Source organism: Klenkia soli (assembly GCF_900103975.1).
Taxonomy (GTDB): Bacteria; Actinomycetota; Actinomycetes; order Mycobacteriales; family Geodermatophilaceae; genus Klenkia; species Klenkia soli.
This window is the reverse complement of record NZ_FNIR01000001.1, coordinates 277,793-332,726: the sequence shown is the minus strand read 5'-3', so window position 1 is coordinate 332,726 and position 54,934 is coordinate 277,793. Positions and strand designations below refer to the sequence as shown.

61 protein-coding genes (2 of these 61 cut by a window edge) are annotated in these 54,934 nt (G+C 73.9%); 19 read left to right on the top strand and 42 right to left on the bottom strand.

The window, feature by feature from the left end; all coding sequences use genetic code 11:
• The 15 genes from BLS67_RS01735 to BLS67_RS01665 all read right to left on the bottom strand — a co-directional run.
• On the bottom strand, positions 1 to 85 hold the start of the coding sequence (locus tag BLS67_RS01735; protein WP_091238473.1) for a flagellar hook-length control protein FliK. It extends 1,439 nt beyond the left edge of the window; the window shows 85 of its 1,524 coding nt (coding positions 1-85); its start codon is at positions 83 to 85; its stop codon lies beyond the left edge, outside the window.
• The gene (locus tag BLS67_RS01730; RefSeq protein ID WP_091238470.1) at positions 82 to 1,038 is read right to left on the bottom strand and encodes an NlpC/P60 family protein; all 957 of its coding nucleotides are present in this window, start codon (positions 1,036 to 1,038) and stop codon (positions 82 to 84) included. Before BLS67_RS01730 ends, BLS67_RS01735 begins: the two co-directional genes overlap by 4 nt.
• Positions 1,026 to 1,475, bottom strand: coding sequence for a hypothetical protein (locus BLS67_RS01725; protein WP_091238466.1), 450 nt, complete (start codon positions 1,473 to 1,475; stop codon positions 1,026 to 1,028). The genes BLS67_RS01730 and BLS67_RS01725 overlap by 13 nt, the downstream gene beginning before the upstream one ends.
• Positions 1,472 to 2,794, bottom strand: coding sequence for a FliI/YscN family ATPase (locus BLS67_RS01720; RefSeq protein ID WP_091238463.1), 1,323 nt, complete (start codon positions 2,792 to 2,794; stop codon positions 1,472 to 1,474). The genes BLS67_RS01725 and BLS67_RS01720 overlap by 4 nt, the downstream gene beginning before the upstream one ends.
• Complete coding sequence (locus tag BLS67_RS01715) at positions 2,791 to 3,600, bottom strand: FliH/SctL family protein (RefSeq protein ID WP_109504713.1); 810 nt, start codon at positions 3,598 to 3,600, stop codon at positions 2,791 to 2,793. Before BLS67_RS01715 ends, BLS67_RS01720 begins: the two co-directional genes overlap by 4 nt.
• A 7-nt stretch (positions 3,601 to 3,607) precedes the next feature.
• The gene (fliG, locus tag BLS67_RS01710; protein ID WP_091238459.1) at positions 3,608 to 4,690 is read right to left on the bottom strand and encodes a flagellar motor switch protein FliG; all 1,083 of its coding nucleotides are present in this window, start codon (positions 4,688 to 4,690) and stop codon (positions 3,608 to 3,610) included.
• Positions 4,687 to 6,255, bottom strand: a complete 1,569-nt coding sequence (gene fliF / locus BLS67_RS01705) for a flagellar basal-body MS-ring/collar protein FliF (RefSeq protein ID WP_091238457.1) — start codon at positions 6,253 to 6,255, stop codon at positions 4,687 to 4,689. Before fliF ends, fliG begins: the two co-directional genes overlap by 4 nt.
• Positions 6,255 to 6,662: a flagellar hook-basal body complex protein FliE gene (gene fliE / locus BLS67_RS01700; protein WP_242653708.1), complete on the bottom strand. Its 408-nt coding sequence runs from the start codon at positions 6,660 to 6,662 to the stop codon at positions 6,255 to 6,257. The genes fliF and fliE overlap by 1 nt, the downstream gene beginning before the upstream one ends.
• Positions 6,659 to 7,066, bottom strand: a complete 408-nt coding sequence (locus BLS67_RS01695; protein ID WP_091238454.1) for a flagellar basal body rod protein FlgC — start codon at positions 7,064 to 7,066, stop codon at positions 6,659 to 6,661. Before BLS67_RS01695 ends, fliE begins: the two co-directional genes overlap by 4 nt.
• The gene (gene flgB / locus BLS67_RS01690; RefSeq protein ID WP_091238451.1) at positions 7,063 to 7,416 is read right to left on the bottom strand and encodes a flagellar basal body rod protein FlgB; all 354 of its coding nucleotides are present in this window, start codon (positions 7,414 to 7,416) and stop codon (positions 7,063 to 7,065) included. The genes BLS67_RS01695 and flgB overlap by 4 nt, the downstream gene beginning before the upstream one ends.
• Positions 7,417 to 7,744: 328 nt before the next feature.
• Positions 7,745 to 8,170: a hypothetical protein gene (locus tag BLS67_RS01685; protein WP_207500169.1), complete on the bottom strand. Its 426-nt coding sequence runs from the start codon at positions 8,168 to 8,170 to the stop codon at positions 7,745 to 7,747.
• Positions 8,167 to 8,550 carry a flagellar export chaperone FliS gene (gene fliS, locus BLS67_RS01680; protein ID WP_091238448.1) on the bottom strand — a complete coding sequence of 128 codons (384 nt, stop codon included), beginning with the start codon at positions 8,548 to 8,550 and terminating at the stop codon, positions 8,167 to 8,169. Before fliS ends, BLS67_RS01685 begins: the two co-directional genes overlap by 4 nt.
• Positions 8,551 to 8,584: 34 nt before the next feature.
• Entirely contained in the window at positions 8,585 to 10,018 is a 1,434-nt protein-coding gene (gene fliD, locus BLS67_RS01675) for a flagellar filament capping protein FliD (protein WP_091238445.1), read from the bottom strand.
• A 189-nt stretch (positions 10,019 to 10,207) separates the two neighbouring features.
• The gene (locus BLS67_RS24665) at positions 10,208 to 11,494 is read right to left on the bottom strand and encodes a flagellin N-terminal helical domain-containing protein (RefSeq protein WP_091238442.1); all 1,287 of its coding nucleotides are present in this window, start codon (positions 11,492 to 11,494) and stop codon (positions 10,208 to 10,210) included.
• A 146-nt stretch (positions 11,495 to 11,640) separates the two neighbouring features.
• Positions 11,641 to 12,546 (bottom strand): sigma-70 family RNA polymerase sigma factor, encoded by a 906-nt coding sequence (locus BLS67_RS01665; protein WP_091238439.1) that lies wholly within the window; start codon positions 12,544 to 12,546, stop codon positions 11,641 to 11,643.
• Positions 12,547 to 12,698: 152 nt separating this feature from the next.
• On the opposite strand from BLS67_RS01665, the gene BLS67_RS01660 reads away from it, so the two are divergent.
• From BLS67_RS01660 to BLS67_RS01625, 8 genes are all read left to right on the top strand, one after another.
• A complete protein-coding gene (locus tag BLS67_RS01660) occupies positions 12,699 to 13,184 on the top strand; it encodes a flagellar protein FlgN (RefSeq protein WP_091238436.1) in 486 nt (161 codons plus the stop codon).
• Positions 13,181 to 14,596 carry a flagellar hook-associated protein FlgK gene (gene flgK, locus BLS67_RS01655; RefSeq protein WP_091238433.1) on the top strand — a complete coding sequence of 472 codons (1,416 nt, stop codon included), beginning with the start codon at positions 13,181 to 13,183 and terminating at the stop codon, positions 14,594 to 14,596. The genes BLS67_RS01660 and flgK overlap by 4 nt, the downstream gene beginning before the upstream one ends.
• Positions 14,597 to 14,600: 4 nt before the next feature.
• Positions 14,601 to 15,482, top strand: coding sequence for a flagellar hook-associated protein FlgL (gene flgL / locus BLS67_RS01650; protein WP_091238430.1), 882 nt, complete (start codon positions 14,601 to 14,603; stop codon positions 15,480 to 15,482).
• Between the two features lie 64 nt (positions 15,483 to 15,546).
• Positions 15,547 to 15,918 (top strand): carbon storage regulator CsrA, encoded by a 372-nt coding sequence (gene csrA, locus BLS67_RS24660; protein WP_479723808.1) that lies wholly within the window; start codon positions 15,547 to 15,549, stop codon positions 15,916 to 15,918.
• Positions 15,919 to 16,027: 109 nt separating this feature from the next.
• Complete coding sequence (locus tag BLS67_RS01640) at positions 16,028 to 16,567, top strand: hypothetical protein (RefSeq protein ID WP_091238427.1); 540 nt, start codon at positions 16,028 to 16,030, stop codon at positions 16,565 to 16,567.
• Positions 16,568 to 16,704: 137 nt separating this feature from the next.
• Entirely contained in the window at positions 16,705 to 17,775 is a 1,071-nt protein-coding gene (locus BLS67_RS01635; protein ID WP_091238424.1) for a sigma-70 family RNA polymerase sigma factor, read from the top strand.
• 98 nt (positions 17,776 to 17,873) lie between these two features.
• Positions 17,874 to 18,218: a hypothetical protein gene (locus BLS67_RS01630; protein ID WP_091239212.1), complete on the top strand. Its 345-nt coding sequence runs from the start codon at positions 17,874 to 17,876 to the stop codon at positions 18,216 to 18,218.
• Positions 18,219 to 18,228: 10 nt separating this feature from the next.
• Complete coding sequence (locus BLS67_RS01625; RefSeq protein ID WP_091238421.1) at positions 18,229 to 18,978, top strand: hypothetical protein; 750 nt, start codon at positions 18,229 to 18,231, stop codon at positions 18,976 to 18,978.
• A 101-nt stretch (positions 18,979 to 19,079) separates the two neighbouring features.
• Here BLS67_RS01625 and BLS67_RS01620 read toward each other — a convergent pair whose 3' ends face one another.
• The 7 genes from BLS67_RS01620 to BLS67_RS01590 all read right to left on the bottom strand — a co-directional run bounded on the left by BLS67_RS01620 (position 19,080) and on the right by BLS67_RS01590 (position 26,797).
• Positions 19,080 to 20,099 (bottom strand): type IV toxin-antitoxin system AbiEi family antitoxin domain-containing protein, encoded by a 1,020-nt coding sequence (locus BLS67_RS01620; protein WP_091238418.1) that lies wholly within the window; start codon positions 20,097 to 20,099, stop codon positions 19,080 to 19,082.
• A gap of 201 nt (positions 20,100 to 20,300) precedes the next feature.
• The gene (locus BLS67_RS01615; protein ID WP_131801654.1) at positions 20,301 to 22,148 is read right to left on the bottom strand and encodes a D-alanyl-D-alanine carboxypeptidase family protein; all 1,848 of its coding nucleotides are present in this window, start codon (positions 22,146 to 22,148) and stop codon (positions 20,301 to 20,303) included.
• Positions 22,149 to 22,273: 125 nt separating this feature from the next.
• Entirely contained in the window at positions 22,274 to 22,459 is a 186-nt protein-coding gene (locus tag BLS67_RS01610; protein ID WP_091238414.1) for a hypothetical protein, read from the bottom strand.
• A gap of 18 nt (positions 22,460 to 22,477) precedes the next feature.
• Positions 22,478 to 23,788, bottom strand: a complete 1,311-nt coding sequence (locus tag BLS67_RS01605) for a citrate synthase (protein WP_091238411.1) — start codon at positions 23,786 to 23,788, stop codon at positions 22,478 to 22,480.
• Positions 23,789 to 23,799: 11 nt separating this feature from the next.
• Entirely contained in the window at positions 23,800 to 25,167 is a 1,368-nt protein-coding gene (locus tag BLS67_RS01600) for a glycosyltransferase family 2 protein (RefSeq protein WP_091238408.1), read from the bottom strand.
• A complete protein-coding gene (locus BLS67_RS01595) occupies positions 25,164 to 26,285 on the bottom strand; it encodes a DegT/DnrJ/EryC1/StrS family aminotransferase (protein WP_207500167.1) in 1,122 nt (373 codons plus the stop codon). The genes BLS67_RS01600 and BLS67_RS01595 overlap by 4 nt, the downstream gene beginning before the upstream one ends.
• Positions 26,282 to 26,797, bottom strand: a complete 516-nt coding sequence (locus tag BLS67_RS01590; protein ID WP_091238405.1) for a sugar 3,4-ketoisomerase — start codon at positions 26,795 to 26,797, stop codon at positions 26,282 to 26,284. The genes BLS67_RS01595 and BLS67_RS01590 overlap by 4 nt, the downstream gene beginning before the upstream one ends.
• 58 nt (positions 26,798 to 26,855) lie before the next feature.
• Between BLS67_RS01590 and BLS67_RS01585 the strand changes: the two genes are divergently transcribed.
• Positions 26,856 to 27,287: a VOC family protein gene (locus tag BLS67_RS01585; RefSeq protein ID WP_165617432.1), complete on the top strand. Its 432-nt coding sequence runs from the start codon at positions 26,856 to 26,858 to the stop codon at positions 27,285 to 27,287.
• A gap of 15 nt (positions 27,288 to 27,302) precedes the next feature.
• On the opposite strand, the gene BLS67_RS01580 is transcribed toward BLS67_RS01585, so the two are convergent.
• The 5 genes from BLS67_RS01580 to BLS67_RS01560 form a co-directional block, all read right to left on the bottom strand.
• Positions 27,303 to 27,887, bottom strand: a complete 585-nt coding sequence (locus BLS67_RS01580) for a GNAT family N-acetyltransferase (RefSeq protein WP_091238398.1) — start codon at positions 27,885 to 27,887, stop codon at positions 27,303 to 27,305.
• A complete protein-coding gene (locus BLS67_RS01575; RefSeq protein ID WP_091238394.1) occupies positions 27,877 to 28,119 on the bottom strand; it encodes an acyl carrier protein in 243 nt (80 codons plus the stop codon). Before BLS67_RS01575 ends, BLS67_RS01580 begins: the two co-directional genes overlap by 11 nt.
• On the bottom strand, positions 28,116 to 29,828 hold the full coding sequence (locus BLS67_RS01570) for an HAD-IIIC family phosphatase (RefSeq protein WP_091238390.1): 1,713 nt from the start codon (positions 29,826 to 29,828) through the stop codon (positions 28,116 to 28,118). The genes BLS67_RS01575 and BLS67_RS01570 overlap by 4 nt, the downstream gene beginning before the upstream one ends.
• Positions 29,809 to 30,528, bottom strand: coding sequence for a class I SAM-dependent methyltransferase (locus BLS67_RS01565; protein WP_207500165.1), 720 nt, complete (start codon positions 30,526 to 30,528; stop codon positions 29,809 to 29,811). The genes BLS67_RS01570 and BLS67_RS01565 overlap by 20 nt, the downstream gene beginning before the upstream one ends.
• Positions 30,529 to 30,634: 106 nt before the next feature.
• A complete protein-coding gene (locus tag BLS67_RS01560) occupies positions 30,635 to 32,029 on the bottom strand; it encodes a class II fumarate hydratase (protein ID WP_091238387.1) in 1,395 nt (464 codons plus the stop codon).
• Between the two features lie 184 nt (positions 32,030 to 32,213).
• On the opposite strand from BLS67_RS01560, the gene BLS67_RS01555 reads away from it, so the two are divergent.
• Together BLS67_RS01555 and BLS67_RS01550 are read left to right on the top strand one after the other, a co-directional pair.
• Entirely contained in the window at positions 32,214 to 32,804 is a 591-nt protein-coding gene (locus BLS67_RS01555) for a hypothetical protein (protein ID WP_091238383.1), read from the top strand.
• A gap of 106 nt (positions 32,805 to 32,910) precedes the next feature.
• A complete protein-coding gene (locus BLS67_RS01550; RefSeq protein WP_091238379.1) occupies positions 32,911 to 33,621 on the top strand; it encodes a hypothetical protein in 711 nt (236 codons plus the stop codon).
• Between the two features lie 57 nt (positions 33,622 to 33,678).
• Here the strand turns inward: BLS67_RS01550 and glpX are convergent, their stop codons facing one another.
• Positions 33,679 to 34,734 carry a class II fructose-bisphosphatase gene (gene glpX / locus BLS67_RS01545; RefSeq protein WP_278247098.1) on the bottom strand — a complete coding sequence of 352 codons (1,056 nt, stop codon included), beginning with the start codon at positions 34,732 to 34,734 and terminating at the stop codon, positions 33,679 to 33,681.
• An 83-nt stretch (positions 34,735 to 34,817) separates the two neighbouring features.
• Here glpX and BLS67_RS01540 point away from each other — a divergent pair, with 83 nt between their 5' ends.
• Positions 34,818 to 35,435, top strand: a complete 618-nt coding sequence (locus BLS67_RS01540) for a DUF4245 domain-containing protein (RefSeq protein WP_091238376.1) — start codon at positions 34,818 to 34,820, stop codon at positions 35,433 to 35,435.
• Here the strand turns inward: BLS67_RS01540 and BLS67_RS01535 are convergent.
• The gene (locus tag BLS67_RS01535; RefSeq protein ID WP_091238374.1) at positions 35,420 to 35,656 is read right to left on the bottom strand and encodes an exodeoxyribonuclease VII small subunit; all 237 of its coding nucleotides are present in this window, start codon (positions 35,654 to 35,656) and stop codon (positions 35,420 to 35,422) included. The two genes, BLS67_RS01540 and BLS67_RS01535, sit on opposite strands and share 16 nt — an antisense overlap.
• On the bottom strand, positions 35,653 to 36,873 hold the full coding sequence (xseA, locus tag BLS67_RS01530; protein ID WP_091239196.1) for an exodeoxyribonuclease VII large subunit: 1,221 nt from the start codon (positions 36,871 to 36,873) through the stop codon (positions 35,653 to 35,655). The genes BLS67_RS01535 and xseA overlap by 4 nt, the downstream gene beginning before the upstream one ends.
• An 83-nt stretch (positions 36,874 to 36,956) precedes the next feature.
• On the opposite strand from xseA, the gene BLS67_RS01525 reads away from it, so the two are divergent.
• Positions 36,957 to 39,023: a transglycosylase domain-containing protein gene (locus BLS67_RS01525; RefSeq protein ID WP_165617431.1), complete on the top strand. Its 2,067-nt coding sequence runs from the start codon at positions 36,957 to 36,959 to the stop codon at positions 39,021 to 39,023.
• Positions 39,024 to 39,047: 24 nt separating this feature from the next.
• On the opposite strand, the gene BLS67_RS01520 is transcribed toward BLS67_RS01525, so the two are convergent.
• Complete coding sequence (locus BLS67_RS01520; protein WP_091238367.1) at positions 39,048 to 39,866, bottom strand: lipid droplet-associated protein; 819 nt, start codon at positions 39,864 to 39,866, stop codon at positions 39,048 to 39,050.
• Positions 39,867 to 39,932: 66 nt separating this feature from the next.
• Between BLS67_RS01520 and BLS67_RS01515 the strand changes: the two genes are divergently transcribed.
• Entirely contained in the window at positions 39,933 to 40,910 is a 978-nt protein-coding gene (locus BLS67_RS01515) for a 4-hydroxy-3-methylbut-2-enyl diphosphate reductase (RefSeq protein ID WP_091238363.1), read from the top strand.
• Positions 40,911 to 40,975: 65 nt separating this feature from the next.
• Here BLS67_RS01515 and BLS67_RS01510 read toward each other — a convergent pair whose 3' ends face one another.
• The 4 genes from BLS67_RS01510 to BLS67_RS01495 form a co-directional block, all read right to left on the bottom strand.
• Positions 40,976 to 41,515 (bottom strand): DUF6542 domain-containing protein, encoded by a 540-nt coding sequence (locus BLS67_RS01510; RefSeq protein ID WP_091238360.1) that lies wholly within the window; start codon positions 41,513 to 41,515, stop codon positions 40,976 to 40,978.
• 170 nt (positions 41,516 to 41,685) lie between these two features.
• Positions 41,686 to 42,747 (bottom strand): DNA recombination protein RmuC, encoded by a 1,062-nt coding sequence (locus tag BLS67_RS01505; RefSeq protein WP_091238356.1) that lies wholly within the window; start codon positions 42,745 to 42,747, stop codon positions 41,686 to 41,688.
• Positions 42,748 to 42,778: 31 nt separating this feature from the next.
• Entirely contained in the window at positions 42,779 to 43,285 is a 507-nt protein-coding gene (locus BLS67_RS01500) for a methylated-DNA--[protein]-cysteine S-methyltransferase (protein WP_091238353.1), read from the bottom strand.
• Positions 43,282 to 44,775 carry an AlkA N-terminal domain-containing protein gene (locus BLS67_RS01495; protein WP_278247096.1) on the bottom strand — a complete coding sequence of 498 codons (1,494 nt, stop codon included), beginning with the start codon at positions 44,773 to 44,775 and terminating at the stop codon, positions 43,282 to 43,284. The genes BLS67_RS01500 and BLS67_RS01495 overlap by 4 nt, the downstream gene beginning before the upstream one ends.
• A gap of 127 nt (positions 44,776 to 44,902) precedes the next feature.
• Here BLS67_RS01495 and BLS67_RS01490 point away from each other — a divergent pair, with 127 nt between their 5' ends.
• Both BLS67_RS01490 and ychF read left to right on the top strand, forming a co-directional pair.
• Positions 44,903 to 45,976, top strand: a complete 1,074-nt coding sequence (locus BLS67_RS01490; protein ID WP_091238345.1) for a glycosyltransferase — start codon at positions 44,903 to 44,905, stop codon at positions 45,974 to 45,976.
• Between the two features lie 28 nt (positions 45,977 to 46,004).
• The gene (ychF, locus tag BLS67_RS01485) at positions 46,005 to 47,078 is read left to right on the top strand and encodes a redox-regulated ATPase YchF (protein WP_091238341.1); all 1,074 of its coding nucleotides are present in this window, start codon (positions 46,005 to 46,007) and stop codon (positions 47,076 to 47,078) included.
• Here the strand turns inward: ychF and BLS67_RS01480 are convergent.
• From BLS67_RS01480 to BLS67_RS01465, 4 genes are all read right to left on the bottom strand, one after another.
• The gene (locus BLS67_RS01480; RefSeq protein ID WP_091238338.1) at positions 47,075 to 47,821 is read right to left on the bottom strand and encodes an alpha/beta hydrolase; all 747 of its coding nucleotides are present in this window, start codon (positions 47,819 to 47,821) and stop codon (positions 47,075 to 47,077) included. The two genes, ychF and BLS67_RS01480, sit on opposite strands and share 4 nt — an antisense overlap.
• Positions 47,818 to 49,104: an MFS transporter gene (locus tag BLS67_RS01475; RefSeq protein WP_091238335.1), complete on the bottom strand. Its 1,287-nt coding sequence runs from the start codon at positions 49,102 to 49,104 to the stop codon at positions 47,818 to 47,820. Before BLS67_RS01475 ends, BLS67_RS01480 begins: the two co-directional genes overlap by 4 nt.
• A gap of 130 nt (positions 49,105 to 49,234) precedes the next feature.
• Positions 49,235 to 50,173 carry an alpha/beta fold hydrolase gene (locus tag BLS67_RS01470; protein ID WP_091238331.1) on the bottom strand — a complete coding sequence of 313 codons (939 nt, stop codon included), beginning with the start codon at positions 50,171 to 50,173 and terminating at the stop codon, positions 49,235 to 49,237.
• A 97-nt stretch (positions 50,174 to 50,270) separates the two neighbouring features.
• Positions 50,271 to 51,050 carry an ABC transporter permease gene (locus BLS67_RS01465; RefSeq protein WP_091239193.1) on the bottom strand — a complete coding sequence of 260 codons (780 nt, stop codon included), beginning with the start codon at positions 51,048 to 51,050 and terminating at the stop codon, positions 50,271 to 50,273.
• Positions 51,051 to 51,158: 108 nt separating this feature from the next.
• Here BLS67_RS01465 and BLS67_RS01460 point away from each other — a divergent pair, with 108 nt between their 5' ends.
• Positions 51,159 to 52,595 (top strand): polysaccharide deacetylase family protein, encoded by a 1,437-nt coding sequence (locus tag BLS67_RS01460; protein WP_091238328.1) that lies wholly within the window; start codon positions 51,159 to 51,161, stop codon positions 52,593 to 52,595.
• 3 nt (positions 52,596 to 52,598) lie between these two features.
• Here BLS67_RS01460 and BLS67_RS01455 read toward each other — a convergent pair whose 3' ends face one another.
• Entirely contained in the window at positions 52,599 to 53,408 is an 810-nt protein-coding gene (locus BLS67_RS01455; RefSeq protein WP_091238325.1) for a polysaccharide deacetylase family protein, read from the bottom strand.
• A 39-nt stretch (positions 53,409 to 53,447) separates the two neighbouring features.
• Here BLS67_RS01455 and BLS67_RS23625 point away from each other — a divergent pair, with 39 nt between their 5' ends.
• Positions 53,448 to 53,612 (top strand): hypothetical protein, encoded by a 165-nt coding sequence (locus BLS67_RS23625; RefSeq protein WP_165617430.1) that lies wholly within the window; start codon positions 53,448 to 53,450, stop codon positions 53,610 to 53,612.
• Between the two features lie 19 nt (positions 53,613 to 53,631).
• Positions 53,632 to 53,832 (top strand): hypothetical protein, encoded by a 201-nt coding sequence (locus tag BLS67_RS01450; protein WP_091238320.1) that lies wholly within the window; start codon positions 53,632 to 53,634, stop codon positions 53,830 to 53,832.
• Between the two features lies 1 nt (position 53,833).
• Here BLS67_RS01450 and BLS67_RS01445 read toward each other — a convergent pair whose 3' ends face one another.
• A complete protein-coding gene (locus tag BLS67_RS01445) occupies positions 53,834 to 54,787 on the bottom strand; it encodes a DUF808 domain-containing protein (protein ID WP_091238317.1) in 954 nt (317 codons plus the stop codon).
• Between the two features lie 46 nt (positions 54,788 to 54,833).
• Positions 54,834 to 54,934 carry the 3' portion of a dihydroxyacetone kinase phosphoryl donor subunit DhaM gene (dhaM, locus tag BLS67_RS01440; protein ID WP_091238314.1) on the bottom strand. It continues 307 nt past the right edge of the window, so the window shows 101 of its 408 coding nt (coding positions 308-408); the start codon falls outside the window, past its right edge; its stop codon occupies positions 54,834 to 54,836.

Sequence of the window (54,934 nt, the reverse complement as noted above, 5' to 3'; positions counted from 1 at the left end):
CGGGTCGCGCCCCGGGGGGCGCCGACCTCGGCGCGGCCGGGCCGGCCGCGGGTGGTCCGACCGGCAGCCCGACGGAGGCGGTCATGCGTAGGCCGCCGCGGCCGCGGTGACCTTGCGGACGTAGTTCTGCGTCTCGGGGTAGGGCGGGATGCCCCCGGCCGAGGCCACCGCGCCGGGCCCGGCGTTGTAGGCCGCGAGCGCCAGGTCGGTGGAGCCGAAGCGGGCGGTGAGCTGGCTGAGGTACTTGGCCGCGCCGTCGATGGCCGAGGCGGGGTCGAGCGGGTTCACCCCGAGCCCGGCCGCGGTCGACGGCATGAACTGCATCAGGCCCTGCGCCCCGGCACCGCTGACCGCGGTGGTGTCGAACCCCGACTCGACCTTGGCCATGCCGGCCAGCACCGAGGCCGAGACCCCGTACTTCGCCGCGGCGGCGGTGAACAGGTCGCTGTAGGGGACGCCGGACAGCCCCCCGCCCGCCGACGACGAGCTGGTGGTCGCGGTCGTGGTGGGCAGGATGCGGCGGATGACGGTGGGGGTGCCGACGTCCTGGACCTTGACGACGTCCCCCTCCTGCGGTGCGGCGATCATCTTCCCGTTCCCGAGGTAGATGCCCACGTGGTCGATGCCGGCGCGGGCGGAGCTGTTGTCGAAGAAGACGAGGTCGCCGGGGCGGGCGTCCGCGAGGGAGGCGACGGCGGTCCCGGCGGTGGCCTGCTGGCTGGAGGTGCGGGGGATGCTGATGCCGAGGTCGGCGTAGACGCGTTGGGTGAAGCCGGAGCAGTCCAGGCCCTTGGTCGGGTCGGTCCCGCCCCAGAGGTAGGGCACCCCCAGGTAGTTCTGCGCGGCCTGCACCACCGACGTCTCGGCCGACGTGCCGACCGCGGCGGTGGTCGCCGACGACGCGGTGGTGGCCGAGGTCGTGAGGCCGGCGGCCGACGCCGCGGACAGCCACGCCGCGTTCGGTCCGCCGGCGGCGAAGGACGCCATGCGGCTCTGGATCTCCGAGATCCGGCTCTGGACGGCGGTCAGTCCCTCCACGCGTCCTCCTCGCTGCTCCTGGACCGGTACCGGCCCGTGACGACGTCGTCCGCCGCCCGCTCCTGGGCGGCCAGCTCCGCGCGGACCGCCGCCAGGCGGTGCCGTTCGGCCAGCCGCTCCAGCGCCTTGGTGGCCTGCGCCGCCGCGGTCCAGGTCGCCCGCACCGCCGCGGCCTGCTCGGCGGTGGCCCGGGCGGTCGCCCGGGCATCCACCTCATCGGCGGCCAGGGCGGCCATCCCCACCATGGTGGCCACGAAGCCCGCGCCGGTCAGCCCCTGGGGCACGGCCGCCGCGCCCAGGGAGCGGGCCACGTCGGCGGCGTGCTGCTCGTGGCGGGCCGCGGCCCGCTCGGCCTCGGCCGCGGCGAGGGCGGCGGTGCGCTCCTGGGCGCGCCGCAGCTCGAGCACCGACTGCAACCGGAACGGCGCCCGGCTCACGAGCCCGTCACGATGCGGTGCAGGGCGTCCCAGGCCTCGTCGGGGGCGGTGGTGTCCTCGACCGACTGCCGCAGGAACCCGGTGAGCTGGGGCTCGAGCACACGGGCCCGGTCGACGAGCGGGTCGCTGCCCTCGGTGTAGGCGCCGATCTCGATGAGCTCGCGGGCGTCGCGCAGCGCCCCGAGCAGCCGCCGGGCCTCGCGGGCGTCGGCCATGCGGTGCGGTGCGGTGACCGCCGAGGCGACCCGGGAGATCGACTCCAGGACGTCGATGGCCGGGAAGTGACCGGCCGTGGCCATCTGGCGGGTGAGCACCACGTGGCCGTCGAGGATCGAGCGGGCGGTGTCGGCGATCGGCTCGTTGTGGTCGTCGCCCTCGACCAGCACCGTGTAGAGCCCGGTGATGGAGCCCACCGCGCCGGTGCCGGCCTTCTCCAGCAGCTTGGGCATCATCGCGAACACGCTCGGCGGGTAGCCGCGGGTGGCCGGCGGTTCCCCGGCCGAGAGGCCGACCTCGCGCTGGGCCATGGCCGTGCGCGTGATCGAGTCCATGAGGAGCAGGACGTCGCGGCCCTGGTCGCGGAAGTCCTCGGCGATCCGGGTGGCCACGAACGCCGCCCGCAGGCGGACCAGCGGGGGCTCGTCGGAGGTGGCGACCACCACGACGGTGTTGCGCATCCCCTCCGCGCCGAGGTTCTCCTCGAGGAACTCGCGGACCTCACGGCCACGCTCGCCGATCAGCCCGATGACCCGGACGTCGGCGTCGGTGCCGCGGGTGATCTGCGCCAGCAGGGTCGACTTGCCGACGCCGGACCCGGCGAAGATCCCCAGCCGCTGACCGCGACCGGCGGGCACCAGGGTGTCCAGTGCGCGGACGCCGAAGGAGAGCGGGTGCTGCACCCGGGTGCGGGTCAGCGCGTGCGGGGTCTGCGTGGCGAGGTCGACCCACCGGGCCCGGCCGGCCAGCGGGGGACCGCCGTCCACCGGGCGGCCCAGGCCGTCGAGCACCCGGCCGAGCAGGGCGTCGCCGACCGGCACCTGCAGCGGGGCCCCGGTGGGACGGACCCGGGACCCGACGTGCACCCCGGCCACCTCGCCCAGCGGCATGCAGGTCAGCCGGTCGCGGTGCAGGGCCACGACCTCGGCGCGCAGCAACCCGTGACCGGGGCCGACTCCTCCCGAACCGATCTCGACGACGTCGCCGACCGCGGCCGTGACCCCCTCGACGGAGATGGTCAGGCCCATCGCACCGGTCACCGTCCCGGTGCACAGCGGTCGGGCGGCGGCGCGGGCCCGCTCGAGGACGTCGGACACGCTCATGCGCGCAGCACCTCGCGGACGCGGTCGAGCGCCGGGCCCAGCTGGGCGTCGACCCGGCAGACCCCGGTCTCGGCGACCGCGCCGGCCGGCTCCACCCGCGGGTCGGGCACCACGCGGACCGAGCCGGGCAGCTGGGCCAGGACCGGTGCGGGGATCCGCTGGAGGTCGTCGGGGTTCAGCCGCACCACGGTGGGTCCGTCCTCGGGGCTCAGCGCCAGGGCGCGACGCAGGGCGTCGACCCCGGGCTGCGTGCTGAGCACCAGCTCCCGGGCGAACATCTCCTCGACCAGCGTCAGCGTCGCGCCGAGCAGCAGCTGGTCCAGCTCCTCGCCGCCCAGCGGGGGCGCGGCGTCGACCTGCGCGCACGCCGCCGTGAGGGCCGCGACGGTCGAGGCGATCCGCGACTCCCAGCGCTGCTGGGTCTGGGCCAGCCGGTCGGCCGCCTCGGCCTCGACCCGCGCGACCGCGGCGCCGGCGGCGGCCAGCCCCTCGGCGTGCCCGGACGCCCAGCCCTCGGCGCGGGCCTGCTCGCGGAGCCGGTGCAGCTCGGCGGCGTAGACCTCCTCCAGCCGGGGGGCCGGGACGTCGCCGGCCCGCCGTCCACCGGGTGCGGTCGTGCGCCGCTCGGCGACGCGGGTGACGGCGTCGGCCGCCTCCCCGGCCCGCAGGACCGCCGACTGGCCGTCGGGGTCGGTGCGGGCCAGCACGGGGCGGTCCACCCGGGGCGGGGCGAGCCGGACCGGTCGGCCCGGGCCCGCGGAGCGGTCCCAGGCCACGGCCCGGGCGGTCGACGCCCCGCGCAGCACGGCTCCCTCAGGCGATGAGATCGTCGTCACCCCCTCGGTCGATCACGATCTGACCGGACTCCTCCATCGTGCGGAGGACCGCGACGACGCGGGCCTGCGCCTCGCCGACCGCCGCGGCGCGGACCGGGCCGAGCAGCTCGATCTCGTCCTGGAGGTCCAGGGCCGCGCGCTCGGACAGGTTGCGCATGACCTTGTCGCGGACGTCGTCCCGCACGCCCTTGAGCGCGGCGGCCAGGTCGGCGGCGGCCACCTCGCGGAGGACCAGCTGCATGGACCGGTCGTCGACGATGACGATGTCCTCGAACAGGAACATCTGCGAGCGCACGCGCTCGGCGAGGTCCGGGTCGGTGCTGGCCAGCGACTCCAGGATCGACTTCTCGGTGGGCCGGGAGGCGCGGTTGATGATCTCGACCAGGGTCTCGACGCCGCCCGCGGAGGACAGCTCGGGGCTGGCCAGGAGGGATCCCATGCGCCGGCTGATCTCGTCCTCGACCAGGCGGACGACCTCGGGGGAGGTGCGGTCCATCATGGCGATCCGCAGCGCGACGTCGGCCTGCCGCTCCGGCAGCAACCGGCTCATGAGCTCGGCGGCCTGCGGGGCGGGCAGGTGCGCGAGCACCAGCGCGATGATCTGCGGGTGCTCCTCGCGGAGGAACGACAGCAGCTGACGGGTGTCGGCGTTGCGCAGCCCGGTGAAGGGCGGGTCCACGTAGACGGTCTGCAGCCGACCGAGGACGGCCTCGGCCTCGGCGTCGCCCAGCCCCGCGGTGAGGGCCTCGCGCGCGAAGTCGACGCCGCCCGAGCCCAGCGCCGGCGGGTTGACCATCCGGTCGTGGAACTCGAACAGCACGTCCTGGACGTCCACCGGGGCGACGTCCTTGAGCCGCATGAGCTCACCGGTCAGCGCGTCGATCTCGGCCGCCGTCAGCTGCGCCATGACCGCGCCGGCCTCCTCGCGGCTCATCTGGGCCAGGAAGAGGGCGGCCTTGCGGAGGCCGGACAGGTCGCGCCGGGGCACGCGGACCGGAGCCCGGTCGGGGTCGCCCCCGGGCTCCAGCCCCGCCATCTGCTCGACGCTCACGAGGGTCATGTGCGGCTCTCGGCCAGCCAACCGCGCAGGGTCGAGGCCACCTGGTCGGGCTGGGCCTCGATCATGGTGGTGATCTCACCGCGCAGGCGCTGGCGCTCGAGGGCCTCGATGGCCTCGGCGGTGCGCAGGTCGAGGCGGGCGTCGCGGGTGCTGGGGATCTGCAGGGGGTCGACGTCGAGCTCGTCGTCGTAGGCCTCGTAGTCCTCGTCCAGGTCGCCCTTCTTCTTGCGGTTGCGCAGCCAGACCAGCAGGACGACGAGGAGCAGACCGCCGACGATCACGCCGGTCTTGACCAGCGACCACATCTGCTCGCTCTGGGCGGCGGCGTCGGCGGCGGCGAGGTCGGCCTGGGCGCTCTCGGCGGCGGTGGTGTTGAACGCCATCGACGAGACGGTGATCAGGTCCCCGCGGGCGGGGTCGAGGGAGACGGCCTGGCTGACCAGGTCCTGGATGGTGCCGTTGGGGACGACGGTGCCGTCGGCGGAGTTCACGGCCACGGCGACGGTCAGCCGCTCGACCTGCCCCGGCGCGGACACCGTGTTGGTGACCGTGGTGTCGATCGGGTTGTTGGTCGTGGTGTTCGTCTTGTTGTACGAGCCGTCGCTGCCCGACGTCGTGCCGGAGGTCCCGTCGGTGCCCAGGACACCGGCCGCGCCGCCACCGGTGCCGGTGTAGGTCTCGGACTGGCTGGCCTCCGACGTCGCCGGGAGCGGGGTCGGGTAGGTGTAGGTGGTCGCGGTGCTCTGGCTCTGGTCGAAGTTCATGGTCGCGGCCACGGTGACGATCGCGTTGCCGGCACCCAGCACCTGGTCCAGGAACCGCTGGGCGTTGGCCTGCAGGGTGTTCTGGAACGTCGAGGTCGCGTCGGCCTGGCTGTCGGTGCTGGCGCCGGAGGTGCCGGCGGACAGCTGGCTGCCGTTCTGGTCGGTGACCGTCACGTCGGCCGGCTTCATCCCGCTGATGCTGGAGGAGACCAGGTTGACGATCGAGGTCACCTGCTGGCCCGAGAGCTCGGTGCCGGGGGCCAGGTCCAGCAGGACCGAGGCGGTGGGGTCGCTGGTGTCGGTGACGAAGACCTCGTCCTTGGGCATGGCGATGTGCACGATGGCGGTCGTGACGCCGTTCATCGCCTCGAGGGTGTTGTTGAGCTCGCCCTCGAGGGCCCGCTGGTAGGTCGTCTGCTGCTGGAACTCGCTGGTGGTGATGCCCTGCTCGTCCAGCAGCGTGTAGCCGCTGTCGCTGCCGGCCTCGGGGGTCAGCCCCTTGCCGGCGATGGTCAGCCGCAGGGCGTCCTTCTGGTCCTTGGGGACCAGGATGGTGCCGGTGCCCTGCAGCTGGTAGTCCACGCTCTCGGCGTCCAGCTCGTCGGTGATCGCCGACGCGTCGGCCGCCGACAGGTTGGAGAACAGCGGCTCGTAGGTCGGCGTGGTCACCCAGCGCACGAAGAAGAACGAGCCCAGGGCCAGGCCCAGCACGAGGACACCGGCGAGGGCCTTCTGCTGGAAGGTCATGGTGGCCAGCGTCGTGCGGACGCGGTCCAGCTGGGCGGCGAGGGCAGGAGGCATCAGACCGGCATCCTCATGATCTCGTTGAACGCCTCGACGGCCTTGTTCTTGATGGTCACCGTCGCGGTCGTGGCGAGCTTGGCCTCGTTGGCCGCGATCATGTAGTCGCTGACGTCCTGCAGGTCACCGGTGGCGGCCTGCACGGCGTAGGTGTCGGCCGTGCTCTGCAGACCCTGCAGCTGCCCGATGGAGCTGGTCAGGATGTCGGCGAACGAGCTGCCGTCCGCCGTCCTCGGCACCGCGGTCGTGGACGTCGTCCCGGTGCTGCTGCCCAGGCCGGCGATGCCGCCGGTGAGCAGGCCGCTGATGTCCGTGGACGGGACGCTGTTGCTGACCCCGTTGTTGTAGTAGCCGGAGGAGACGCCGGTGCCGGAGCCGCCGGACAGGGCGAGCGGGTTGATGGTCACAGGTTCTTCCCGAGCGAGAGAGCGGCGTTGTAGGCCTCGGTGGCCCGGGAGATCGCGCTGATGTTGGCCTGGTAGCCGCGCTGGGCGATCATCATGTTCGTCATCTGGGTGCCCAGGTCGATGTCGGGCATCCGCACGTACCCGCCCTCGTCGGCGAGCGGGTTGTCGGGGGAGTAGACGAGCTTGCCCTCGGAGCTGCCGAACGCGGCCCCGGCGACCCGGACACCGCCGGTGCCCGATCCGTAGTCCACGGCCTGGGCGACCACGAAGCGCTCCTTGAACGCCTCCTGGTCGGGTGCCGCGGCGGTGTTGATGTTGGCGATGTTGTCCGAGACCGCGTCGAGGTACTTGCGGTGCAGCGTCATCCCGGACCCCGCGATGCGGAGTGCGTCGAACGTGCTCATGAGGTCCTCATCGCGGCGCTCAGCAGGTCGTACTTGCCGTTCAGGGCGGAGATGGCGAGCTGGTAGCGCAGGCCGGTCTCGGTGGCGATGACGGTCTCGGAGTCCAGGTCGACGTTGTTGCCGTCGGTCCGCGTGGCGGCCAGCGACCGGCTGACCGTGCCGCCGGAGATCGTCGGGGTGGTGCCGTCGGCGATCTCGGAGCGCAGCGTGGACTCGAAGTCGGTCCGGCCGGCGAGGAAACCGGGGGTGTTGATGTTGGCGATGTTGTCGCTGCTGACCCGCTGACGCTGCGAGAGACCGCTCAGGGCGGCGTGCAGCGCGGTCATCGTCCGGTCCGAGATCGCGATCATCGGGTGGCCGCCCGACAGGGGGTGCAGCGGTACATGTCTCGAGCCTCCGGCGTCCCGGGCGGACCTCGGTGAGGTGGTCCGCCGCGTGCACGCTTCATCGGCAGTCGAGAGGCCCATGATGACCACCGGGACCGTGGCGACGTGCGTGACGGCCGGTGCGCGGTGGGTCAGCGGGACGGATGTGGCTGTGACTCCACCATCGGCACCGGCTCGCTGATGTTGAGTTGTGTGCCCTGATCGGGTCCGCAACGACAAAACACCCCACAGCGCGGTGGGCGCTGCGGGGTGCGTTGGTGGATCTGGCCGAACCGGGTGGTGCCGGCCGGGGTCAGACCGGGCGGTCGATGAACGACGAGGTGGGGCGGGACGGTGCCTGGGACATCCGGGCGGCGAGGTCGCGCTGCCGGCGGGACTGGGTGATCCCCTCGACCAGGGCCTCGGCCACGGCCAGCTGGTGCTGCAGCAGCCGGGCGGCCCGCTCGCGCAGGTCGGCGGGCAGGGGGCCCAGGCCCGAGGGCGGGACCCAGTCGCTGGACCGTCGTCCCCAGGCCGCGATCTCCTCGGGGGTCGCGTGGGCCAGGGTGGTCTCGGCCCGGTGGGTGTCGTCCTCGATCTCGTCGAGGGCCTCCGACCAGGTCTGCGGCTGCCGGTCGGCGTGCCGGCGACCACCGCCCCCGCCGGCGTCCTCGGCCTGCACGGCCGGCGCGGGTCGGTAGTCCTGGCCGCCCACGCCCGAGAGCGCGGACAGACTCATGCCGAACCGGAGGCCAGCATCGCCGCGGCCTCGGCCCAGGCGTCGCGCAGCGGCTCGACGACGGTGCGGCAGTCGGCCACCCGGCGGGCGTCGCCCTTGACGTTGGCCAGCACGAGCTCCCCGTAGATCCAGTTGTAGAGCGAGGACAGGGCCGGGCCGCCGTCCCACTCCTCAACCCGCAGGGTGCTGTGCAGCTCCAGGACGATGTCCTGCGCGTGCATCAGCAGCTCGCTGGCGCCCACCCGGTCGCCCTCGCCGAGCGCGGTCTGCGCCCGCTGCAGGTCCAGGGCGAGCCGGTCGTAGAGCATCACGAGCAGTCGCTGCGGCGAGGCGGTGGCGACCGACTCGTTGACGAAGCGGGCGCGCAGGGCGGCGGTCATTCGGGGATCTCCTGGGCGTCGGGGGAGCGTGCGGTCAGGACGACTTGTTGGGGTTGTACAGCTGGTTGATCTGCGAGCTGAGCCAGGAGGCCTGGTTCTTGATCGTCGACAGCGCCGTCTCGAGCGCGGTGAACTGCTTGGTCAACGTGTCCTTGCGGTTGGCCAGGCGGATGTCCCAGCCGTCGATCTTGTCCTGGATGGCGTTGGCCAGCGTGTCCCTGCCGTTGGCCAGCTGCACCAGCGTGCCGGTGGAGGAGTTGCTGGCCGCCTTGGCCAGGGCGGCGATCTTGTCGGCGAAGCCGGGAACCGCAGCCGTGGTGACGCCGTCGGTCGTGGTCGCCGGCACCCCGCTGAGCAACCGGTTCACCGTGGTGGGGTCGCTGGCCAGCGTGGCGGTGAACTTCCCGCTGTCGAAGGAGAGCGTGCCGTCCTTGTTCAGCTGCAGCCCCAAGGTGCTCAGGCTCTTGCCGCCGATCGCGGAGGAGACGGCGTCCATGACCGAGTCGCCCAGCTGCACCAGCGCGCGGTCGCCCTGCAGGGTCGCGACGGCGGAGCCGGCGGTGGACACCGTGTACCCCTTGATGACGCCCAGCGCGCCGTTGGCGGCGTCGACCAGGGCCTTGACCTTGGCCGCGATGGCCGAGCCGTCCACCCCGACGCTGATGGTGGTGGGCGAGGTGGCGGTGGGGTCGGCCTTGCTGACCGTCACCGAGACCCCGGTCATCAGGTCGGCGAAGGTGTTGGTGGAGGACTCCCGGACGTAGCCGGTGCCGTCGATCGAGATCTGGGCGTTGACGGCGTCCCGGCTGCGCTGGAACCCCGACTCGGCGGTCCCGACGGTCTGCGACTGCGGGTCGTCGGCGGTCTCGTCGGCACCCTGCAGCGTGCGTGCGCCGTCGGTCCCGGTCCCGTCGCTGCTCACCTGGAGCCGGAACTGGTTCGCCGCGAGCTGGACGATCGTGGCGTGCACGCCGTACCCGCTGGCGTTGATCGCGCTGACGGCGTCGGTGAGCGTCGCGTTGGCCGGGATCACGATCGAGCCCACGGTGGCACCGGTGCTGTCGAGCACCTTGATCGGCCACACCGGCTTGGGCTGCTCGTCGGCCCGGGCGGTCGGGGAGGACCACTTCTCGAGGCTGGTGACCTGCTTGGCCGTGGCGAGCTGCTCGACCCGGAAGCTGACGCTCGAGCCGTCGACCGCGCTGCTCGTCGCGCTGGCCGTCACCGTCGAGTTCGTGCTGCTCGCCGACCGGGCCGCGGCCAGGCTGGTGCTGGTGAGCGCCTCCGCGGCGGAGCGGATGGCGTCGAAGCGGGTGTTCACCGTCCGGTAGGCCGTCGCCTTGGCCTGCGTGGCGGAGAGCTGGCTCTTCAGCAGCGTCTGCGGCTGCGCCTCCACGCTCATCAGGTTGGTGATGATCGATGTCGTGTCGAGGCCGGAGACCAGCCCGTCGACTCCCAGGGTGACCATGTCGCTGTCCTCTCCGTTCCCGTTCCGTCATCGGTGTGCTCTGTGGTGATCGGCGTCCCGCGCCCGGACTTGAGCCGAGTGCGTGCACCAACCCGTCCGGGTGGGGTGGCAACAGCAGTGAGGGGGGTGGCCTGGTGGCCACCCCCCTCACCGGGAGTGCTGTGCTGCGGGTGTTCCTCCCGCCTCAGCTCACTGCAGGAGCTTGAGGACCGACTGCGAGGACTGGTTCGCCTGGGCCAGCATGGAGGTGCCGGCCTGGACCAGGATCTGGTTCTTGCTGAACTCGGTCATCTCCGACGCCATGTCGACGTCGACGATGCGCGAGTTGCTGGCGGTCAGGTTCTCCACGGCCACGTTCAGGTTGGCGGTGGTGTGCTCGAACCGGTTCTGCAGGGCACCGAGGTCGGCACGCTGCGAGGAGACCTTCGCGATGGCCGTGTCGAGCTTGGCGATCGCGTCGCTCGCCCCGGACGCCTGGCTGAACGTCGGGGTCGCCGCCGCGATGTTCTGCGCGGTCGCCGTCGCCCCGCCCAGCGCGATGCCGCCGGTGCCGGTGTAGCCGGCCACGGCCTCGCGGACGCCGAAGTTCAGCTGCGAGGTGTCGGTGCCGACGGTGAACGGGTTGGTGGACAGACCCAGGGCGCTCTTCGCCGCGGTGTTCAACTTGGCCAGGGCGGCACTGGCCGCCGTGACGCCGGTGTAGTCCACCGAGCCCAGGTTGAACGACTTGCCGCCGAAGGAGATCGTGCCGTCGAGACGGTCGAACTCGGCCACGGCGATGGCGTCGGTCGCCGAACCACCCGCGGTGAAGGCGATCGCGGCCGAGGAGGCACCGGACGCGGTGAAGGCCACCGAGCCGGACGCCGCGGAGGTCGCGTTCGTCGTGAAGGTGGTCAGCGCGGCACCCGAGGCGGCCGAGGCCCCGTAGGCACCGGCGGTGCCGGTCACGTTGATGCCGGCGACGCCCAGGCTGGCGGCGTCCATGGCCGTGCCGACACCGACGCTGATGGTCTCGTTGGCGTTGGCGCCGACCTGGAAGGTGCCGGTGTAGGAACCGTCGAGCAGGGCCTTGCCGTTGAACTTCGTGGTCGTGGAGATGCGGTTCAGCTCGGAGTTGAGCTGGCCGATCTCGGACTGGATGTTCTTCTTGGCGTCGGTCGAGAGACCGCCGTCGTTGGAGGCCTGCACCGACAGGTCGCGCATGCGCTGCAGGATGCTGGTGGTCTCCGCCAGCGCACCTTCAGCGGTCTGCACGACGCTGACGCCGTCCTGGGTGTTGCGGACGGCGACCTTGAGGCCACCGATCTGGGACTTCAGGCCCTCGGAGATGGCCAGCCCGGCCGCGTCGTCCGCAGCGCGGTTGATGCGGAAACCCGACGACAGCTTCTCCAGCGACTTGTTCATCGCGGAGTCGTTGACCGACAGGTTGCGGTAGGCGTTCATCGCCGCGGTGTTGGTGTTGATGCGCATGCCCATGGTGATCCTCCTGGATTAAGGCTGCTGGATGGTTCCCGCTGCATCCGTGCTGCGGGCCGTGCAGAAGTGGTAACGGCTGGTGGGGGTCGGGTCTTGAGTCGTAATCCCGACTTTTCCCGGCCGTTCTCCCCACGTCGGGGAGATGGTCAGGCGGGCCGGTGGAAGGCCGCCCGCACCGCCGCCCCGGAGCGCGGCGGCGGGGGGTACATGGCCCGGCCGACGTGCGGCCGGCTGCGGGTGGCGACCTGCTGCACGTAGCTGGTCTGCTGGTTGCGGGCCCGCACACCGCCGGCGGCGACGACGGCCCGGCCCTCCCACACCTCGCTCATCGCGGCGTGCAGCAGGGTCAGCGCCCGGGCACGCATCTGCGAGACGCGGGAGAGGGTCACCCCGAGGTCGACCGCGATGTCGGTCAGTGATTCGTCACCGAAGAAACTGCGCTCGACCACCTCGCCGAGCCGGTCGGGCAGCGCGGCCAGCGCTTCGTGGAGGTGACGGGCCCGCTCGCTGTTGACCACGGCGCGCTCGGGGGAGTCCCCGGGCGACGGCAGGTCGAACGTCCCGCCCTCGTCGTTGGTCTCGGCGTCGATGCTGACCAGGACGGCACGGTGCACGTCGACCTGCAGGGCGGACAGCTCCTGCGTGGGCACCCCGAGCTCGGCGGCGAGCTCGGCCCGCGTCGGGGGGCGGCCCAACCGGGCGGCCAGCACGTCGGCCGCCGCGTCGGACCGGCGGGCAGCTGCGCGCACCGAGCGGCTGGCCCAGTCGCCGGACCGGAGCTCGTCGAGGACAGCGCCCTGCAGGCGGGGGAGGGCGTAGGTCGCGAAGGTGGCCCCGGCGGCCGGGTCGAACCGGCGGGCGACCTCGACCAGCGCGACCTGCGCGCAGGAGAGCAGGTCGTCGCGGCTGACGTGGGCCGGCAGCGAGATCCGTGCGGCGACGGCGTTCACCGCGTACTGGGCCAGGGCCAGGTGCGCGGTGACCAGCGCATCGGCATCGCTGCGCCGCGCTGCAGGACCCGCCGGGGGAGGCGACGGGCGAGGGGGGTTCACGAAGCTCTATCTCGGCGTCCCAGGCGTCACACCTGACCCCCTCTCGGCAACTTCGTGCTTCGACTTGAGCCCCTCGGGGGTGCTGCCGAAGCAATCGTCGAGAACCGGGGTGCAGCCGCACCGCGGGACGGCGACGACGAGAGGAGCACGCGGTGGACTTCCAGCACCTGTCGACCCTGCTCTGGCGCGAGCAGGAGCTCCTGGACCTGCTCCTCTTCAAGGCCGAGGAGAAGCAGTACCTGATCATCTCCGGCAAGAACCGCTGGCTGCCCCGGATCGCGCACGAGATCGAGGTCGTCCTCGAGCAGCTGCGCACCCTCGAGGTGGAGCGCGCCGCGGTCGGCGAGGTGATCGCGGCCGGCCTGGGCCTGGACGCCGACCCCTCGCTGCGCACCATCGCCGCACACGCCCCGGCGCCGTGGGACGACCTGCTGGTCAAGCACCACGAGGCCCTGCTGCTGCTGGTGGCCGACCTGCGCGGGCTCTCCGACGCCAACCGGGAGCTCGTCCAGCAGGGGCTCGCCGCCATCGACCAGGCGTTGCAGTCGGTCCGTCCCGACGGCACCCGCACCTACACGGCGAACGGTCGCACCGCCGGTCGCGACAGCCGCTCGATGACCCTGGACGGCTCGCTGTGAGCGGCTTCTCCGCGCTGCGGGTCGCCTCCCACGCGCTGTCGGCCCAGCAGCGGGCCCTCGAGGTCACCGCGCAGAACGTCGCCAACTCGGCCACCGTCGGCTACACCCGGCAGCGCGCCGACCTCCAGTCGCTGTCCGCGTCCTCCATCTCCGGCCTCTACGCGACGTCCTCCGGCGTCGGCGAGGGCGTGACGGCGGACAAGGTCACCCGGATCCGGGACGCCTTCCTCGAGCGCCGCGGGCAGCTCGAGCACGGGATCTCGGCCCAGGCCGCAGCGCTGGACACGACCTGGTCGCAGGCCGAGCTGTCGTTCAACGAGCCGGGCACCACCGGGCTGTCGAGCACGCTGAGCTCCTCCTGGGCCAAGTGGGGCCAGCTGGCCAGCACCCCGACCGAGCCGGCTGCCCGCACCGCGGTCATCGCGGCCAGCGGCTCGGTGGTCAACAGCCTCACCAGCACGGCCAAGGCGCTGGACGCCCAGTGGAACTCCACCCGGGTGGACGTCGCCGACTCGCTCACCGTCGTGAACTCCGCGACGACCCAGATCGCCGAGCTCAACCGCTCGATCATGGCCGCCACCGCCAACGGCCTGGACTCCAACGAGCTCCAGGACAAGCGGGACGTCCTCATCGGCACGCTCGCCGACACCATCGGGGCCACCGGGATCCCGAAGGAGGACGGCAGCGTCGACGTCGTCGTCGGCGGGGCGACCCTGGTGTCGGGCAAGAACGCGAGCACGGTCTCCTTCACCGGTCCGGCTGCCTCGCCCGGCGGGGCCACGGGGACGGTCGCCCTGTGGGCTACCCCCGGTGGGCAGATATCCGCGGGCGGGCAGATGGGCGGTCAGGTCACGGCCCTGAACTCGGTCCTGCCGGGTCTGCGCACCGAGCTGGACACCGTGGCCGCCTCGATCGCGTCGTCGGTGAACGCCCTCCAGGTCGCCGGCGGCGACAAGAACGGCAACCCGGGGACGCCGCTGTTCGGCACCACCGACGGCAGCACGACGGTCACCGCGGCGAACATCGCGCTGGCCTTCACCGACGGCAACCTGCTGGCCGCCTCCAAGGTGACCGGCCTGGACGCCCAGGGCAAGGCCGCGGCCGACGGCGGCAACGCCGACAAGATCGCCCAGCTCGCGCAGTCCACGACCGGCCCGGACGCCACCTACCGCTCGATGATCACGCGGATGGGGGTCTCGGCAGCGGCGGCCACCGCCACCGCCGCGTCCTCCGAGGCGATCGTGACCCAGATCGACGCCTCCCGGCAGTCGATTAGCGGGGTGAGCCTCGACGAGGAGATGACGAACATGCTGACCTTCAAGCAGTCCTACGCCGCCATGGGCCGGGTCATCTCGGCCATGGACGAGATGCTCGACGTCCTGATCAACAAGACCGGATTGGTCGGCAGGTGACCTGATGCGCATCACCCATCGCGCCATCGCGGAGAACAGCGCCCGCGGCATGCAGACCAACCTCTCGGCGCTGGCCAAGCTCAACGAGCAGATCTCGTCCGGGAAGTCGATCACCAAGCCCTCGGACTCCCCGACCGGGACGTCGACGGCGATGCGCTCCCGCGCGGACCTGACGGCCAACGACCAGTACACCGCCAACATCTCGACGGCCACCTCGACGCTCACGGCCGCCGACTCGGCCCTGGGGTCGATGGGCAGCCTGCTCGCCCGGGTCCGCGACCTGGTCACGGCGGCGGCGAACACCGGTGCCACCTCGACCGGGGGCAACGCGGCCATCGCCACCGAGATCGCCGGCATCAAGGAGGGGATGATCGCCGTGGCCAACCGGACCGTCGGCGGCGTCCCCGTCTTCGGGGGCGCCACGTCGGGCACCGCGGCCTACGACGCCACCGGTGCCTACGTCGGCCGCACGGGGTTGACCCAGGACGTCCGGGTCTCGCCCAGCGAGACGGTGCAGACCAGCACAGCCGGTCCCGACGCCTTCGGGGCCGACGGGTCCAACGTGTTCGACCTGCTGAGCACCATCGTCGGCGACCTGGCGACCAACCCGTCCGCCCTGTCGGGGCGGCTCGCGCAGATCGACACCGCGGCGCAGCGGATGAGCGATGCCCGGGCCACGGTCGGGGTGCGCACCTCCCGGCTGGAGCAGGTGGCCTCGATCAACGCCAGCCAGGCGCTGACCATCAAGGGCACCCTGTCCGAGGCCGAGGACATCGACCAGGCCAAGACGTACCTGGAGCTCACCGTCCGGCAGACCGCCTACAACGCGGCCCTGCAGGTCACGGCCAGCACGATCCAGACATCGCTGGTGGACTACCTCAGGTAGCTCATCGACCCGCCCTGCCCCGCTGACCCCAGTGGTGACCGGCCCTGTTGCCAGGATGCCGATCATGGGGGAGACGGCGCAGGTCGCGCTCGCCCCCGGCCGGGACCGGCCGGTCACCGACACCCATGGAGGGGTCCAGGTGCTCACGCTCACCCGCAACATCGGCGAGACCATCCGCATCGGAGACGACATCGAGGTGCACGTCGTCGAGGTCCGCGGCAACACCGTCCGGCTCGGCTTCAAGGCCCCCCGCGAGGTGTCCATCCACCGCGAGGAGGTCTACGAGCAGATCGCCGCCGCGCGTCGGCTGGCCGTCCGGGTGGCGGCCGACGCGGTGGGTGCGCTCACCGCTGCCCTGGGCGGCACCCGGTCCCCGACGGCAAGCACGCCGAAGGCCGTCGACACCGGCGACACGGCGGTCCGTTCGTTGGCGTGATCTGCCCACGAAATCGTCTGTAGTTGGGCGACACGAACCTCGATTCGGCTCAAGACCGACCCGTCGGTGCGCAATCCTTGCCTCAAGCACGTGACAGGGGGCAACGGAGATGCGACACAGCGCAACCGACACCGCGGCGACCGCAGAGCGGGACGACGCCGGCGAGGGCACCATCCACGGGGCCGGTGCCCTGCTGGGCCTTGCGCACCACGATGCGCACGACGATGCGCACGACGACGCGTCCGCCGAGCAGGACGCCGACCACCTGGTCGTGCACGTCCAGCTGCGCCCGCGGCGCGCCGCGGCCCGCAAGTGCCTCGTCGCCCTGGCCCAGCTGGCCACCGAGCACGCCGGCGTGCCGGTCGCCCTGGCCGGCCTGAGCAAGGACGACCGCGTCCTGCGCATCACCGTCGCCGTCGACCTCGGCCCGCGCCTCGAGGTGGCCCGGTTCAGCCCGGCCGCGCAGGCCGCCTACGGCTTCGTCTCGGACCTCTTCACGGTCCTCTACGACCACATGCCGGTGTACGCCACCGAGCCCACCTCAGAGGAGAGCGCCGTCGTGGCCCCCTTCCTGCGGGCCGGCGACCGGACCTCCTGGACCGCGGCGCCGGTCTGGCAGTCCGAGGTGCTCGGCGCCGTCAGCGCCTGACCCCTCGCGGGTCAGCGCCCCACCTGCACGACATCGCACCTCGTCCTCTCACCGAGACGCGATCCCGCGGACCGCACCGGCAGCGCCGGAGCGGTCCGTCTTCCCCGAGATCCCGACCCGACGACAGGAGTCACCCGGTGTCCGAGCCGCAGCGCAGGTCCCACCCACCCCTGGTCTTCGGGGGCATCACCGAGGACGAGGCCTGGGCCTCCACCCCGATCACGCTGCGCGACCGGGTGCACTTCCGCACGGAGCGCGAGCTCCCGCTGGGGGAGTTCCGCCAGGCGCTGCCCGCCGGGGTCACGGTGACCCTCGACGAGGGCGAGGGCCTCTACCGCGTCGACGGCGACGCGGGCACCGCGGCGACGCTGTCGGCGCTGGTCAAGAACTGGTGCGCCGTCCACGGGCACCGGACGATCGGTCTGCGCGCCGAGAGCGGCGTCCGCCGCCGGGCCCCGCGCGACCTCCCGCCGCAGTTCCTGGCCGACCTGTGCCGGCACTACGGACCGGTCAGCCTGAAGCGGCTGCAGCGCAACATGAGCACGATCCGGCTGCACATCCCGGACAACGACGACGTCGTGCAGCAGGTCAGCGAGTGGGTCCTCAAGGCCGTCGCGCAGTACGACGAGACCAAGGGCGTCCCGTTCGGCGCCTTCCTGGCCACGCAGCTGTCCAAGTGGGTGCACGACCTGGGCCGGGCCGCCTTCGGCCGGACCGCGACCGACACGGAGAACAAGCAGCAGAAGGCGATCGCCGCCTTCGTCACCGAGCACCAGCGCCGGCCCACCGAGCGCGAGCTCGCCGAGCTGCTGGGGCAGAGCGTGGCGGTGCTGCGCAAGAACGCCCAGTCGGTGGCGACGCTGAACGGGCTGCGCAACCTGCAGTCCCTGGACGGCGTGCCCGACGGTGCCGACCACCTGCTGCCCGACACCGCGCAGGCGCCCGACGAGATCCTCGGGGAGGCCGAGCAGACGCTGCTCTCCCACGCCCTCACCGCGGCATGCGCCCCCGACGTCACCGCCCGCCCCGACCAGCGCGCGGGCCAGCCCAACGTGCTGGGCTGGGTCACCTGGTACCTGACGACGTGGGGCGGGCAGACCAAGACGCAGCTGTCGGCCGACCTCGGCACCTCGGTGCGGAACATGAACGTGCACGCCGACCGGGCCGAGCGGGTGCTCAAGGACCGGCTGCTGGAACTGGCCGGATGACTCGGATTGATGAGCTCGTCCCGCTGCCGATAGATGAGGTCAGTGGGACGGAAGCGCCGCGAGGGGCCGTCCGAGGACGCAACGGGAGCGTGGCCGCGATGTCGATGGTGTTCGAGCAGGAGACCCGGGTCGTCCTGGTGCCGCACTGGCTGTCGGCCGCGGACCGGGATGCCCTCGCCGTCGCGCTGGACGCCGCCCTCGACCGCGCCGACCTGCCCGCGAGCACCGCGGACCGGCTCATCGACGTCCTCACCGAGCTGCACGTGGCCCGGGCCCGCGACGTCGTCTGGCCCTCCTCGGCCGCCCGCGTGCGCCTGGTGACCGGCTGGGACCCCGACACCCTCCCGGTGCGGCTGTCGGCCATGGAGCTCGCCTGCACCCTCAGCCTGCCCGAGCTGCCGGCACCGGTGCGCGCTGCGCTCACCGGTGGCCGCAGCGTCTGACCCGCCACCCGTGTCCGCCCTGGGGTCGGCGCTGCGCCTGCTGCCCCGCCTGGACCGCCGCACCTGCGACCTCGACGACCTCGTGGACGCCGCTCGGCTGCTCGTGGCGGGCGGCCGGCCGGGCCTGCGCCTGGTGCTCGACGAAGACGACCCGCACCACCCCTGGCTGGAGGTGGAGGAGGACGAGCGCTCCCTGCGCACGGACCTCGCCGACCTCGCCGACGAGGTGGTCGGCAGCCAGCTGGACCTCGGCCCCGCGGGCCTCGCCGCTGCCCTGGACCGCTGGGTGGACGAGCGCCCGGTCACCGACGCGGAGGCCGCCCGCCGCGGCATCGCCGTCCTCGCCTGGACCGGGACCAGCGGCGGGGACCTGGCCTGGCAGGTCGCCGTCCAGCGCCGGACCGGTCTCGTGGGCTGGGCGCCGCACCCGTTCAGCGCAGCCGCCGACGTGCTCGGCATCCGCGAGGCCGCCCGCGCCCGGGCCGCCGACGTCGTGGTGCGCTGCACCGTCGAGGGCCCGGTGCTGCTCCTGGACGCCGACCAGCCGCACCTGGCGACCGCTGCGCTCAGCGCACCGGAGCAGATCCTGGCCCGCATGGCGGCCCTGGGCCTGCGGCTGTCCGAGGGGAGCGTCGTCGTCACCCCGGGCCGGCCCGTCGCGTGGGCCGGTCGCGCCGTCGCCGAGCGGCTGGCCGGCGAGACCGTCGAGCCGTGCGCCGTCCTGAGCTGGCGCGACGTGCTCGACCTCCCCTGGGCCTGACGCTCCCCGCTTCCCGGTGATCAGGTGACCTGATCACCGGGGTTCCGACCTCACCAATGGTGGTGTGGGTGGCGCCCCGTTCGTGCGGGTGGCCGGCTCGATCAGGCGGCGTGGTGGAGGACCCGGGCCGGCACCCGGAGACCGCCCTGCCACTGCTCGAACCGGACCCCGTCGACCAGCGCGGGCACGGGCTCGGTGAACAGCCGCTCGAGCCGGGCGACCTTCAGCGGCCATCCGGCGTGCAGGTCGACCGGCTTCACGTGGGAGCCGCGGAGCCCGAGGTCCACGAGTTCGTCGTGCTGGGCCTTCTCCCGCCAGACCGCCTCCGCCCCCGATCGCCCGCCCCACGGGTCGGTGACCTTGATCTTCCCGTCGCAGTTGAGGAAGACCCGGTACTCGGGCCAGAACATGTCGAGCACCGCGACCAACCGGTTCCCCTGCAGCACGGCCACCTGGAGCATCGGTGCGGGGAATCCGGATCCGCGCACCCGCAGTCTCGTGCGGGTCTCGTGCGGTGAGTGCGCCCCGACGGCCGACAGGCCGAACGCCGTCGACGCCCGGCCCGCACCACGCCAGTGGGTCTGGGCCAGGGCGGCCGCCGTGAGCTCGGCCGGTGTCACCCGGCCGTCGGCCAGCGCGTCGTCGACCGCGACCACGGTGTCCGCGATGTCCCGGTACCGGCCGACGTCCGCGAGCGTGCGGGCCAGCGACGTGACGGTCAACGCGCCGTGCGGCTCGACGGCCTCCGCCGGGAGAGGGGCCTCCAGGATGCGGTACTCGGTACCGGTCCGGAACTGCTCCTCGTCGGTCAGCCAGACACCGGTCGGCGCCTCGGCGGGGACGACGAGGCCGTGCAACCTCGCGGCCGAGGTGTGGCTGATGGTGGTGGGCCGCCCCAGTCTGCGGACGACGGCCGCGCACTCCAGCTCGTGGGTGGTGCCGGCCACCCCGTGCTGCAGCCAGCGGGCGGCGGTGGTGTAGATGCCGTACCGGATCCGCCGCCATTCTCCCGAGGCCACCAGCCTGCGGATCGAAGCGCGGTCCATGCCGACGGCGAGGGCGTCGGCTGCGGCGAAGACGCCGCCGTGCCGCTCCATGGCGGCGATGAGGTAGGGGTGCACGGGCGAACTCTGCGTCCACGGGGGCCCCGCCGGAACGGTGCGGCGCGTTCTGTGGACAGCCGTCCCCGCTGTGGACGACGTCCTGCGCCACCGCGTCGGTGCTCGCCGTCCGCACCAGTGGTGCGCCGTCCCCAGCACCGTTGGTGAGGTCCGTTCCACGGTGATCAGGTGACCTGATCACCGTGGAGCCCGCTGCGGTCGTCAGTCGAGGAGGTGGCCGAACTCCCAGTGCCACGGCTCGGGGTTCTCGCCGGTCGCCTGGGCCCAGTCCGGGTGCACCCAGCCGAAGTGCCCGGCGTAGGTGTCCATCCACTGGTGCTGGGCGGTGCCGAAGCCGTTCACGCCGCCGCACAGGTCCACCGCGAGGCCCCAGCCGTGGTTCGAGGTGCCGGGGACCGCGGTGATCCCCGGCTTGCGCTCGTGCGCGTCCTGCTGGGCGTCGTAGGAGCGGTAGGAGTCGGTGATGCACAGCGGCGTGCCGAAGGCCTGCTGGAAGGCCTGGGCCAGCGCGGTGTAGGCCACCGCCGCGTCGCAGCGGAGCAGGTGCCCACCGCCGATCGGGCACAGCGAGGACGCCGGGATGCGCCCGTTGGAGAAGCCGCCCCAGGCCGGGTCGACCGGTGCCGCTGCCACCGGCGCGGACGTCGCACCGCACGTCGCCGGGAGCGCGCCGGTGCCCGGCGGGACCGCGTTCGGGGTGGTGGAGGGCACGGTGGTGCGGATGCCGGTGGCCCCCTCGGGGAGGGGCGCGACGACGACCTGGTGGCGCACCGCCGAAGCGGTCACCACGAGGCCGTCGCCCACGGAGATGCCGACGTCGTCCAGCCCGGTGACGCTGTCCACGCCGAAGACCAGGTCGCCGGCCTGCAGCCGGTCGGCCGTCACGACCGTCCCGCCGGCCCACTGGGCGGGCAGGTCGGCGCCCAGGGCGGTCCCGGCCGCGGTCCAGACGGCAGCGGTGAGGCCACCGCAGTCGATGCCGGCGGTGCTGGTCCCGCCGGCCAGGTAGGGCGTGCCGAGCTGGGCGAAGGCGTAGCTGACCGCGGCCGCGGTCTCGGCGGACGGGACGTCGACGACCGCGCCGTCGACCACACCCGCGGCGACCCCGGGCACGACGGCGCCCGAGGCGTCGCGGGCCGGGGTCAGCGCGCCCGGGAGGTCGCCGTCGAGCAGCTGCTGGGCGGTGGGCAGGGTGACGCCGGCGGCCGTCAGCGCGGCCAGCCGGGTCTGCCAGGCGGTGCGGGCAGCGGCGTCGGTGGCCTGCTGGTCGGCCGGCGAGGGGGCGACGACCAGGCCGGCGAGGGCGACGGTCACCGCCGGGTCGAGCCCGGTGGCCCGCTCGTGGGCGGCGTCGGTGACGGCGGCGACCTGCTGGCGGGCGGCGGTGAGCACGGCGTCGGCGCCGGCGGCGCGGGCGGTGGCCGACTGCACGGCTCGCTCGGCGGCCTGGGCGGTGACCGTCAGCGCGGCCAGCTGGCGGCCGCTCCGCTCGGCGGCGACGGCGAGGGACCCGGCGAGGGCGGGATCGGCAGCGGCGGGGAAGCCGGCGGCGAGCGCGCGGTCGGCCGGGGTGTCCTGGTACAGCTCGCCCGCCCCGCTGCCGACGGCGGCCCGGGCGGTGGCGAGTGCGGCCTGCGCGGACGCGAGGTCGGTCTGCGCCGCGGCCACCCCGTTCTCGGCCGCGGTGACGGCCACCCGGGCGGCCTGCAGGTCGGTGGTCGTGGCCGTCAGCTCGTCGCGCAGCTGGGTCGCCGCGGCGGCCGGGTCGAGGGCGATCGAGGCGGCCGCCGGGGTCTCGCCCTGCACGCCCGAGACGACGACGGCGGCGACGAGGACGGCGGCCAGGGCACTGCCGACCGCACCGGTGCGGTGCGTCCACCGGCGCAGGGCCGCCACCCGGCGGGCCCTCGCCTCGGCCTTGCGCTGCGCGCGCGCGGCGGCGGCCTTCTTCCTGGCCAGGGCCCGCGCGCGCGCCTTCGCCCGGGCGAGCTCCTCGGGGGTCCGCGCCGCGGCGGTTGGCCGGGCAGGGGCAGGGGGGCGCGCGGGCACGGTGCTCCCCCCGCACCGGGTCGTGCCCACGCCGGTGGCGGGCAGTCGGTCGACCGGTGTCCACGGAGGGGATCGGGACACCGGGGGACCCGGTTGAGGGAGCTACCCCGTGGAGGGGGTGGGACTCACCCCTGCGGGTGAGGCGGCCACCACGCACCGTGCTCGGCCCTCAGCGGGATGCGGGTGGTGGCGCCGTCCTCGGTGGTGACCACCAGCTCGACGGCGGCCACAGCCCGGCCGTCCGGGTCGGGCAGCCGACGCCCGGAGGCCAGCGGCACCGGAGGCACGCGGAAGGTGTCCCCGTCGTCCACGTGTGCTCCGGGGCCGGCTCAGCGCTGGTCGAGCGGGACGAACGCGCGCTCGGTGGGCCCGGTGTACAGCTGCCGCGGGCGACCGATCTTGGTGGCCGGGTCCTCGATCATCTCGCGCCACTGGGCGATCCAGCCGGGCAGCCGGCCCAGGGCGAAGAGCACGGTGAACATGCGGGTGGGGAACCCCATCGCCCGGTAGATCAGGCCCGTGTAGAAGTCGACGTTCGGGTAGAGCTTGCGCTGCACGAAGTAGTCGTCGGTGAGGGCGACCTCCTCGAGCTGGCGGGCGAGGTCCAGCAGCTCGCTGTTGCCGCCGAGCTTGTCCAGCACGTTGTCCGCGGTCGCCTTCACGATGGCCGCGCGGGGGTCGTAGTTCTTGTAGACCCGGTGCCCGAAGCCCATCAGCTTGACGCCGGGCTCCTTGTCCTTCACCCGCTTGACGAAGTTCGGGATGTTGCCGCCGTCGGCCCTGATGCCCTCGAGCATCTCCAGCACCGACTGGTTCGCCCCGCCGTGCAGGGGGCCGAACAGCGCGTTGATGCCGGCCGAGACCGAGGCGAAGAGGTTGGCGTGCGAGGAGCCGACCAGCCGCACCGTCGAGGTGGAGCAGTTCTGCTCGTGGTCGGCGTGCAGGACGAACAGCATGTCCAGCGCCTTGACCAGCTCCGGGTCGGCCTCGTAGGGCTCGGCGGGGAACCCGAAGGTCATCCGCAGGAAGTTCTCGACCAGCCCGAGCGAGTTGTCCGGGTACAGGAACGGCTGCCCGACGGACTTCTTGTAGGCGTAGGCCGCGATGGTGGGCAGCTTGGCCAGCAGCCGGTAGGTGCTCATCTCGACCTGGTCGTGGTCGAAGGGGTCCAGGGAGTCCTGGTAGAAGGTCGACAGGGCGCTGACCGCCGAGGACAGCACCGGCATCGGGTGCGCGTCGCGGGGGAAGCCCTTGAAGAACTGCTTCAGGTCCTCGTGCAGCAGCGTGTGCCGGCGGATCTTCTGGTCGAAGTCCTCCAGCTGCGTCGGGGTCGGCAGCTCGCCGTGGATGAGCAGGTAGGACACCTCGATGAAGCTGGCCTTGCCGGCCAGCTGGTCGATCGGGTAGCCGCGGTAGCGCAGGATGCCGGCGTCGCCGTCGATGTAGGTGACCGCCGAGGTGCAGGCGGCGGTGTTGACGAAGCCGATGTCCAGCGCGACGTTGCCCGTGGTGGCGAGCAGCTTGCCGGTGTCGAAGCCGTTCGACCCCTCCGACGCGGTGCGCAGGGGCAGCTCGAGTTCACCCCCCGGGTAGTGCAGCGTGGCCGGCCGGGATACGTCGGGTTCTGCTGGCGCGCTCATCGGGAGCGACGCTACTGCCTCCGGCCCGTCACCGCGATGGACGGGTCCCCGACGGTGCAGCGCGTCCGGTCGGCCGGCTCGGGCAGTCGCCAGCGCACGGCGGAGTCGCGGCACCACGTCGCGGACGCGGCCGCCACGGCGAGCCACGGTCCGGCGACCAGCCGGGCGGGCTCGTCGGTTACGACCAGCTGCACGTCCAGGCCCGGGACGTCCTCGACGGCCGTCGCGAGAGCGGCCGTGACCGCGTCCGCGTCCGCGGCCGTCGCGGCCACGAGGAACCGTCCGGCGACCCCGCGGTCGCGGATGTCGTGGAAGGCCCGCAGCGTTGCGGCGAGCTCGTCGTGGGACGGCGAGGGTGCGGCCACGCCGACCGGGAACCGGCCGCAGGACGCCCGCAGGTCCTGGGCGACCACCGCACCCACGGCCGGACCGTGGGCGCGCTCGGCCAGCCCGGTCGCGGCGTCGACCGGCAGGCCGGCGGCGTGCTCGACGAGGGCGGCGGCGGCCAGGTGCACGGCTTCCAGCACCGGGGCGGCGTCGGGACCCTCCGCGAGCTCGGCCAGCCGCGCCGCGGCCACCTGGAGCACGCGGGCCCGGGCGCGCTGCCGCAGGGCGGGGTCGGCGAGGAAGCCCCGTCGGGACGCCCAGTCGGTGATCAGCGGCCAGTCCAGCACGCCGCGGGCCATGAAGGCCCCGTTCTGCGAGTTCTGGGTCGGGTGCACGCGGAACTTGCTGAGCACGCGCGGGGTGTAGAAGGCGCCGCCGCGCTCGAGCAGCTTGAGGTGCTCGGCCAGGTCGCCCAGGATCTGCAGGAGGGCGCCGTCCGCGCGGAGCAGGTCGTCGGGGTCGACGTCGGCCCGTCGGACGAGCACCGAGGTGAGCTCCCCGACGAGGTTGCTGCAGGAGACCAGCATGCGGTCACCGAGCTCGCGGCCCTCGAGCACGCCGGGTCGGTCGGCGAGGGCCGGGAACTCGTGCCCGGGCACGGGACGTCCGTCCGTGTCGACGAGGCACCGGCGGGAGAACGCCAGGTGCAGACCGGGCTCGGACTCGATGCCCCGGACCAGGGTGCGGACGCACTCCGGGACCAGCAGGTCGTCGTGGAGCAGGAACTTCACGTACTCCCCGCGAGCCTGCGCCAGCAGCGCGGCCGGGTTGCCCCACGGGCCCTTGTTCTGCTCGTGCCGGATGACCCGGATCCGCGGGTCGGCCGCCGCCAGCTCCGCGAGGATCTCCGGCGTGCGGTCGGTGGAGGCGTCGTCCCCGACGAGGATCTCCAGCTCGCGGTGGGTCTGCGTGGTGGCCGACCGCAGGGTGTGCCGCAGGAAGCGTTCCCCGTTGTAGGTGGGGATGAGCACGCTCACCAGGGGTTCGGTCACGGTCGGAAGCTCCTCACGGCGTCGATGACGGTGTCCCGGTCGGTCGCCGACAGGTGCGGCCCCATCGGCAGGCTCAGCACCTGCGCGGCCAGCGCGTCGGCGACCGGGAGGTGCTGCCGGGCCAGCGGGGTGCCGGCGAAGGCGGGCTGCCGGTGGCAGGGCACGGGGTAGTGGACGAGGGTCTGGACGCCCCGCGCGGCCAGGTGCTGCTGCAGGGCGTCCCGGTGCGGCGTCCGGACGACGTAGAGGTGCCACGCCGGTTCGGTGCCGACCGGGACGACGGGCAGCTCCAGGTCGCAGTCGGCCAGCCCGTCGGCGTAGGCCGCCGCCACCGCGACGCGGCGGGCCTGGTGCACCGCGAGGTGCCGCAGCTTGACCTCGAGCAGCGCCGCCTGCAGCTCGTCCAGCCGGCTGTTGTAGCCGACCTCGTCGTGCACGTACTTCACCCGGCTGCCGTAGTTGCGCAGCGACCGGACGCGGGCAGCCACGTCGGTGTCGGACGTGGTCACGGCACCGCCGTCGCCCAGGGCGCCCAGGTTCTTGCCCGGGTAGAAGCTCCAGGCCGTGGCGTGGCCGTCGGCACCGACGGGGACGCCACGGGTGCGGGCACCGTGCGCCTGGGCCGCGTCGTCCACCAGCACCAAGCCGTGCCGGTCGGCGATGTCGAGCAGGGGGGCCAGGTCCACGGGGTGGCCGTACATGTGCACCGGGAGGAGTGCCCGGGTGCGGGGGCCCACGGCGGCGGCGACGGCCGCCGGGTCCCAGGTCCCGGTGGCCGACTCGACGTCGACCGCCACCGGGACCGCCCCGAGGTGCAGGACGGCGAGCCACGTGGCGACGAAGGTGTGCGAGGGGACGACGACCTCGGCACCCGGCCCCACACCCAGGGCGCGCAGGGCCAGGACGAGGGCGTCGAGCCCGCTCCCCACCCCGACGGCCTCCCGGGCGCCCACCTGCGCAGCCCACGACGCCTCGAAGGCGGTCAGCCGGGGACCCAGCAGGACCCGGTCGCTGCCGATGACCGCAGCGGCTGCCGCGGTCAGCTCCTCGTGCATCTCCCGGTGCAGGGCCTGCAGGTCCAGGAAGGCGACCTGGTGGTGGCCCGTCGCCGTGCTCACAGCCCGGCGGCGTCCGGCACCTCGCCCGCCGCCTCCGCGGCGCGGCGGGCGGTCACGAACGCGGGGTAGTCGCGGTAGTAGTCGTCCTCGGCGTAGGGCTGGGACGCCAGCACGAGGCAGACGCTGCCGGAGGAGAAGTTGCCCAGCTCGCGCCAGACAAGCCGGGGGAGCAGCAGGCCGTAGTAGGACCGGTTGAGGTGGAAGCGGGTGCTGGTGGTGCCGTCGTCGACGAGCACGTCGAAGCTGCCCGCCGCGGCCACGATGAGCTGCTGGAGCCCGTGGTGGGCGTGGCCCCCCCGGGACTCGCCACCCGGGACGTCGTACAGGTAGTAGACCCGCGCGATGTCGAAGGGCACCTGGTCGCCGGACTCGACGAACGTCAGGTTGCCGCGGGGGTCGGCGATGCGGGGCAGGTCGATCAGCCGGCACCCGGAGCCGGGGCCCTGGACCCGCGTGTCCCAGTCGCCGACGCGGCGGCCGGGCGCGGGCGAACGCTGGTCGATGACGGTCATGCTGTGGTTATCGGCAGCGCGGCCGGCGGACAGGTCGGCACGGGGAGGGGCGGTCGGGATGCAGGGAGCGACGACGGACGGCGGGGCGGCGCCGATCGCCGGCCTGGAGTTCCACCACGTCGGGTTGGCGTGCCGGGACCTCGCCGCGGAGACGGCGGCGCACGCGCTGCTGGGGTTCCGACCCGAGGGCGAGGTCTTCGAGGACCCGCACCAGCGGGTCCGGGGGTCCTTCCAGGTGCTGGGGTCGTTCCGGGTGGAGCTGCTGGCCCCGCTCGACGAGGAGTCGCCGGTGCAGGACTGGCTGCGTCGCGGCATCCGCATGTACCACGTCTGCTACGAGACCGACGACCTCGCCGGCGCCCTCGACGCCCTGGGCCGGGGAGGGCACCGGGCGGTGTCCCGGCCCGCCCCGGCGGTGGCCTTCGGCGGACGTCCGGTGGCCTTCGTCATGCTGCGCACCCGCAGCCTGGTGGAGCTCCTGCAGCGCTGAGGACGACCCGCCGGCTCAGGACCGCGTGCGGCCCACCAGGCGGGCGGCCCGCTGGCTGGAGGCCAGCAGCGGCGGACCGATCCTCGCCCAGTCCTCGGCGGTGACCCGCATCTCCACGGCGTCGTGGGTCTCGCCGGCGATGGTCGCGTGGGCGGGCAGCACCCGCGTGCGCGTCGCGCCGTAGCGCTCGTGCAGGGCGACGACGGACTCGTTGGCGGCGAGGGTCCGGGTGACCAGGGCGCCGAGGCCCAGCACGCCGAAACCGGCCTCGTGCACCAGCCAGACGGTCTCCGCGCCGGCCAGGGACCGGGGCTGCAGCACCCACCGCCCCCACTCGGCTTCGCCGTCGGCGATGTCGTACAGGCCGACGAACCCCTCGACGGCGCCGTCGGACAGCCGGTGGACGGCCCAGTACAGGTCGCCGGGACGCCGGGAGTAGGCATCCAGCCAGCGTTCCTGGTCCGCGACGTCCGGGCTGGTCTCGTGGATGAAGCCCGAGCGCCGGGGATCACGACGGAGCGCGACGATGGCCGCCGCGTCGCCGGGGACCACGGGCCGCAGCCCGAACGCCGGACCGGCCACGTGGACGTCATGCAGCACGGAGGCGGTCCACCCTCGTCGCGATCGCGGTGGTGCCGTCGAGCTCGGTGAGGGACTCCTCGGGGAAGAGGACCCCGAAGGTCTCCTCGAGCGCGTAGATGATCTCCACGTGCGCCAGGCTGTCCCACGCCGGCGTCGCCGAGCGCAGGACGGGGCCGGTCACGGGGGCCGGCAGGGCGAGGACCAGCCCCAGCACCTCGTTGACACGGGCCTCGGTGTCGGTGTCGGTCACGTCCTGTCCTCCCAGTGAAGGGTCACCGGGGAGTCGGCGACCACGGTCCTGCACTCCTGCGGGCCCCAGTCCACCAGCACGTCGGCGGCGTCCACCACCGGGTCCGCGGTGCGGCGGCGCAGCCAGGCGCGGGCCGGCTCGTTGCGCGGACCCGGCCGGTAGCGCAGGCGCACCCCGGGCGTCGAGGCCAGGTCCAGGAGCCGTTCGACCGCCGCGGCCAGCAGCACGTCCTCGACGCCCCGGCCGAGGGCGCGGCAGCTGATGAAGGCCTCCTCGACCAGCAGCCCGCCGTCGTCGTCCCGCCGCCCGGCGACCACGGCGACCAGCCCGCTGTCGGACAACCGGTCGCGCAGCCGCGCCGTGACGACCCCGGCGTCCGCGGCCGCCATCCACCGGGCGAACGCGGCGGCCGGGGTGCGCCCGAGGGAGACGTTGAACTGGTTGGTGCGGGCCGCGAGATCGGCCACCCGGTCGAGGTCCTCCCGTGCGTCGAGGGCCAGGTCGATCCGCACGTCCAGCGACGCGAGGTAGCTCGCGGGGTCGGTCGTGGCGGCCGCGGCCCGGGTGGTGGCCGCGGCGAGGTCGGTGGCGCGCAGCCGGTCCTCGGTCGTCCGGACGTGGCCGTGCAACCCCGGGAAGAGGCCGAGCGCGGTGGCGGTGGCCCGGGGGTCGCCGGCCTGCACGAGACCGGCGACGGTGGTGCCCGCGGCGACCTCGGCGAGCTCCCCGGGGTTGTCGTCGACGAACACGACGGCGTCGGGGGCGATCCGCAGATCGGCGGCGACGGCGGCGACGCCCTGGCTCTTGGCCCCCCACCCGACGGCCCGTGCGCTGAAGTCCGACCAGCGCAGCGGGAAGTCCGGGCGCAGCCGGAACAGCTCCTCGACGTCCGCGGGTTCGTTCCGGGACACGACGGCCAGCAGGACGCCGTCGTCGGCCAGCCCTCGGAGGACCCGCTGGAGGTCCGCGTGCCCGTCGGTGAGGGTGACTCCCCGGGGCCCGTCCTCCCCGAGGACGCCGTCGTACAGCGTCATGTCCAGGTCGACCGCGACGGCCTTGACCCGGACCCCGGTCGCGACCGGGAGCCATCGCAGACCCAGCCGCTGGGCGACGAGCACGGTGGCGGCCGAGCTCAGCGCCGTGCCCCCGACGGCCTGCAGACGGGTGTCGGTGAACGCGTCTCCCAGCCGCGCCGCGACCGCGCCGAGGTCGGCCACGGCGACGTCGGGCAGGACGGTGCCGAAGCCGCTCAGCCGGTCGCGCAGGAGGCGGGCCCGGTCGTCGTCCCCCGGGCGGTCGACCACGAGGACCGGCGCCGTCGTCCGGGTCCGCAGCGCGGTGATCCGACCGATCAGCCAGTCCGCCACCTCGTCGGCTGCCAGGTGGTCGTACCGGGTGTGGTCCAGCCAGACGACCTCGACGTCGGGGCCGGGGTCCACGGCGTCCAGGGCGGCGAGGGAGTCGTCGTAGTCCGAGAGCTCGAACACCGCGGACAGCCCGGCGTAGGCCAGGAACGGCCCGGCCAGCGACGTCACGTACTCGACCGGGGTGTTCCGGTGCACCCGGACGCGGATCTCCCGCGTGGGCCACGACGGCGCCAGGCGCAGCAGGTCCAGCCGGCGCGGGTGCTCGGCGAGGACCCGCGACTGCCACTCCAGCCGGTCCAGCGAGTGCCGGACGGCCAGGGCCTCAGCCCCGGGCGACGACATAGATCTCGGCGGCCACGTCCGGGTACTGCTCGCCGAGCACCATGAAGGCGTCGAGCATCTCCTGGGTCCAGTGCTCGGAGGTCTGCGCGTTGGACACCGGCTTGAGCCAGTAGCCACCGGACTCCTCGACCACGAGACCCGCTGCGGTGACGTCGGCGAGCAGGCCCGCGGGGTCGTACACCCGGCGGTGGCCGTGGTGCAGGTCGGTCTCGTTGAGCTGGTCCTCGGTGCGGAGCAGCCCCATGAGGACGGCGGCCTGCCGGTGGATGCTGTGCGCGTTGGGCACCGCCGCCAGCACGACGCCTCCGGGCGCCATCCAGCTGCGCACCCGGCGGAGCAGGTCGACGGGGTCGACGACGTGCTCGAGCACGTGGCCCAGCACGATGGTGTCGAACAGCCGCCCGGGCTCGTACTCCTCGAACAGCGCCGGGACGACCGTCGCCGCCGGGAGCCGCTGGGCCAGCTCGCGGCAGAAGGCCGTCGACCCGTCGACCAGCGTGAGGTCGGCGAAGCGGGCGGCCAGGGCGTCGCTCATCAGCCCCTCGGCCGGCCCCAGCTCCAGGCAGCTGCTGCCGCGCCAGTGCCGGGCCAGGATCCCGGCGAGGTGACGCACGCTGGTCGGCATGGGGCCCTGGGCGTACCAGCTGTCCTGGGCGATGCGGTCCAGACGCTGCTGCTCGGTCGTGGGGGGTGCCGTCACGCCGGGCATGCTCCCAGCGCGGTCGGTGCCCGGCACGGAGCCGCCGGGCGACGCGCTGGGGCCGTGCACGTCCTGCCCCAGCCGTCGCAGCAGGCGCGCGAGCCGGTCAGGGGTGGGTCATCGACAGCACGTCGAGGGCGGCGTCCAGCTGCTCCTCGGTGAGCTTGCCGGCCTCGACGTATCCGCGCTCGACCACGACCTGCCGGATGGTCTTCTGCTCCTTGAGCGAGGTCTTGGCGACGATCGCCGCCTCCTCGTAGCCGATGTACTTGTTCAGCGGCGTGACGATCGAGGGCGAGCTCTCGGCGAACGTGCGGCACTGCTCGACGTTCGCGGTGATGCCGTCGACGCAGCGGTCGGCCAGCAGCCGGGAGACGTTGGCCAGCAGCCGGATCGACTCGAGCACGTTGCGGGCCATCAGCGGCAGCGTCACGTTCAGCTCGAAGGAGCCGGTGGTGCCGGCGAAGGTGACGGCGGCGTCGTTGCCGATGACCTGGGCGGCGACCTGGATCGCGGCCTCGGGCAGCACCGGGTTCACCTTGCCGGGCATGATCGAGGAGCCCGGCTGCAGGTCGGGCAGGGCGATCTCGCCGAGACCGGTGCGCGGCCCCGAGCCCATCCAGCGCAGGTCGTTGCAGATCTTCACCAGCCCGACCGCGATGGTCTTGAGCTGCCCGGAGGCCTCGACCAGGCCGTCGCGCGAGCTCTGCGCCTCGAAGTGGTCGCGCGCCTCGGTCAGCGGCAGCTCCATCTCGGCGGCCAGCGTCGAGATGATCTGCGCGGCGAAGCCGGGCGGGGTGTTGATGCCGGTGCCGACGGCCGTGCCGCCCAGCGGCAGCTCGCCGATGCGGGGGAGCGAGGCCTGCAGCCGCTCGACGCCGTAGCGGATCGCCGCGGCGTACCCGCCGAACTCCTGCCCGAGGGTGACCGGGGTGGCGTCCATCAGGTGGGTGCGGCCGCTCTTGACCACGGTCGCGAACTCGGTCGCCTTGCGCTCCAGCGACGCGGCCAGGTGCTCCAGGGCCGGCACCAGGACGACGACGACGGCGCGCGTGGTCGCGATGTGGATGGCCGAGGGGAACACGTCGTTCGAGGACTGCGAGGCGTTGACGTGGTCGTTGGGGTGCACGGCCAGACCCGAGGCCTCGGACGCGAGGGTGGCGATGACCTCGTTGGTGTTCATGTTGGACGAGGTGCCCGACCCGGTCTGGAACACGTCGATCGGGAAGTGGTCGTCCCAGTCGCCGCGCGCGACCTCCTGGGCCGCTGCCCGGACGGCCTGGGCGATGTCCGCCGGCAGCACGCCCAGCTCGGCGTTCACGGTCGCGGCGGCACCCTTGATGGCGGCCAGCGCCCCGATCAGCTCCCGCTCGATCGGGGTCCCGCTGATCGGGAAGTTCTCGACGGCCCGCTGGGTCTGCGCGCGCCACTTGGCGTGCGCCGGCACCCGGACCTCGCCCATGGAGTCGTGCTCGATGCGGAAGTCCTGCTCGGTGGCCACGCTGCTCTCCCGGGGTCTCGATCGGTGTCGGCTTGAGCCGTCCCGCAGACCCTAGACACCGTCCGGGCAGCGGTGCGACGAGGTCGGGCCGAGGGCACCCGCGGGACGACGCCGCAGGCCCTGGTGGCCCGGCCCGCTGACCCCTAGGGTGCGCATCGACGCCGCTCGAGCCCAGGAGCCTGCCGTGTCCCAGCCGCCCTACCCGCCGCCGGACGGGTCGCAGTGGAACCAGCCCGCGGGTCCCCAGGGCCCCCCGCAGGGCCAGTACGGACCGCCGCCGGGTCAGTACGGACCGCCGCAGGGCCAGTACGGACCCCCACCCGGCCAGCACGGTGCGCCGCCGTCGGGCAGCTCGGGCAACGGCAAGGTCATCGCGATCGTCGCCGGGGTCGTCGTCCTGGTCGCCGCGGTCGTCCTCGTGCTGGTCTTCACGGTCTTCGCCGGCGGCGACGAGGACAGCCGGGCCGCCGGCCCGCAGGCCGCGGCCTCGGCCCTGGCGTCCCAGCTCAGCAGCGCCGCGGCGTCCGGCGCCGGTGGAACGGCGCGCGCGCCGGGCCCGCTGGTCGACGCGACGGTCGAGCCGGACGGCCTGGGGGACGACGCCACCCTCGACGGCCTGGCGCAGGACTGCTTCGACGGGGACATGCAGTCCTGCGACGACCTCTTCCTGCAGTCGGACTACGACAGCGCCTACGAGACCTACGGCGACACCTGCGCAGGACGCCAGCCGGCGGACACCGGCCAGTACTGCACCGTCACCTTCCCCGACGCCTGAGCGCTCTCGGCCCCGGGAGGTCACCGGTGGATCACGACGAGTAGCCCTGCGTCGAGGGGGTCCTTAAGATCCGCTCGCCAGGGTCCGGAACCGAGGAGTCCACCGCATGTCGCAGCCCCCTTATCCCCCCAACGACGGTCAGCAGCCGTGGGGTGGTGACCAGTCGGGTCAGTACGGGCAGGGCCAGTACGGCCAGCAGCCCGGTTACGGCCAGCAGCCGCAGTACGGGCAGCAGGGCCAGGGACAGCCGCAGTACGGGCAGGAGCAGTACGGCCAGCAGTCCGGGTGGGGCCAGCAGCCGCAGTACGGGCAGCAGCCCTACGGCCAGCAGCCGCAGTACGGCCAGCAGCCCTACGGCCAGCCGCCCAAGGGCAACAAGAACACCGTCATCGCGCTGTCGATCGGCGCCGTCGTCGTCATCGCCGCCGTCGTGGCGGGCCTGCTGATCTTCGTGAACTCGGGTGACGACGACAACACGACGGCCCCGGCCACCGCGACCTCCGTCACGACGAGCTCGTCGTCCAGCTCCTCCAGCTCGAGCTCGTCCTCGAGCTCGTCGTCGAGCAGCTCCGACGACTCGGGCGACTACTCGGACTACGAGATCATCGACGGCACCCCGACCTCGCCCGACGGCCTGGGGAGCGACTCCGAGCTCAACCAGTACGCGCAGCAGTGCTACGACGGCTCGTTCCAGGGCTGCTACGACCTGTACATCAACTCCGACTACGACTCGCCCTACGAGTCCTACGCGAACACCTGCGCCGGCCGCCTGCCGCTGACCGAGAACTCCTTCGTCACCGACTGCATCAAGTACTGATCCCGGCACGACGACGGCCGGGCCCCCGCGGGGGCCCGGCCGTCGTCGTGTGCGGGGTCAGTAGGGCGGTTCGCCGCCCGAGAGCTGGTTGAGCTTCTCCAGCGAGTGCAGGCTCTCGATGGCCCGGATGGTGCCCGAGCGGGAGCGCATCACCAGGGACTGCGTGGTGCAGCCACCGGCCCGGTACTGCACCCCGCGCAGCAGCTCGCCGTCGGTGATGCCGGTGGCCACGAAGAACACGTCGCCGCGGACCAGGTCGTCGATGTCGAGCACCCGGTCGAGGTCGTGGCCGGCATCGATGGCCTTCTGCCGCTCGTCGTCGTCCTTGGGCATGAGGCGGCCCTGCAGGGCGCCACCCATGCACTTGAGCGCGCAGGCGGTGATGATGCCCTCGGGGGTGCCGCCGATGCCCAGCAGCAGGTCGACGCCGGTGCCCTCGCGGGCCGCGGCGATGGCGCCGGCGACGTCGCCGTCGGAGATGAACTTGATCCGGGCGCCGGCGTCGCGGACCTCCTGGGCCAGCTTCTCGTGCCGGGGGCGGTCGAGGATGACGACGGTGACGTCGGCCGGCCACGCCTTCTTCGCCTTCGCGACCCGACGGATGTTCTCCTTCACCGGGAGGCGGATGTCGACGACGTCGGCCGCGATCGGGCCGGTGGCGATCTTGTCCATGTAGAACACCGCGGACGGGTCGTACATGGCGCCGCGGTCGGCCACCGCGAGCACCGAGACGGCGTTGGGCATGCCCTTGGCCATCAGGGTGGTGCCGTCGACGGGGTCCACGGCGACGTCGCACTCGGCGCCGGTGCCGTCGCCGACCTCCTCGCCGTTGAACAGCATGGGCGCCTCGTCCTTCTCGCCCTCGCCGATCACGACCGTGCCGCGCATGCTCACCGTCTGGATCAGCGCCCGCATGGCGTCGACCGCTGCGCCGTCACCGCCGTTCTTGTCACCGCGGCCCACCCAGCGACCCGCGGCCATGGCACCGGCCTCGGTGACCCGGACCAGCTCCATCGCCAGGTTGCGGTCGGGGCGGATGCCCGTGGGCGGGGTCTGCTCGTGGAAGGCGGAGTGGTAGGTCGGGGCCGGACCGTCCGGTACGGGCAGGGACAACGAGGACCTCCTCGGGAGGCCGCCGCGCCGGTGGAGCACCGCCGGGCGACGGGATGGGGGAGCGCTGCTGCGATCCTAGGTGCATGGCCGACACCGCACCGCAGGGTCACGAGGCTCCCGAGGGCGCCCAGGCGGCCGTGGTCCGCACCTCCGCCGACGAGCGCGCGGCCAAGTTCACCGCCGCCAACATGGTGCGGTCGCTCCTCCCGCTGACGGTGATCGTGCTCGTCCTGGTGGGGTTCGTGGCGCTGCGGCAGAACTCCGCGGACCCGGTGCGCCCCGTCGAGATCTCCTCGGGCATCCAGCTGGCCGCGGCCCGGGCGGGCTACCCGCTGCTCGTGCCGCAGGACCTGCCCGACGACTGGCGGCCCACCAGCATCCGCACCGACGCCGGCAACGCCACCGAGGCCGGCGACCCCGTCACGCTGGCCATCGGCTGGGTGACCCCCGACGAGGAGTACGCGGGCTACGTCGTCGGCGACGACCCGCGGGCCGACGACCTGGACACCGTGCTCAGCGGTGCCACCGAGCAGGGCGCCGTGCAGATCGGCGACCGCTCCTGGACGCAGCTCACCACCGCCCGGGACGAGACGGCCTACCGCCTCGAGGACGGCGACGTCACCGCCGTGGTCACCGGTTCGGCGTCCGACGACGAGCTGCGCACCCTCGCCGCCGCGGTCGCCCCCTACTCCGCAGGCTGAGGCCCGGCCTTCGCCAACCGCTCGCGGGCGGCGTCCAGCCAGTGCTGGCACGTGCCGGCCAGCACCTCGCCGCGCTCCCACAGCGCCAGGGACTCCTCGAGGGTCAGCCCCCCGCCCTCGAGCTTGCGGACGACGTCGGCGAGCTCCTCGCGGGCCTGCTCGTAGGACTGCGTCGGGGGGTTCGCGGGGAGATTCCCAGCGGCGGGCTCGGGCGTGCTCATGGCTGCCCATCCTGCCGGTCGACCCGCACGGGGATGCGACCGCCGGCCACCCGCACGGTGAGCGGCTGGTCGTCGGCCACGTCGGCCGGGTCGCGCACCAGCTCGCCGTCGGCGGTCTGCACCAGGGCGTAGCCGCGGTCCAGGGTTGCCTGGGGCGAGAGGGCCGCCACCCTCGCCCGGGCGTGCTCGAGGTCCCGCGCGGCCAGGTCCACGCGGTGGGTCAGGGTGCGGGTGGCGCGGAGCCGGAGTGCGGCGACGTCGTCGTCCCGACCGGCGAGCAGCCGCTGGGGGTCGGCCAGCACCGGGCGACTGCGCACCTGGTCCAGCCAGCGCACCTGCTGGTCCAGCCGGCCGGTGACCAGGGCCAGCGCGCGGCTGCGCAGGCCGTCGACCAGTCGGCGCTGCTCGCCGATCTCGGGCACCACCCGGTGCGCGGCGTCGGTGGGGGTGGCCGCGCGGACGTCGGCCACGTGGTCGACCAGGGTGGTGTCGGTCTCGTGCCCGACGGCGGTGACCACCGGCGTGCGGCAGGCCGCGATGGCCCGCACCAGGCCCTCGTCGGAGAACGGCAGCAGGTCCTCGACCGACCCGCCACCGCGGGCCACGACGATCACGCCCACCTCGGGGTCGCGGTCCAGCCGCTGCAGCGCCTCGATGACCTCGCCGGCGGCCGACGGGCCCTGGACGACGCAGTGCTGCACCGCGAAGCGGACGGCCGGCCAGCGGCGGCGGGCCGTGACCAGGACATCCCGCTCGGCGGCGCTGTCCTTGCCGGTCACCAGCCCGACGACGGCCGGGGCGAAGGGCAGCGGCCGCTTGCGGACGGCGTCGAAGAGGCCCTCGGCGGCGAGCAGCCCGCGGATGCGCTCGATCCTGGCCAGCAGCTCGCCCAGCCCCACGGCCCGGATCTCGGTGGCCCGCAGCGAGAACGACCCGCGGGCGATGTAGTAGTCGGGGCGGGCGCGCACCAGCACCCGGGCGCCCTCGGTCAGGGCCAGCCCGGGCCGGTCGGCGACGTCGCGGGGGCAGGTGACCGGGATCGACAGGTCGGCGGCGGTGTCGCGCAGGGTGAGGAACACCGTGGCCGCGCCCCGTCGGGACAGCTGCGCGACCTGGCCCTCGACCCACACCTCACCCAACCGGCCGATGTACTCGGCGACCTTGCGGGCCACCGTGCGCACGGGCCACGGCTGCTCGGCGGAGGAGGGTGCGGTCACGGGTCGAGCCTGCCAGGTGCGGGGCCCGCGGGCTGCCAGCCCGCTGCCAGCCGGTGGACAGGGGGTGGGTGCAGCCTGCACCGGTGCGCGTGCGGACATGGACCGGGCTGGTCGGGGCGGTCGTCACCGCCGGGGTGCTCGTGGGCGCCGGTGCGCTGCCCTGGGTGGCGGCCCTGGACGCCGCGTGGCGGGTCGTCCAGGACCACCAGGGGCCCCTGTCGACCACGACGGTCGCGGAGGTGACGGAGCAGCCGTTGTCCGGGGTCACCCGGGTGCTGGCCGCCGACGGGTCGCTGATCACCGACTTCTACGACCGCGACCGGGTCCCGGTGACCGCCGACCAGATCGCCCCCGTCATGGGCACGGCCCTGGTCGACGTCGAGGATGCCCGCTTCTACTCGCACGGCGGGGTGGACCCGATCGGCACGCTGCGCGCGCTGGTGGCCGACGTCTCGTCCGGGGGCGCCGCGCAGGGCGGGTCGACGCTGACCCAGCAGCTGGTCAAGCAGACGCTGCTGCAGGACGCGACCACCACCGCCGGGCAGGAGGCCGCCACGGCCGACACCGTCGCCCGCAAGATCACCGAGGCGCGGCTCGCGCTGGCGGTCGACGCCCAGCTGACCAAGTCGCAGATCCTCACCCGGTACCTGAACACCGTCTACTTCGGGCACGGTGCCTACGGCGTGCAGGCCGCGGCGCAGACCTACTTCTCGGTGGACGCGTCGGGGCTGAGCACCCTGCAGGCGGCCACGCTGGCCGGGCTGGTGCAGAACCCGTCGGCCGACGACCCCATCGACCACCCCGACGCCGCGCAGGCCCGTCGCGACGTCGTGCTGCAGCGGATGCACGGCCAGGGCGACCTGTCCGACGCCGACCTGGCCGCCGACACCGCCGCGCCGGTGACCACCGCGCCGGGTCCGGACCTGCCGCAGGGCTGCGCGCAGGCCGTGGTCGGCGGCTTCTTCTGCGACTACGCCCGGCAGTACCTCACCGGCACGCTGGGGCTCACCGACCAGCAGCTCGACCAGGGCGGGCTGACCATCCGCACCACCCTCGACCCGACCGTGCAGCGCTCGGGCGACGCGGCCGTGGTGAAGACCGTGGCGGCCGACAGCCCGCTGGCCGCGGTCTACGACGTCGTGCAGCCGGGCACCGGCCACGTGCTGGGGATGAGCGTGAACCGCACGTTCGGCTGCAACGGCGACGACTGCACCTCGGTCGACCTGCCGACCGCGGCCGCCCGCGGCTCGGGGTCGACGTACAAGCTGTTCACCGCGGCCTACGCCCTGCAGCACGGGTACACCGCGTCGTTCACCCAGACCACGTCGAGCCCGTACACCTCGACGGTCTACAAGGAGAACGGCGGCACCCGGGGGGCGCCGTACGTGGTGGAGAACGCCAGCACCCACTACCCCGAGACCCTGGACCTGGCCGACGCGCTGGTGATGTCGTCGAACACCTTCTTCGTGGGGCTCGAGGACCACCTGGGCAGCGTCGAGGGGCCGGTGCGCGAGGCGCAGCAGCTGGGCCTGGCCTCGCTCACCGACGACCAGGCGCAGCAGATGGTCGACGGCGAGCAGGGGTCGTTCACCCTCGGCCCGATCGGGACCAGCCCGCTGGACCTGACCGACTCCTACGCCACGGTGTTCTCCGGCGGGACGCAGTGCGACCCCACCCCGGTCACCGCCGTGACCGGCCCGGACGGCGCACCGGTGACCGGCCCGGACGGCGCGGTGCTGGACACCGGCGACCACTGCACGGCCGACGCGCTGCCCGCGCCGGTGGCGAACACGCTCGCCCAGGTGATGCGCGGCGACGTGCAGTCCGACATCGGCACCGCCGGCCGGGCCCGCATCCCCGGGTACGACGTCGCCGGCAAGACCGGCACCGCCCAGCACAACTACTCGATCGCCTTCGTCGGCTCGACCCCGCAGTACACCGCCGGGGTCATGGTGTTCAACCCGGACGAGGACGTGGACGTCGGCGGCTACGGCGGGGACAAGGGTGCCCGCATCTGGCACGACGCGATGGCACCGGTGCTGGAGCAGACGCCGTCGACGTCCTTCCCGCCCGCCGACCGCAGCGTGCTGGGCGTGCCCGACGGGGGGGACTGCCCGTTCACCGAGGGCGACCTCACCCTCGTGTGCTGAGGCGGCTCAGTGTGCTGAGGCGGCTCAGCCCTGCTCGCGCTGCAGCTTCTCCTGCCGGTTGCGCAGCAGGGTCAGGAAGGGCGGACGGGCCTCGTGGGCCTGCTCGTAGGCCAGCAGCTCCTCGACCGTGACCGGCTGGTAGCCGCGGAGCCGGCCGCGCAGCTGCGCGATGGTGAACCCGTCGTACCCGGTGACCGGCGCCTCGGCGGCCGCCTCGTGCACCGCCTCGATCGCCTTCTCCGAGGCGGCGATCATCGCGTCGTCCTCGGCGGCGTCGTCGCTCATGTTCACGGCCAGCTCGTCGACGGTGGAGGTGATCTCGTCGGCGGCGGGGTCGTCGGGGAGGGCGGCGACGTCGGCGTCGGACAGCTCGACGCCACCCAGCTCGGCCGTCAGCCCGGTCGCGACGAGCTCCTCGGCGGCCAGCGTCTCGTCGGTCAGGTCGTCGTCGCCCACCGCAGCGGCCTCGTCGACCACGACCAGGGGGGTCTCCGGCTCGGGCTCGCTGTCGAAGGAGTCCTCGACGTCCACCGGCACCCGGTCGAAGGCCGAGGTGCGCGACCCGAGACCGCCACCCGGTGTGGCGGGGGCGACGTCGTCCACGTCGTCGTCGAAGGTGGCCAGCCCGGGCTCGGCGTCGCCGCGGAGGCCGGTGAGCACCTCGTCGCCGCGGGCCACCAGCCCGGAGTACTCCTGCTGCAGCCGCAGCGTGGTCTGCATGGCCAGGCCGATGGCCCGCACCGGCAGGGCGGGCAGCGTCGCGGGCAGCTTGCGCGCCTCGTCGAGCAGGGTGGCGGCCAGTCCGGCCACGGCGCGGACGGGTTCGGGGATCTCACGGGCCATGCCCCCAGCGTGCCCCAGCGGCGGCGGACCCGCGCTCCCGGGCACCGGCGCGGTTACCGTGGAGCCATGCCTGAAGCTCGCGGACGTGTCCTGCTCGCCGATCCCCGCGGCTACTGCGCCGGGGTGGACCGGGCGGTGATCGCCGTGGAGAAGGCGTTGGAGATCCACGGGGCGCCGGTCTACGTCCGCAAGCAGATCGTGCACAACAAGCACGTGGTGGCCACCCTGGAGCGCCGCGGCGCGGTCTTCGTCGAGGAGACCGACGAGGTGCCCGAGGGTGCGGTCGTCGTCTTCAGCGCGCACGGGGTGTCCCCGGCGGTGCACGAGCAGGCGGCGGCCCGCTCGCTGCGCACCATCGACGCCACCTGCCCGCTGGTGACCAAGGTGCACAAGGAGGCCCAGCGATTCGCCAAGGAGGACTTCGACATCCTGCTGATCGGCCACCGCGGGCACGAGGAGGTCGAGGGCACGATGGGCGAGGCCCCCGAGCGCACCCAGCTGGTGGACGGCGCCGACGACATCGCCAACGTCCAGGTGCGCGACCCCGAGAAGGTCGTGTGGCTGTCCCAGACCACGCTGTCGGTCGACGAGACCCTCGAGACCGTCGACCGGCTCAAGGGCCGGTTCCCCGGCCTGCAGGCCCCGCCCAGCGACGACATCTGCTACGCCACGCAGAACCGGCAGCAGGCCGTCAAGCAGATGGCCGGCGAGTGCGACCTGGTGCTCGTGGTCGGCTCGACCAACTCGTCGAACTCGGTGCGGCTGGTCGAGGTGGCGCTGGAGGCCGGGGCCCGGGCCTCGTACCTGGTCGACTACGCCTCCGAGGTCGACGAGGCGTGGCTCGAGGGCGTCTCCACCGTCGGGGTCACCAGCGGCGCCTCGGTGCCCGAGGTGCTCGTCGCCGAGCTGCTGGACTGGCTCGGCGAGCGCGGCTACCCCGACGTCGAGACGGTGAAGGCCGCCGAGGAGCGGCTGGTCTTCGCGCTCCCGCACGAGCTCAAGCAGCGCAAGCAGGCACTCGCGGTCGACACCGCCGCCGACTGAGCCCCGCACGCAGCAGGCGCCCTCCCGGATGACCGGGAGGGCGCCTGCTGCGTGTGCGGCTGGGGTCAGCGGCGGGCGACCAGCCGGACCACGGTGATGACCAGGGCCGCCGCGACGGCGATGGCCATCGCCGGGAAGCCGCGGATCAGCAGCGTGGCGATCGTGGGCAGCGAGAAGGTCGCCGACGGCGCCAGCACGATGTTGACGACGGCGACGCCCACGAAGACCAGGGGCGGGGCGACGACGAGGGTGCCGAGGTCGCGGCGCCGCACCAGCAGCGTGGCGACGACCACCGAACCGACCAGGGCGATCGTGGTGAGGGTGCCCAGGCCCACGCCGAGCAGGGAGTCGGCGCCGGCCCCGGCGAGGGTGACCAGGAAGGCCCCGAGGACGCCGAGGGCACCGCGGATGCCGCGCTGCGGCGGCGCGGTGCGGCGTGCCGTGCGGGGGCGGTCGCCCGCAGCCGGCCGCGGGGGGCGGGGACTGCGGGGGTCGGGGCGGGCGGGGGACCACTCGTCGTGGCCCGCCCGGCTGCGCGGCGGTTGCGACCGGGGCAGCGGGATGCCGCCACCCAGCTCGTCCCGCTGGCTGCGCTCGGCGCGCACAGCACCCTCCCGCCTGGACTCGACAGCACTGATCGGTGCGATCTTGCACCCCCTCGCTCCCGGCAGCACCCATGCATGGCCGCCGATCGGTCACGCCACGGTAACGGCCGGACCTGTCCAGGGGCTGGACGTCGGCCGTGACCGGTGTCGGGGTGTCGGCGCGGCCCTGGTCAGCCGAAGCGGAGGTCGTCGTCGGGCCGGCTGTCGGTGACCGGGCGCAGCTCGCGCACCTGGGCCTCGAGGGCGGGGGGCTGCGGGACCGGGACCGCGGCGACGCCGAGGTCGTCGAACCGGCGGGCGGTGGTCAGGACCGACCGCTCGTAGCTGCCCACGGTGTCGTTGTACCGGCCGACGGCCGAGCCCAGGGCCGAGCCGAGCCGGGTGAGGTGGCCCGACAGGGTGCCCAGCCGGGTGTGCAGCTGCCGGCCGACCTCGAGCACCGAGGCGGCGTCCCGGGCCAGGCGCTCGGTGCGCCACGAGTAGGCGACGGTGCGCAGCAGGGCCAGGAGGGTGCTGGGCGTGGCGATCACGACGTCGCGCCCGAAGGCGTGCTCGAGCAGGCCCGGTTCGGCCTCGAGCGCGGTGGTCAGGAAACCGTCGGAGGGCACGAAGAGCACCGTGAACGGTGCGGCCGAGTCGAACGCCGTCGGGTAGCGGCGGGCGGCCAGCGCCTCGACGTGCGTGCGCAGCTGGCGGGCGTGGTCGGCGACCCGCTGGACCCGGACCGCCTCGTCGGTGGCCTGCACCGCCTCGATCCAGCCGGCGAAGGGCACCTTGGCGTCGACCACGACCTGCTTGCCGTCGGCGAGGGTGACCACCAGGTCGGGACGCACCCCGGCGCCGACGTCGTTGACCGCCGCGGGCTGCTGGACGAAGTCGCAGTGCTCCAGCAACCCGGCGACCTCGACCACCCGACGCAGCTGCACCTCGCCCCACCGGCCGCGGACGTGCGGCGTGCGCAGCGCGGTGACCAGGGCGGCGGTCTCCTGCCGCAGCTGCGCCGAGGTCTGCCCGACGGTGCCCACCTGCTCGCGCAGCTCGCCGTGGGCGGTGGCCCGGTCGCGCTCGATGCCGGCCAGCAGCCGGTGCAGGTGGTCCAGCGACTCGTGCACGGGCTCCAGCCCGTCGGGTCGCGGTGCGCGCGCACGGAGGAGGGCGACGGCCCCCAGCGTCACCGCCGTGGCCAGCAGTGCACCGATCAGCAGGCCCAGCAGCAGGGCAGCGGCGTCCATGCCCGGCAGGCTGCCCCAGGGGTACGACAGTTCAGGCGGCGTGGGCGGCCTCGTGGTCGAGCAGCCAGCGCTTGACCGGCGTCCCCCAGCGGAAGCCGCCCAGGCCGCCACCGGTGGCCAGCACCCGGTGGCACGGCACGAAGAGCGCGGCGGCGTTGCGCGCGCAGGCGCCCGCCGCCGCGCGGACCGCGGCGGGGCGGCCGCACCGGGCGGCGAACCCGGCGTAGCTGTCCGGGTGGCCGGCCGGCACCGTGCGCAGCACCTGCCACGCCTCCTGCAGGAACGGGCCCGAGCGCTGCGACACCACGACGCCGTCGATGGCCGCGACGTCCCCGGCGTGGAAGGCGTCGACGACGTCCAGCACGGGCAGCCGGTCGGCGGCCACGACCGCGGCGGGGCGCAGCGAGCGGTGCACGACCGGGACCAGGTCGTCGACCTCCGCGGTCCAGCCGCTGGCCAGGACGGCGTCGGTCGCCTCGTCGACCAGGACGGTGAAGGGGCCGATGGGGGTGGCGGTGGTGGCGTGCAGCGCGGTCACGACGGGACCTCCGGTGTCGGGTGGCGGGTGAAGAGGGTCGGGGCGGACATCGCCCACAGGTGCAGGACGGCGTACGAGCGCCAGGGGCGCCAGCGGGTGGCGGCCTCGGCGTCGGAGCTGCCGAGCGCGGTGAGCGACCGGCGCAGCGCGAGGTCCCCGGGGAGCCAGACGTCGGGGTCGCCCAGCCCGCGCAGCGCGACCAGGGCGACCGTCCAGGGGCCGATCCCGGGGACGGCGAGCAGCGCGCGACCGGCCTCGACCCGGTCGGCCCCGGGACCGAGGTCGACGTCCCCGTCGGCCAGGCCGGCGGCGAGGGCGTGCACGGTGCGGCGGCGGTTCCCCGTGAGCCCCACCGCGGCGAGGTCGGCGTCGACGAGCGCCTCGGGCCGGGGGAAGGCGTGGGTCAGCGTGCCCACCGGCTCGGGCAGCGGGGTGCCCGCGGCGGCCAGCACCCGGGCGGTGAAGGTGCGGGCGCCGGCGAGCGAGACGTGCTGGCCGAGCACGGCCCGGACGGCGGCCTCGGCGGCGTCGGGGTGGGTGGGCACCCGACGCCCGGGGGCCGCGCGGACGAGCCCGGCCAGTGCGGGGTCGGTGGCCAGGACCTCGTCGACGGCCAGCGGATCGGCGTCCAGGTCCAGCAGGTGCCGGCAGCGGGCGACGGCGACCCCCAGGTCGCGCAGCTCGGCCAGCCGCAGCCGTGCGGTCACCGAGGTGCCGTCCGCCGCGGGGGACAGGCGCACGACGCCGGGCCCGTGCGGCAGGTCCAGCACCCGGGAGAAGGTCTCGCCGTCCCACTCCTCGAGCCCGGCGACGGCGTGCCCGCCCAGGAACAGCAGCACCTCCGGGGCGCAGAACGGGGCCCGGGCGGCCAGCCGGAGGGTCAGCCACCCCGAGGGCCCGGCGGCCGGGCGGCGGGAACCGCGCAGGGCGCTCGGCGTGGTGGCGAACACCTCGCGCACCGTGTCGTTGAACTGCCGGATGCTGGCGAACCCGGCGGCGAAGGCGATGTCGCCGACCGGCAGGTCGGTGGTCTCCAGCAGCACCCGGGCGGTCTGCGCCCGCTGCGCGCGGGCCAGGGCCAGCGGTCCGACGCCGAGCTCCCCGACGACGAGGCGGTGCAGCTGGCGCTCGCTGTAGCCCAGGGCGGCGGCCAACCCCGCCACGCCGCTCCGCTCGACCTCGCCGTCGGCGATCAACCGCATCGCACGGGCGACCACGTCGGCGCGGACGTCCCACTCGGGCGACCCCGGGACGGCATCGGGGCGGCACCGCCGGCAGGCCCGGAAGCCGGCCGACTGCGCGCCGGCCGCGGTGGGGTGGAACTCGACGTTGCCCGCCAGCGGGGTGCGGGCCGGGCACGACGGGCGGCAGTAGATGCCGGTGGTGCGGACGGCGGTGAAGAACCAGCCGTCGAACCGCGCGTCCCGGCTGGCCACCGCGCGGTAGCAGCGCTCGGCGTCCAGCCCGCGTCCCTCCAGCAGCTCGGTCACGGCACCGAGCATGCCAGCGGTGCCCGAGCAGCTCTGGCGGGAATCGGACACGGTGGTGCCGGCTCGGGGTGAGGCTGCCGATGAGGGTCGTGATCGGTTCCCCTCGTCGCACAGGCAGGCAGCAGGCATGGACGTCCTCATCTGCAAGACCAAGTACTCCGGCCTCAGCTACCACCGGGTCGAGGAGCCGGCCCGCGCCGTGAACGAGGCCGGGGTCGGGGTGCGCGTGACGGTGGCCCAGGGGCTCTCGACGACGATGAGCCGGGGCGCCGACTCCGTCGTCCTCGACGTCGACGACCAGGGCGCCGACGTCGTGGTGCTGCAGCTGCCCAAGACGGTGGAGCTGCTGCAGTGCATGCGCATCCTGCAGGCGCGGGGGGTCGCCGTCGTCGTCGAGATCGACGACCTGCTCTCCGGCGTCCCCTTCGGCCACCAGGGCCACGGCATCGTGCGCAGCGGGCTGGCGCAGCGGGCCGCGGACTGCGCGCGGGAGGCCGACATGGTCACCGTGACGACGCCGGCGCTGCGCGACGAGTACGCCCGCCACGGCCGTGGCGCCGTCGTCCCCAACGCCATCCCGCGGCGGCTCGCCGAGCTCCCGCCGGCCTACGAGCGGACGTCGGACGTCGTCGAGATCGGGTGGACCGGCAACGTGCTGGGCCACCCCTACGACCTGCAGGTGATGGGCTCCGGGCTCGAGCAGGCGCTCTCGGCCACCGCGGGGAGCAGCCGCTTCACCGTGCTCGGCCAGAAGTTCGACATGCAGCAGCGGCTGGGGTTGACCACCGACCCCCGTGAGGTGCTGTGGCTGCCCGAGGTCGACGCCTACATCCAGGCCATCGGCGAGCTGTTCGACGTCGGCGTCGCCCCGCTGCGCATCGACAAGTTCAACACCGCGAAGAGCTGGCTGAAGGTGCTCGAGTACTCGGCCCGCGGGGTCTACTCGGTGCGCTCGGCCAGCGCGGAGTACGAGCGGCTGGGGCTGGGCTGGCGCGCCAAGGCGCCCAAGGACTGGGCGAAGGCGCTGACCAAGGCCGTGCGGGACGACGAGTGGCGCCGGGAGCAGGCCCGGGCCGCCCACCAGGTCGTGCTCGACCAGCACCTCACCGAGCACAGCGTCCCGCTGTGGCTGGGGGCGTGGCAGCGGGCGGCCGAGAACCGGGCGACGGCGCTGCGTCGTGGCGCGGTGGCGGTCGGCTGACCCACCCGGGCCCGTACCCTGGTCCGACGTGGCTCTCTCCATCGGCATCGTCGGTCTGCCCAACGTCGGCAAGTCGACCCTGTTCAACGCGCTGACCAAGAACGACGTGCTGGCCGCGAACTACCCGTTCGCGACCATCGAGCCCAACGTCGGTGTGGTCGGTGTCCCCGACGAGCGCATCGCGAAGCTGGCCGAGGTGTTCGGCAGCACCAAGCAGATCCCGGCCACGGTGTCCTTCGTCGACATCGCCGGCATCGTGCGCGGGGCCAGCGAGGGCCAGGGTCTGGGCAACAAGTTCCTGGCCAACATCCGGGAGTCCGACGCGATCTGCCAGGTCATCCGGGTGTTCACCGACCCCGACGTCGTGCACGTCGACGGCAAGGTCTCGCCGAAGGACGACATCGAGACCATCAACACCGAGCTCCTGCTCGCGGACCTCCAGACGCTGGAGAAGGCGATCCCGCGGCTGGAGAAGGAGATGCGCAAGGACAAGGACCGCAAGGCCCTGCACGACGCCGCGGTCGAGGCGCAGAAGGTGCTCGACGGCGTGCAGACCCTCTTCAGCGCCGGTGTGGACGCCGAGCCGCTGCGCGAGCTGGGCCTGATGACCACCAAGCCGTTCCTCTACGTGTTCAACGTGGACTCCGACGAGCTCACCAACACCGAGCTGCTCGACGAGCTGCGCGCCCTGGTCGCCCCGGCCGAGGCGATCGTGCTCGACGCGCAGACCGAGGCCGAGCTGGCCGAGCTGCCCGACGAGGAGGCCGCCGAGCTGCTGGCCGCCGTCGGCCAGGACGAGCCGGGCTTGCACCAGCTCGCCCGCGTCGGCTTCGCCACCCTGGGCCTGCAGACCTACCTGACCGCCGGCCCCAAGGAGTCCCGGGCCTGGACCATCCCGGTCGGCGCCACCGCGCCGCAGGCCGCCGGGGTCATCCACACCGACTTCCAGCGCGGTTTCATCAAGGCCGAGGTCGTCTCCTTCGACGACCTGGTCGCCGCCGGCTCGATGGCCGCGGCCAAGACCAAGGGCCAGGTGCGCATCGAGGGCAAGGAGTACGTCATGGCCGACGGCGACGTGGTGGAGTTCCGCTTCAACGTCTAGCGAACCCGGCTGCCGAGGAGCAGGTCGCGCACCGACGTCCAGGTCCGGTCGGCGTCCTGGAGCCAGAAGTCGTGGCCGACCCCGGTCAGCCGCCGGACGTCCCAGCCCAGTGCCTCCAGACGCGACGCCGTCGGGTCCGGGAGGACGGCGGGCGAGTCGTCGGACAGCACGATCGTCGAGGGGACCGCGGGAGCGGCGATCGGCGCCGGCGAGTGCGCGACGTCGCGGAAGACGCGCAGGGCCATCCCGCGGTCGAACCGCGCGGTCGCCGCGTCCCGCAGCCGCGCGTCCTCCGGCGACGGGGCCGGACGACCGCGGCTGCGCCGCTTCTGGGCGAGCGCGGCCACCGCGAGACCCACCGGCGCGGTGGCCCAGAACAGCCGCCCGGCGAGGCCCCCGGTCGGGAGCCCGAGCCGGAAGCCGGGGTCGAGGTAGACCGCGGACGCCGGTGCCAGCCGCGCGACCGCCCGCTCGAGCACCGAGCCACCCAGGGAGTGGCCGACGACGACGTCCAGCCCGACAGGCAGGGTCTCGACGAGGTCGTCGGCGAACGCGCCGACGGAGTAGTCGGTGGCCCGGTCGCTGCCCCCGTGCCCGCGCAGGTCGACCGTGGTGACGGTGACCCCGCCCGCGGCGACGAGGCGCTCGGTGAGCCCGCGCCAGGTCGCGCCGTCGGCCCCCAGCCCGTGCACCAGGGCGAGCCGGCGCGGGCCTGCGCCGTGGACCTGCGTCGCCAGCTTCACCGCACGGCCTTGACCGGGCGGATGGCGATCGCGCCGAGCATGACGAAGACGATGCCGGAGACGAAGAGCACGGGGTATCCACCGGTGAGCGTGACGAGGCCGGCGGCGATCGAGGGGCTCATCGCCTGCGGGAGGGTGGTGGCCAGACCCAGGATCGCCAGGTCGCGACCGGCGCTGCTGCTGCCGGGGCGGGCGGGCAGCACCTCGGTCATGAGGGCGAGGTCGATGGAGATGTAGGTCCCGAACCCGAGGCCCAGCAGGAAGGCGTAGACCAGGATGCCGGTGGTCGTCGGCATGACGAGGGGGACGGCGAGGGCGACCGCCATGACGACCGAGGACCAGACGATGAAGGGCTTGCGCCTGCCGACCCGGTCGGAGAGCCAGCCGCTGCCCGACGCCGAGACCAGGACCCCCACGAGCAGGACGACGCCCATCGTGGCGGCGAAGGAGTTGGACTCCTCGTCACCCAGGCCGATGTAGTCGCGCAGGATGTAGAGGCCGTAGGTCTGCGCGCCGTAGAACCCGATCACCATGAGGAAGCGGGACGCGAAGGCCCAGGCGAAGTCGGGGTGCTGGCGGGGGCTGACCCAGAACCCGCGCAGGAACTCCCGGGCACCGGTGCGCTCGCGGGGCAGGTGCGTGCTGGGCTCGTCGCGGTTGACCAGGACGAAGACGCCGACGACGACGAGCACGAGCCCGGCCAGGACGACGTAGGGGAGCGAACCCTGCGTGGCGGTGCTGCCGGCGACGGCCACCCCGACCGCGTTGCCGATGGTGATGCCGACCCCGATCATCGCGGAGACGCCGCCGCGGCGGGCCGCGGGGTAGCGGTCGGGCACGATGGCCGTCGCGGCGGCCTGCAGGGCGTTGACGCCGACCTGGACCACGAGCCACACCAGCGCGACGGTGAGCACCGACTGCGCCATCGGCAGGCCCACGAGGAACCCGCTCGTGAGCAGCGCGCCGCCCACCATCCACGGGGTGCGGCGGCCGAAGCGCGACCGGGTCGAGTCGGACAGGGCGCCGGCGATCGGCTGGGCGAAGATGTTGGCGATGAAGGCGACGGTGGTGACGATCGCGAGGTTGCCGATCTTCCCGGCCTCGTCGATCCCCGCCACGATGTTCGGCAGCAGGATGCCGTTGCCGCCCGAGTTGACCGCGAGGATCGCGACGTAGACCAGCAGGAGCCCGGTCGACATCCGCCGCATCCGGGGCGCGGGTGCCGGGGCCGCCCCGGTGGGGTCGCCCGGCAGGGCGGTGGTCGGGATCTCGCTGGTCGCCATGGTCTCTCCTGGTTCGAGCCGGCTCGTCTGCACCGGGTGCTGTGACGCTAAGCACCCCGGGCTGGCCGGACGATGGGCAACCTCTCCACGGAACGCACTCCGGTACGGGGGGTCTGTCCACACCCGTGCCTCACGTCCCCAGGTTGGCCCGCAGCGCCGCGACGCAGGCCGCCGCGCCGTGGTCGGTCATGATGATCGCGGCGTGGTCGACCGCGTCCACCAGCTCGGCGGAGACGATCGCCGGGGTCGCGGCGACCAGGCCGGCCACGTGCGCGGCCGCGTACATCGGCGGCGAGCCGGCCCCGGTGCTCCAGGGTGCGTGGACCAGCCTGATCGGCGCCCGCACGGCCGCGAGGGCCTCGGCCGGAGCCGTGGAGGTGAAGACCGAGACGGCGTCGGCGACGACCGTCTCGAGGTCGCGGTGCACGGTCACCCCGCCGTCGACCGCCGCCAGGTCGTGCGCCACCAGGGCCAGCATGCGCGGGTCGTCGTCCCCGGTCAGCGGCGCGACGCCACCCCGGTAGTGCACGAGGTAGGCCGCCTCGTCGGTCCAGACCTGGTCGGTGGCGTACTGCGCGCGGAGCTTCGGCGCGACCGCCTCCGCCGGCGGCGGCCCCTGCTCGCCGACCTCGAGCGGCAGCCCGCCGTCGACCAGGGTGACGGTGCGGACCCGGTCGGGGTGCCGGGCGGCGAGCTCGGCGACGACGAAGCCGCCCAGCGACATGCCGAGCAGGTGGACCTGGTCGAGCCCCAGCGCGTCGAGCAGCGCGACCAGCTGCTCGGCGTGCGCGGGCACCGAGGACGGGCCGGGTCGGGCCGGTGTCCCGCCGCGGCCGGCGAGGTCGGGGGCGACCACGCTCACCTCCGGCGCGGCGTCGAGGACCCAGGACCACAGCCGGTTGTTGCTGGACACGCCGTGCACCGCGAGCACCGGCTCGGTCGTGCCGGGCCGGGTCAGCACCTCGAACGGCCCGGCCGCGGTCTCGACCACCTCGGTCGTGGCGCCGGTGCCGTCCTCGCCGGCGGTTCGGGGGAGGCTCGGCTGGTGGACTGCGCTGTCGTCTGTCATGGGAGCACCAGATCACGGACGACGCCCCGGCGACGTGGAGACCGTGCACGTCGTCAGCGGGTGCCGGTGGAGGTTCCGGCTCGTCCGATCGGTGGCATCAGGGCGTGGTGCCGCAGCGGCGGACGGCGCCCCGGGTCACCTGCTCGGTGACGACCCAGACGGCGATGACCTCCGCGGCGAGCAGACCCACCAGCACCAGGAGCTGGGCAGCACCTGCCTGCAGGGCGCTGCCGCCGCCGAGGAGGACGCCGACGTAGGCGCCGGGCAGCGTGACCAGGCCGACGGTGCGGGTCTGGTCCAGCGCGGGCACCAGGGCGGTGGCGGCGACGGGTCGGGCCACCAGCAGCGCTGCGTCCCGGGGCAGGAACCCCAGCGCGAGCGCGGCCTCGACCTCGCCGTGCCGCTGCTCCAGCTCGTCGAGCATGCGCCGTCCGGCCAAGGAGGTCGCCGCCATCGCCCCGCCGATGACGATCCCTGCGACCGGGACGACGGCCTCCCCGCGCAGCGGGACCGCCCCGCTGGCCAGCACCAGCGCCAGCACCGGCAGGACCCCCGCGGCGAGGGGTGCGGCCAGCCGGAGGGCCCGGCGTGCTGCTCCCCGACCCCGGGCAGGACCACCGGTGACCCGGCCGGCCGAGGTCGCCGCGGCGACGCACAGCATGAGGACCGCGAAGGCGGCCGACGCCCACAGCGACCCGACGACGACCACGATCAGCGAAGACACGACGGCGAGCTGGGCCGCCGCCCGGAGGCAGGCCCGCAGGACCGGTCGCTCCTGGCCCAGGCCGGACGACCGGCCCACCACGACCCCCAGCGCCAGCAGCGCGACGAGGGCGACGACGAGGCCGGGGCCCAGCTGGACGACCGAGGACCCCATGCCGACCATCCTCCCGGACCTCGTCGCAGCGGTCCGGAGGGCCGGGCGTGGCACCATCACCCGGCCCGGTCGGCTGGTCGGGGTGGACGTCCGACGGGGTAGGTCGCGGTGCTGCGTGCCGGGTCGCGGTGGTGCGGGGTGCTGCTGGCCGCCGTCGTCGTGGCCGGGTGCTCCGGCGGGGCGCAGCCACCGGTCGGCGCGCCGGTGTCGACCACGGCTGCACCCGTGCCCGACCCGTCGGTGGTCGCGGTGCCTGCCGGGCTGCCGATGTCCGCGGCACCCGATCTCCTCGCGGTCCCGGGGTCCAGCGGCGACCCGCGCGACGCCCGGTTCACCACCACCTACGACGTCCCCGGCGTGCCCGGCTACCGGGACGTCGCCGCCGGCGTGGTCGCCGGGGTCGTCGCCGGCTACACCGCGCGGCTGCAGGCCATCGCCGACGAGAAGGCCCGCAACGGCCGGTTGACCGTCACCACCGACCTGGTCGCCGCCGGGGGACGGGCCGTCGGGCTGCGGATCGCCACGATCTCCGCCGTCCAGCAGGGCACGGATCCGACCCGGACCGCGGCCACGGCCCACGCCGTCCGCCCGGACGGCGAGGGCACCGGCGAGGGCACCGGGGAGGTGGTCACCTCGCCCGAGCTGCTCACCGACGACGGCCGGACGGCGCTGACCGCGGCGGTCACCGACACCCTGCAGGGCGGGGCGGCGCCCGGCCCCGCCCTGCTCGACGACCTCCGGGTGCAGGGCGACGGCTCGCTGGTCGCCGTCGTGCCGCCCGCGGCGCCGGCTGCGGGGGAGACCGCCGTGCTGGTGCCCGCGGCCCGCGCCGCCGACTGGCTCAGCCCGGCCGGTCGGCGGGTCGTCGACGAGCTGGCGTCGGCCACCCCGTCGTCCGGAGCGCCGGCCGCCACCGGGGCGGTCGACTGCGCCGTGCAGTCCTGCATCGCGCTGACCTTCGACGACGGCCCCGGCCCGTACACCGCCCGGCTCCTCGACGAGCTGGCTGCGGCCGGCGTGCACGCCACGTTCTTCGTCGTCGGCCATAACGTCGCCGCCCGGCCGCAGCTCGTCGCCCGCGCAGCGGCCGAGGGCCACGAGATCGGCAACCACAGCTGGGACCACCCGCAGCTGACGACCCTGAGCGCGGCCCAGGTGGACACCGAGCTCGACCGGACCTCCGACGCCGTCGCCGCCGCGACCGGCGGCGCACCCCCGACGATCGTCCGTCCGCCCTACGGCGACTACGACGACGCCGTGCTCGGTGAGCTGGCCGCCCGCGGTGAGTCGGCCGTGACCTGGGACGTCGACACCCTGGACTGGCAGAACCGCGACGCCGGGATCACCACCACCCGGGCCCTGGCCGGCGCCGTGCCGGGCTCGATCGTGCTCATGCACGACATCCACCCCTCGAGCGTGGACGCCCTGCCCGGCCTGGTCGCCCAGCTGCAGCAGCGCGGGTTCACCTTCGTGACCGTGAGCCAGCTGCTCGGCACCGACCTCGTCCCCGGCGCGGCCTACGCCCGCGGCCCGGAGCGCCCCTGACCGTCAGCCCGCGGTCGGCTTCTCGAACACGTCGTCGAGGGTGACCGTGGTGAGCCCGCGGTCGGCGATGATCTGGCTGAGCTGCGGGAACACCGTCGTCACCGGCGTGAAGTTCAGGTGCCCGATGACGATGTGCTGGGGCAGGAACCACTGGTCGGCGAAGCCGACGATCGCCTCGGGCGTGAGCAGCCCGGAGTCCGACAGCGACCCGTACCAGAGCACCGGGCAGGTGTAGCCGATCTCGGCGGCCGCGGCGTCGGTGCTGGCGTCGCGGTAGCCGTAGGGCGGCCGGTAGTAGGGCCGCATGTCCACGCCGTAGGTGCTGAGCACGAAGTCGTGGTTGCGCTGCAGCTCGTCCTGGATGCCCGCCGTCGACAGCGACGTCAGGTCGGCGTGGCTCCAGGTGTGGTTGCCGAGCTGGATCTGCCCCGAGGCGACCAGCGGCTCCAGCAGCGCGGCGTTGTCGGTCCACGACGGCTTGGACCCGTTGAGGAAGTAGGTCAGCCGGGTGCCGGTGTCCTTCGCGAACTGCGTGTAGTCGCGCACCACGGTGGTGTCGTCGCCGTCGTCCACCGTCCAGGCCAGCAGCGAACCGTCGCCGGGCAGGCCGGTGAGCTCGCCGGGCGGGATCGGCACCTTGACCAGCTGCGGTGCCGGGAACGTCGGGGCCGGTGGGGTGGTGGTGGGCGGGGTGGTCGTCGGCGGCGCCGAGGTGGTCGTCGTCGTCGCGGGCGCCGCGGACGGCGTCGCCCGGCAGCCCGTCACGGCCGCACCACCGGCCAGGGTCAGCGCCAGGAAACGTCGTCGATCCACGGTGTCGAGATTACGGGCCGACCTGCCGATACCCAGGGCATGACGACGACGGTCTGCGACGCGCTGCACCGGCTCGGCCTCGCCGCGGCCACCCTCTCGGCCGACCCCGGGGACGGCGACCTGTTCTCCGCGGCGGGCTGGCTGAGCACCGCGGTCACCGAGGCGCTGGAGGACCGGCCGCTGGACCTCGCCGTCGCGGTCTGACCGGTCGTAGGGTCGCGGGGTGCCGAACGTGTTCACCGACTACGCGCAGACCCACTGGGTGCCGATCAACGACGACATGGTGACCGTGCAGACCGTCGACGCGGCGGGGAGGCGCGCGACCCACGTGCTGTCCGTGCCCGACGCCCTGACCCAGTTCAAGGTCAAGTACCCGTTCGTGGACGACGCCCAGGCCGCGGAGCTCTTCGCCCGCGGCGGATGAGTCAGTGCGCGGCGGCCTGGCCGCCGCGCTTCGGGACGACGTGCAGCACGGCCACGACGACGGCGCCCACCACGACGCCCACGACCGCCGAGAGCGCGGTGTTGGTGAGCCAGCCGAGCACCCCGCCCAGCGCCCCGGTCGCGTCGTGCACCGCCACCTCGACGTGGTGCACCAGGTGGTAGGGCCAGGTCCAGCCCAGCTCGTCGGCGCCGACCAGCAGGATGTGCCCGCCGACCCACAGCATGGCGGCGATGCCGACGGTCGCCAGGGTGGCCAGCACGATCGGCATGGCCTTCACCAGACCGCGCCCGAACGTGGCGACCGCGGTCGACCTCCTCGCCGCCAGCGCGATGCCGGCGTCGTCCATCTTCACGATCAGCGCGACGACGCCGTAGACCAGCGCGGTGATCAGCAGCGCGACGACGACCAGGATGATCGCCCGCGACACGAACGGCTCGGTGTCGACCTCGTTGAGGGCGATCACCATGATCTCGGCCGACAGGATGAAGTCGGTGCGCACGGCGCCGGACACCACGGTCTTCTCCCGCTCGGCGGGGTCGACGTCCGCGTCGCCGGCGGCCGCCTCCGCGGGGTGGTGGCCGGACACCTTCTCCCACAGCTTCTCGGCGCCCTCGTAGCAGAGGTAGACACCGCCGCACATCAGGATCGGGGTCAGCAGGAACGGGAGGAACTGCGAGAGCAGCAGGATCGCCGGCAGGATGATCAGCAGCTTGTTGCGGATGGACCCCTTGGCGATGCGCCAGATGATCGACAACTCACGCTTCGGTTCCAGCCCCTGCACGTACCGGGGCGTCACCGCGGCGTCGTCGACCACCACACCGGCCGCCTTGACCCCGGCCCGGCCCGCGGCGGCACCGATGTCGTCCAGCGACGCGGCGGACAACCGCACCAGCGCCGCGACGTCGTCGAAGAGGGCGAACAGGCCGCTGGCCATCAGGCGGGGCCGCTCAGGGGAGTCACAGCGAGCAGGCTAGGTCATCTCAGCGCAGCTGGGCCTCCTTCGGCGCCAACCCGCGGGCGGCCTCGGCGGCCACCTGCTCGCGCGTCGCCCCGCCGGCCGCCACCACGACCGCGCCGACCA

Excerpts from the sequence above, each read along its gene's own strand:
- BLS67_RS01720 (WP_091238463.1), bottom strand. The coding sequence starts at position 2,794 with ATGAGCGTGTCCGACGTCCTCGAGCGGGCCCGCGCCGCCGCCCGACCG.
- fliG (WP_091238459.1), bottom strand. The coding sequence starts at position 4,690 with ATGACCCTCGTGAGCGTCGAGCAGATGGCGGGGCTGGAGCCCGGGGGC.
- fliF (WP_091238457.1), bottom strand. The coding sequence starts at position 6,255 with ATGCCTCCTGCCCTCGCCGCCCAGCTGGACCGCGTCCGCACGACGCTG.
- BLS67_RS01695 (WP_091238454.1), bottom strand. The coding sequence starts at position 7,066 with ATGAGCACGTTCGACGCACTCCGCATCGCGGGGTCCGGGATGACGCTG.
- flgB (WP_091238451.1), bottom strand. The coding sequence starts at position 7,416 with ATGATCGCGATCTCGGACCGGACGATGACCGCGCTGCACGCCGCCCTG.
- BLS67_RS01685 (WP_207500169.1), bottom strand. The coding sequence starts at position 8,170 with ATGAGTCTGTCCGCGCTCTCGGGCGTGGGCGGCCAGGACTACCGACCC.
- fliS (WP_091238448.1), bottom strand. The coding sequence starts at position 8,550 with ATGACCGCCGCCCTGCGCGCCCGCTTCGTCAACGAGTCGGTCGCCACC.
- fliD (WP_091238445.1), bottom strand. The coding sequence starts at position 10,018 with ATGGTCACCCTGGGAGTCGACGGGCTGGTCTCCGGCCTCGACACGACA.
- BLS67_RS24665 (WP_091238442.1), bottom strand. The coding sequence starts at position 11,494 with ATGGGCATGCGCATCAACACCAACACCGCGGCGATGAACGCCTACCGC.
- flgL (WP_091238430.1), top strand. The coding sequence starts at position 14,601 with ATGCGCATCACCCATCGCGCCATCGCGGAGAACAGCGCCCGCGGCATG.
- csrA (WP_479723808.1), top strand. The coding sequence starts at position 15,547 with ATGGGGGAGACGGCGCAGGTCGCGCTCGCCCCCGGCCGGGACCGGCCG.
- BLS67_RS01640 (WP_091238427.1), top strand. The coding sequence starts at position 16,028 with ATGCGACACAGCGCAACCGACACCGCGGCGACCGCAGAGCGGGACGAC.
- BLS67_RS01630 (WP_091239212.1), top strand. The coding sequence starts at position 17,874 with ATGTCGATGGTGTTCGAGCAGGAGACCCGGGTCGTCCTGGTGCCGCAC.
- BLS67_RS01605 (WP_091238411.1), bottom strand. The coding sequence starts at position 23,788 with ATGAGCGCGCCAGCAGAACCCGACGTATCCCGGCCGGCCACGCTGCAC.
- BLS67_RS01590 (WP_091238405.1), bottom strand. The coding sequence starts at position 26,797 with ATGACCGTCATCGACCAGCGTTCGCCCGCGCCCGGCCGCCGCGTCGGC.
- BLS67_RS01585 (WP_165617432.1), top strand. The coding sequence starts at position 26,856 with ATGCAGGGAGCGACGACGGACGGCGGGGCGGCGCCGATCGCCGGCCTG.
- BLS67_RS01570 (WP_091238390.1), bottom strand. The coding sequence starts at position 29,828 with ATGTCGTCGCCCGGGGCTGAGGCCCTGGCCGTCCGGCACTCGCTGGAC.
- BLS67_RS01550 (WP_091238379.1), top strand. The coding sequence starts at position 32,911 with ATGTCGCAGCCCCCTTATCCCCCCAACGACGGTCAGCAGCCGTGGGGT.
- BLS67_RS01540 (WP_091238376.1), top strand. The coding sequence starts at position 34,818 with ATGGCCGACACCGCACCGCAGGGTCACGAGGCTCCCGAGGGCGCCCAG.
- BLS67_RS01535 (WP_091238374.1), bottom strand. The coding sequence starts at position 35,656 with ATGAGCACGCCCGAGCCCGCCGCTGGGAATCTCCCCGCGAACCCCCCG.
- BLS67_RS01520 (WP_091238367.1), bottom strand. The coding sequence starts at position 39,866 with ATGGCCCGTGAGATCCCCGAACCCGTCCGCGCCGTGGCCGGACTGGCC.
- BLS67_RS01515 (WP_091238363.1), top strand. The coding sequence starts at position 39,933 with ATGCCTGAAGCTCGCGGACGTGTCCTGCTCGCCGATCCCCGCGGCTAC.
- BLS67_RS01505 (WP_091238356.1), bottom strand. The coding sequence starts at position 42,747 with ATGGACGCCGCTGCCCTGCTGCTGGGCCTGCTGATCGGTGCACTGCTG.
- BLS67_RS01490 (WP_091238345.1), top strand. The coding sequence starts at position 44,903 with ATGGACGTCCTCATCTGCAAGACCAAGTACTCCGGCCTCAGCTACCAC.
- BLS67_RS01475 (WP_091238335.1), bottom strand. The coding sequence starts at position 49,104 with ATGGCGACCAGCGAGATCCCGACCACCGCCCTGCCGGGCGACCCCACC.
- BLS67_RS01470 (WP_091238331.1), bottom strand. The coding sequence starts at position 50,173 with ATGACAGACGACAGCGCAGTCCACCAGCCGAGCCTCCCCCGAACCGCC.
- BLS67_RS01465 (WP_091239193.1), bottom strand. The coding sequence starts at position 51,050 with ATGGGGTCCTCGGTCGTCCAGCTGGGCCCCGGCCTCGTCGTCGCCCTC.
- BLS67_RS23625 (WP_165617430.1), top strand. The coding sequence starts at position 53,448 with ATGACGACGACGGTCTGCGACGCGCTGCACCGGCTCGGCCTCGCCGCG.
- BLS67_RS01445 (WP_091238317.1), bottom strand. The coding sequence starts at position 54,787 with ATGGCCAGCGGCCTGTTCGCCCTCTTCGACGACGTCGCGGCGCTGGTG.